The sequence below is a fragment of the Novipirellula aureliae genome (genome assembly GCF_007860185.1).
GTDB classification, from domain to species: Bacteria; Planctomycetota; Planctomycetia; order Pirellulales; family Pirellulaceae; genus Novipirellula_A; species Novipirellula_A aureliae.
Genome location: NZ_SJPY01000002.1, coordinates 922,817 through 980,487 on the forward strand (window position 1 = coordinate 922,817; position 57,671 = coordinate 980,487).

At 52.2% G+C, this 57,671-nt stretch carries 36 protein-coding genes (1 of these 36 cut by a window edge); 5 read left to right on the top strand and 31 right to left on the bottom strand.

Features of this window, described 5'->3' with window-relative positions; genetic code table 11:
- Positions 1-356: 356 nt before the first annotated feature.
- The 19 genes from Q31b_RS09100 to Q31b_RS09195 all read right to left on the bottom strand — a co-directional run bounded on the left by Q31b_RS09100 (position 357) and on the right by Q31b_RS09195 (position 38,754).
- Entirely contained in the window at positions 357-1,826 is a 1,470-nt protein-coding gene (locus tag Q31b_RS09100; RefSeq protein ID WP_146599334.1) for an arylsulfatase, read from the bottom strand.
- Between the two features lie 152 nt (positions 1,827-1,978).
- A complete protein-coding gene (locus Q31b_RS09105; protein ID WP_231617415.1) occupies positions 1,979-3,454 on the bottom strand; it encodes an arylsulfatase in 1,476 nt (491 codons plus the stop codon).
- 277 nt (positions 3,455-3,731) lie between these two features.
- Positions 3,732-5,510, bottom strand: a complete 1,779-nt coding sequence (locus Q31b_RS09110; RefSeq protein ID WP_197171227.1) for an alpha-L-fucosidase — start codon at positions 5,508-5,510, stop codon at positions 3,732-3,734.
- Positions 5,511-5,605: 95 nt separating this feature from the next.
- A complete protein-coding gene (locus tag Q31b_RS09115; protein WP_231617416.1) occupies positions 5,606-8,962 on the bottom strand; it encodes a putative glycoside hydrolase in 3,357 nt (1,118 codons plus the stop codon).
- A gap of 17 nt (positions 8,963-8,979) precedes the next feature.
- Positions 8,980-10,011, bottom strand: coding sequence for an alpha/beta hydrolase family protein (locus tag Q31b_RS09120; RefSeq protein ID WP_146599337.1), 1,032 nt, complete (start codon positions 10,009-10,011; stop codon positions 8,980-8,982).
- A gap of 293 nt (positions 10,012-10,304) precedes the next feature.
- A complete protein-coding gene (locus Q31b_RS09125) occupies positions 10,305-11,783 on the bottom strand; it encodes an alpha-L-fucosidase (RefSeq protein ID WP_146599338.1) in 1,479 nt (492 codons plus the stop codon).
- Between the two features lie 190 nt (positions 11,784-11,973).
- Positions 11,974-14,181, bottom strand: coding sequence for a right-handed parallel beta-helix repeat-containing protein (locus Q31b_RS09130; RefSeq protein ID WP_231617417.1), 2,208 nt, complete (start codon positions 14,179-14,181; stop codon positions 11,974-11,976).
- A complete protein-coding gene (locus Q31b_RS09135; RefSeq protein ID WP_146599339.1) occupies positions 14,178-16,784 on the bottom strand; it encodes an alpha-L-fucosidase in 2,607 nt (868 codons plus the stop codon). The genes Q31b_RS09130 and Q31b_RS09135 overlap by 4 nt, the downstream gene beginning before the upstream one ends.
- 336 nt (positions 16,785-17,120) lie before the next feature.
- The gene (locus Q31b_RS09140; protein ID WP_146599340.1) at positions 17,121-18,332 is read right to left on the bottom strand and encodes an alpha/beta hydrolase family protein; all 1,212 of its coding nucleotides are present in this window, start codon (positions 18,330-18,332) and stop codon (positions 17,121-17,123) included.
- A 96-nt stretch (positions 18,333-18,428) separates the two neighbouring features.
- A complete protein-coding gene (locus Q31b_RS09145) occupies positions 18,429-20,591 on the bottom strand; it encodes a hypothetical protein (RefSeq protein WP_146599341.1) in 2,163 nt (720 codons plus the stop codon).
- Positions 20,592-20,672: 81 nt separating this feature from the next.
- Positions 20,673-22,439, bottom strand: a complete 1,767-nt coding sequence (locus Q31b_RS09150; protein ID WP_146599342.1) for an alpha-L-fucosidase — start codon at positions 22,437-22,439, stop codon at positions 20,673-20,675.
- Positions 22,440-22,494: 55 nt separating this feature from the next.
- Complete coding sequence (locus Q31b_RS09155; RefSeq protein WP_146599343.1) at positions 22,495-24,030, bottom strand: alpha-L-fucosidase; 1,536 nt, start codon at positions 24,028-24,030, stop codon at positions 22,495-22,497.
- A gap of 553 nt (positions 24,031-24,583) precedes the next feature.
- A complete protein-coding gene (locus Q31b_RS09160; protein WP_146599344.1) occupies positions 24,584-27,889 on the bottom strand; it encodes a putative glycoside hydrolase in 3,306 nt (1,101 codons plus the stop codon).
- Positions 27,890-28,149: 260 nt separating this feature from the next.
- Complete coding sequence (locus tag Q31b_RS09165; RefSeq protein ID WP_146599345.1) at positions 28,150-29,766, bottom strand: LamG-like jellyroll fold domain-containing protein; 1,617 nt, start codon at positions 29,764-29,766, stop codon at positions 28,150-28,152.
- Positions 29,759-30,286: a sigma-70 family RNA polymerase sigma factor gene (locus Q31b_RS09170; protein ID WP_146599346.1), complete on the bottom strand. Its 528-nt coding sequence runs from the start codon at positions 30,284-30,286 to the stop codon at positions 29,759-29,761. Before Q31b_RS09170 ends, Q31b_RS09165 begins: the two co-directional genes overlap by 8 nt.
- 646 nt (positions 30,287-30,932) lie before the next feature.
- Positions 30,933-32,318, bottom strand: coding sequence for a thioredoxin-like domain-containing protein (locus tag Q31b_RS09175; RefSeq protein WP_146599347.1), 1,386 nt, complete (start codon positions 32,316-32,318; stop codon positions 30,933-30,935).
- A gap of 577 nt (positions 32,319-32,895) precedes the next feature.
- Entirely contained in the window at positions 32,896-33,189 is a 294-nt protein-coding gene (locus tag Q31b_RS09185; protein ID WP_197171229.1) for a hypothetical protein, read from the bottom strand.
- A gap of 28 nt (positions 33,190-33,217) precedes the next feature.
- Positions 33,218-34,792: a sialate O-acetylesterase gene (locus Q31b_RS09190; protein ID WP_146599349.1), complete on the bottom strand. Its 1,575-nt coding sequence runs from the start codon at positions 34,790-34,792 to the stop codon at positions 33,218-33,220.
- A gap of 161 nt (positions 34,793-34,953) precedes the next feature.
- Positions 34,954-38,754 (bottom strand): DUF5060 domain-containing protein, encoded by a 3,801-nt coding sequence (locus Q31b_RS09195; protein WP_231617430.1) that lies wholly within the window; start codon positions 38,752-38,754, stop codon positions 34,954-34,956.
- Between the two features lie 234 nt (positions 38,755-38,988).
- Here Q31b_RS09195 and Q31b_RS09200 point away from each other — a divergent pair, with 234 nt between their 5' ends.
- The 3 genes from Q31b_RS09200 (at position 38,989) to Q31b_RS09210 (ending at position 43,934) form a co-directional block, all read left to right on the top strand.
- Entirely contained in the window at positions 38,989-39,504 is a 516-nt protein-coding gene (locus Q31b_RS09200; RefSeq protein ID WP_146599443.1) for a sigma-70 family RNA polymerase sigma factor, read from the top strand.
- Between the two features lie 17 nt (positions 39,505-39,521).
- A complete protein-coding gene (locus tag Q31b_RS09205) occupies positions 39,522-40,835 on the top strand; it encodes a FecR family protein (RefSeq protein WP_146599351.1) in 1,314 nt (437 codons plus the stop codon).
- Between the two features lie 387 nt (positions 40,836-41,222).
- Positions 41,223-43,934, top strand: coding sequence for a glycoside hydrolase family 2 TIM barrel-domain containing protein (locus Q31b_RS09210; RefSeq protein WP_197171231.1), 2,712 nt, complete (start codon positions 41,223-41,225; stop codon positions 43,932-43,934).
- Positions 43,935-44,408: 474 nt separating this feature from the next.
- Here Q31b_RS09210 and Q31b_RS09215 read toward each other — a convergent pair whose 3' ends face one another.
- The 6 genes from Q31b_RS09215 to Q31b_RS09240 form a co-directional block, all read right to left on the bottom strand.
- The gene (locus tag Q31b_RS09215; RefSeq protein WP_146599353.1) at positions 44,409-45,950 is read right to left on the bottom strand and encodes an outer membrane protein assembly factor BamB family protein; all 1,542 of its coding nucleotides are present in this window, start codon (positions 45,948-45,950) and stop codon (positions 44,409-44,411) included.
- Positions 45,951-46,061: 111 nt separating this feature from the next.
- A complete protein-coding gene (locus tag Q31b_RS09220) occupies positions 46,062-47,744 on the bottom strand; it encodes a ThuA domain-containing protein (protein WP_231617418.1) in 1,683 nt (560 codons plus the stop codon).
- 228 nt (positions 47,745-47,972) lie between these two features.
- Positions 47,973-48,233, bottom strand: a complete 261-nt coding sequence (locus tag Q31b_RS09225) for a zinc ribbon domain-containing protein (protein ID WP_315860384.1) — start codon at positions 48,231-48,233, stop codon at positions 47,973-47,975.
- Positions 48,202-48,684 (bottom strand): pyridoxamine 5'-phosphate oxidase family protein, encoded by a 483-nt coding sequence (locus tag Q31b_RS09230; RefSeq protein ID WP_146599356.1) that lies wholly within the window; start codon positions 48,682-48,684, stop codon positions 48,202-48,204. The genes Q31b_RS09225 and Q31b_RS09230 overlap by 32 nt, the downstream gene beginning before the upstream one ends.
- Before the next feature lie 51 nt (positions 48,685-48,735).
- Entirely contained in the window at positions 48,736-49,302 is a 567-nt protein-coding gene (locus Q31b_RS09235; RefSeq protein WP_146599357.1) for a type 1 glutamine amidotransferase domain-containing protein, read from the bottom strand.
- A 104-nt stretch (positions 49,303-49,406) separates the two neighbouring features.
- Positions 49,407-50,324: a YihY/virulence factor BrkB family protein gene (locus Q31b_RS09240; RefSeq protein ID WP_146599358.1), complete on the bottom strand. Its 918-nt coding sequence runs from the start codon at positions 50,322-50,324 to the stop codon at positions 49,407-49,409.
- A gap of 283 nt (positions 50,325-50,607) precedes the next feature.
- Here Q31b_RS09240 and Q31b_RS09245 point away from each other — a divergent pair, with 283 nt between their 5' ends.
- Positions 50,608-52,014 carry a cytochrome B6 gene (locus tag Q31b_RS09245; protein WP_146599359.1) on the top strand — a complete coding sequence of 469 codons (1,407 nt, stop codon included), beginning with the start codon at positions 50,608-50,610 and terminating at the stop codon, positions 52,012-52,014.
- 71 nt (positions 52,015-52,085) lie between these two features.
- The gene (locus Q31b_RS09250; protein WP_146599360.1) at positions 52,086-52,286 is read left to right on the top strand and encodes a hypothetical protein; all 201 of its coding nucleotides are present in this window, start codon (positions 52,086-52,088) and stop codon (positions 52,284-52,286) included.
- A gap of 173 nt (positions 52,287-52,459) precedes the next feature.
- Here the strand turns inward: Q31b_RS09250 and Q31b_RS09255 are convergent, their stop codons facing one another.
- From Q31b_RS09255 to ppsA, 6 genes are all read right to left on the bottom strand, one after another.
- On the bottom strand, positions 52,460-52,936 hold the full coding sequence (locus tag Q31b_RS09255) for an MgtC/SapB family protein (protein ID WP_146599444.1): 477 nt from the start codon (positions 52,934-52,936) through the stop codon (positions 52,460-52,462).
- A gap of 297 nt (positions 52,937-53,233) precedes the next feature.
- Positions 53,234-54,481 (bottom strand): AI-2E family transporter, encoded by a 1,248-nt coding sequence (locus tag Q31b_RS09260; RefSeq protein WP_146599361.1) that lies wholly within the window; start codon positions 54,479-54,481, stop codon positions 53,234-53,236.
- Positions 54,482-54,488: 7 nt separating this feature from the next.
- Entirely contained in the window at positions 54,489-54,656 is a 168-nt protein-coding gene (locus Q31b_RS09265) for a DUF1328 domain-containing protein (protein ID WP_146599362.1), read from the bottom strand.
- Positions 54,657-55,045: 389 nt separating this feature from the next.
- A complete protein-coding gene (locus Q31b_RS09270) occupies positions 55,046-56,305 on the bottom strand; it encodes a PDZ domain-containing protein (RefSeq protein WP_146599363.1) in 1,260 nt (419 codons plus the stop codon).
- 75 nt (positions 56,306-56,380) lie between these two features.
- Positions 56,381-56,506: a hypothetical protein gene (locus Q31b_RS29335; protein WP_261343843.1), complete on the bottom strand. Its 126-nt coding sequence runs from the start codon at positions 56,504-56,506 to the stop codon at positions 56,381-56,383.
- Positions 56,507-57,050: 544 nt separating this feature from the next.
- Positions 57,051-57,671, bottom strand: partial view of a phosphoenolpyruvate synthase gene (gene ppsA / locus Q31b_RS09275; protein WP_146599364.1) — the final stretch only. The gene runs 1,863 nt beyond the window's last position; 621 of the gene's 2,484 nt are visible here — the last part of the coding sequence; the start codon falls outside the window, past its right edge; its stop codon occupies positions 57,051-57,053.

Genomic DNA, 57,671 nt, shown 5'->3' on the forward strand with positions numbered 1-57,671 from the left:
TGCTTTCCACCCGTCAACGCGTGAAAATATAAATGGGGCAACAGGTCCCATCTCCTCTCCAATTTCTGACACTTCTCGCTAATCGCCACCACTGTTGCAGCGGCCCCCAATGGGCTTGCCCCATTGGAGCCAACGATTGGCAGCTAAAAACAGCACCGTTGTCAAGTAAGACCCCAATGGGCTTGTCCCGTTGGTGAATCAGATCTCGCTCACCCAACGGGGCAAGCCCGTTGGGGTCGATCATGTGAAAAACACTAGGATTTAGCTAACAATCGTTCGCTCCAACGACGCAAGGTCGTTGGGGGCGGATAGTTTGATGGTGGCGATTAGCGAGAAGTGTCCAATTTCTGTACGAATTAAAGAGTATCAGGACCCCACTCGGGAATGCCCTGATTCTTGAGTTGTTCATTGTAGCGGTCGACCAACGGCTTCTTTTTTGCTTGAGGCAGGCCTTCGTTGACCATCAGTGGAAGCACGGAGCTCCACCACTCGGCATAGGACTTACGCAGCCGCTCCACCACCTCGGGATGCGAGCCGGACACATCGGTTGTTTCGCCCGGATCTGTCAAAATATTGTAAAGCTCTTTATTGTTTACCAAGCGCCACTGCTTTGTGCGCACCGCACAGTTTCTAAACTTATAAGCGTCGCGTTGGCCAGTCGACCAGCGCCCGCAATGGAAAAACAGCTCGCGGTCGTCCCAGTCAGCATTCGGGTTTTTCAACAGCGGTAGCAGCGAACGTCCGTCGAGCGACTGCATCTCCGTGGGAAGGTTGACGCCAGCCAGCTCGGAAAAGGTTTTGTAGATATCGATGTGCGCGGTGAGCGCATCCACGTCAACGCCTTCGCCCAAAACGCCCTTCCAATACCAAAATGCCGGCACATGTGTCCCCCCTTCATATGGCGAATTTTTTCCGGCGCGCAAGCCCGCATTATATTTCTGGACGGGCTTGCCATTCTTCTTAATCGCCCGCATCGACATCCCGTTATCTGTCATGAAAATCAACAAGGTATTCTCCAGCGCACCCCACTCATTGAGCTTTTCCCACAGCAGCCCAAAATTATCGTCAATATTTTCAACCATTCCATAGCGAGCGGCCGTGTCTACATTGTACCCCTCATCAAGAAAGCGTTTTTTATATGCGTCTGGAGCAATGAAAGGACCGTGTGGCGCATTCAATGCGAGATAAGCGAAATAGGGCGTTCCAACCTCCTCCTGCTTTTTAATCCATGCCAGTCCCGCCTGAAAAAATAAATCGGTGCAGAACCCCTTGGTTTGAACAACCGTATCGTTGTGCAACAGTACGTTATCAAAATAACAGTTTTCCTTATTGACCATAAAATCGCCAAGGCCTGTCTGCCCAATGCCGCCGGCACCATGCATCAGCACCTCGTCGAACCCACGGTTACCAGGCAAATACTCATCCTCATCCCCGAGGTGCCACTTGCCGAACAGCCCCGTTGCATACCCTGCCGACTTCAACGCCTGAGGCAACGTAAAGGTATCGAGCGCCATCCGTTCGCGTTGCTGAATGGTATGCGTCACACCGTTTTTAAACGGTGCGCGCCCGCTCATCAGTGCGGAGCGTGTCGGTGCGCAGGTCGGGCTGACCTGAAAATCTGTAAAGCGGGTCGATCGTTCGTAGAACCGGTCCAAATTGGGTGTCTTAAGAATCGGATTGCCCATACACGCAAGATCACCCATTCCCTGGTCGTCGGTCATCACCAGAATAATATTCGGTCGACTGCCCTCCAACGGGTCCGCCACGGCACGCCCGGCACTCAACAGTGTTAGGAGGGCAACACTTATGCACAACAATCTACTCATCGAACTTTCCCTTTCTTCGTTTACCACTTTAGGCTTTCGTTTATTTCTTTAGGCTGTTGTCAAAGCGGTACTGCAACGTGATATTTCCGTTTACCGCCTGCTACGGCAGAACCATAGCCAGCAACCTGATCATTGATAGCGAGAGATATTTATTACAGTGCTTCAGGCGACCACTCGGGAATGCCTTCTGCCTCGAGTTGCTGCTTGTAACGGATTGCAAAGGGCTGCTTGTTGGAGGGAACCGTTGGCAATCCTTCATTGACCATCAACGGCTTCACCGACTCCCACCACAGGTCATAGGATTTTCGCAGCTGAGCAACCACTTCCGGATGCTGGTCCGCCACATTATTCCGTTCCCCTGGATCGTTAGGGATGTCATACAGCTCTCTATTATTCACAAAACGCCAGCGCTGAGTGCGAACCGCACAATTCCTAAACTTGTACCTTTCCATCCGGCCAGTCTCCCAGCGCCCACAGTGGATGAAAATCTCACGGTCCGGCCAGTCCGCTTCCGGATTTTCAAGCAGTGGCAACAGCGAACGTCCATCCAACTCCTGCATCTGTTTTGGCAGTGTCGCCCCGACCAATTCGCTGAACGTTTTATACAAGTCAAGATGCGCCGCCAGTCCGTCAATATCGACCCCGGCACCGAGCACACCTTTCCACTGCATAAAAAACGGCACATGGTTTCCGCCCTCATTCGGCGAATTCTTCCCCTTTTTGAGTCCGGCGTTGAAATAGGGATGGTCCTTCGTACTTCCCTTTCTCGCCGCTCCGTTGTCCGTCATGAAAATAACCAGCGTATTGTCCAGCGCGTTCCATTCTTCAAGCTTCGCCATCAAACGCCCAAAATTGTCGTCAATATTTTCGACCATTCCCAATCGCGCAGCCGAATCCTCGTCGCAACCCAGCTCGAGTAAACGGTTCTTATACTCGTCCGGAGCAACAAACGGCCCATGCGGCGCATTCACGGAGAGATAAGCAAAATACGGTTTATTGGCTTCATGCTGTTTCTTAATCCAAGCCATGCCCGCATCAAAAAATAGATCCGTGCAGAATCCCTTGGTTTTCACAATCGTATCGTTGTGCAGGAGCACGTTGTCAAAATAAACATTCTCTGAGTTCACCGGGAAATCACCGTGCGCTGTCTGTCCGATTCCGCCGGCGCCATGCATCAGCACCTCGTCAAACCCGCGGTTCTGTGGCAGATACTCCTCCTCGTCACCCAGATGCCATTTACCAAACAAACCTGTCGTGTACCCCGCACTCTGCAAAACCTGCGGCATCGTAAAAGCATCCAACGCCATCCGCTCGCGCTGCATAATCGTATGCGTCACCCCGCACTTAAACGGCGCCCGCCCACTCATCATCGCCGCGCGCGTCGGCGCACAGGTGGGGCTCACCATAAACTCCGTAAAACGAGTCGCCCCTTCGTAAAACCGGTCAATATGCGGCGTCTTTACCAGCTGATTTCCCATGCAGGAAAGGTCACCCATTCCCTGATCATCCGTCATCACCAAAATAATATTCGGGCGTGAGCCCTTCAGCTCTTTTCCACTGGCCTCAACCAAACCCACACCAACCCCAAAAGCCAGCGTCACAGCCATGATCATGAATTTATGTTTCATCAATAATTCTCCTAAAATTCTCTAGTAGCCTAATTTGACAGCATGTCACCTGCAAGAGTTTCTTATAGCACGCAACGCGTCCCCTTCTTGTCCCTTCTTGTGCTCGGCACGGCCTCGTGATAGCAACGCAAAAGAAGGAACCACTACCGAAATGAACAACGCCTATCCGCAAAGTCAGCCGTGCGGTCAAACCAATCGAACAGATGAAGGACATTGGGATCTGTTTTTTCTTCCAACGATCTGCCGGCATCGGCCACCCAGCAGGACAGATCCAAATCTAGCGAACGGGAACCAGTTCCAGTCCTTTGAATTTATAATCACTCATCACTTCAAATCCCGCCATGGGATGGATGGCGATTTTTTGTACTCCGGGCTTCGCGATCACAATCGTTCCATCGTGAGACTTCCGAGTCAGCGTCCCCGTCCTAGGCTTTGCATCAAGCACGAGGGAATCATCGACGGTCGTTAATTCGTATTGATAGGTACGACTTCCGGTATCTTCACTCATAACCTTAAAATCTCCAGGGTGAGTGACATTCACCGTCCAGATCAAACCCTGTTTGGAGTTCTCGCCCCAGCGAGAAGTCAGTTGCGTTTCGTAATCATAACTAATGCGGCGTATCTCAAACTCGCACCTCGAAACCGGCAATTTGATCACGCCATCCTCCTGCTGCTGCAACGTCTCATCGACCACATTCGCCACTTGATCCGCCAGTTCTAGGACCACGACAGTGATTCGGGGCTGCCTCAATTTTTCGGGGACACTCACGCGAATGCGGGCCCCCTCTTGGCTCACCGTCAAGGAGGTCTTCCTAGGATCAGCTAGGCAATACGCATTCGTCACTCGGGACAAAACTCCCGTCAGTTCAACCTGTTCATCGGACAACTCCTTCATATGTAAATAGAGCTTCCCTGGCTTGCTAGTGATCGCATAGGGCGGAAATTTTAGCGGACTCGGATCCGCGCCGTAAATCGATTCGCCATTGATCTCCAACCACTCCCCGATCGCCTGGACACTCTTCACCTGCGACTCCGGGATGGTGCCATCCGGGCGTGGGCCAACATTCAACAGATAAACGCCCCCGTAGCAGACGATTCGGCTGAGGCTGTAAACAAAATCCGTATAACTTTCAGAACGGTCATTTTCACCACCAGCACGGGTGTACCCCCACCCTCCTTGCGTCACGGACTCATGCGTTTGCCAGGGAACCTTCAGGTCTGGCAACCACGTCGCCTTGCTCACGCTGGGAGTGTTTCCGTTATCGATCGAAACATCGAAATGCCCGAAGCCCTGACCCAGCCTGGAATTGACCAAGGCACTCGGTTGGTTCGCCTTCACGATATCCATCATTTGTTGGCACTTGGCATCATCCATCTGAACTGGCGTGTCAAACCAAATCATGAAGATATCGCCATAGTTTTGGGTCAGTTCCTTCACTTGCATGACGGCCTTTTCCTGAAAATAGGCATCAAAATCTGCTTGCGGTTTTATTCTGGCGGGAAAATCCCAGCCGTTGCCAAAGCCGCCCTTTTCGTGCCAGTCCTGGCTTTGCGAATAGTAGAAACCCAAATTCATGCCACGCTTCGCACATTCGTCCGAAAGCTCCTTGAGAATATCGCGGCCGAAGCCAGCGAAATCGACGAGGTTATATGGATGCTTGGAATCATACATGGCAAATCCGTCATGATGTTTCGACGTAACAACAATGAACTTCATCCCAGCACTTTCGGCGATATCGACCCACTGTTTGGCATTAAATTTATCCGGTTTGAACTGGGCTGCGGCATGCTGTTCATACTCTTTGATGGAAATGCGGCCCCTATTCATGATCCATTCGGCCGCGATGTTTTTGCCGCCCCAAACCCCTTCCAATTGGGCATAGGGCCCCCAATGCACAAACAAGCCAATCTTGTCCTGGTAGAGCTGCTTCATATTGGCTCGGATCTCGGGTGTATAGGCCGACAGATCCGTTTTTCCAAAATCAACCTTGCTCCCCGTTTTTGTGATGTAGTCAACCGACGCACGACTTTCTGATTCCTGCGCATTCACCTGCATCAAACAAGCCAAGGCTAGATGTATAAAAACAAAACACACATTTTTTTGCATCCAATGAACGTTCAATTTCCAAATTCCCTATCGAGTTCCAGTTATTATTTCCAGACAATCTTGCCTTCTCCGCTTTCGGTGTTCACCCATACGCTGGCATGCTCAAATTCACGGGTGAATTCCCAGCCTTCCGGAGTCGTTCGCTCGTAAGCACCTTTGGGCGCGCCCAGCGGTTTACTCAGTTCCGGGTAGTCATGCAGGGATCCGGACGAAAGTGTCCAGCCCCATCCGTATTGAAAATAGGAATAGGGCTGTGCGCCGATCAGGTAACAGGCGAGGTAGTATTCCACTCGTTCCTTAGCCAAGGCTACTGTCCCTTGGGACCGACCACTTCGTGGGTCGCCCTGCCGGTTCTGGGGGCGGTCCTGTTCAACACCAATGCGAAAGATCGACATCTTTCCCGCCTGGGCGATACGCAACATATCGTCCCAGTCCCGCAGCAGCCCCTCCTTGCTCAGAAGTTCTTGTCGATAGTGCTCAAACATGCTGGCGTCCATCACAGGGAAAACATGATCGGCGATGGTCTGATGAGCGTTGTTGGCAAGCAGGATTTTATCCGGCCCCATTTTTTCTTTCAACGCAGCCATCATCTGCCCCATCGCCTTTTCAACCTCGGCGCTCCTGTCCTGGCGTAGCCAGAAGAAACCATGCATTTGATCAATGAAGACTCCATCGCAGCCAGAGTCAGCCACGCCCTTGGCCACGGTGCCGGACCACCACTCGCGAAACTCTGGGTTGAGCACGTCAAAAAAGAAGGTGTTGTTTCGATGAGCAAGCTTGCCCGTTTCAGGATCGACTAACAGAAACTTCTTCAATTCCGGGTATTTGTCGATTTGCCCCGGCCTAAATGCTTGGTTGTAAGAGGTAAAAGGCCAGGCATAGGCCGAGTTGAAATAAAATAGCACCTTCATCTCGGGTTTGATCTTTTTAAAGGCCGCCGCCTCGTGCTTGGCCCCCAACTCAGCAGCACCGAGTTCTTTATAGCCATGCGATTTTTCAATACAGAGATAATCGGTGCGCGCCGCAATAAATTCCACTTCCTCTGGAGTCAGTGTCCGTGTCGTGTCCCCAAACATATAGTACATCGGCACCGTGTCCCAACGGAACTCGGGATAATAGTCTTGAGGCACAAAGACACTCCCATCGCTGATGCGGTATGGATTCTTTTCCAGCCGCCCCATCTTTGATACATCCAACGCTTCGATGCCCAAGGCCAAGGCAGGACTGCCGGGCCGGAAACTAAAATCACCACTGGCAGGATCCGTAAACAAAGGGTCACCAAAAAGACTGTCCTTTTCTTTCCCTACCGCCCGCATCTTAGAAAAATGCTCATCCATCCAGTGCGAATCTGTTGGATGGTAGTAAAGATTCGACTCCATATCGGTGTCCACGATCTTAGGTCCACCCGCAGGGTTGGTGTTTCTAATTCCATTCTTAAGTCTTTCGACATAAGCACTGCCACCATCGGGATGAGACATCACAATATTGCGTTGCACTTTTGACCCTGTAACGGGCACCCATTCAAAACTAAGGTAGCCATAGATGGGTGCCGCAACGGGCGCAACAACAAAATTGTTGATGATATCATTCACGCCTTTTGAAGCGATTGCCGCAGCAAACCCAAAGTTTTTATAGAGGACATTTCCATAAATCAACGTCTCGTGCTGATCATCATCGCAGCGAATCGCTGCTGGCAGAGAATGCGCCGCATTGTCATGCACGAAGTTGTAACGAATAATATTGCCCGTCCCCGTTCCGGAAATATAGATGGCATTTCCATCGGATAGCAGTTGAACGGCATGGCTGATCTCGTTGCTTTCCAACAAATTGTGCCGAGCATGAAGGTATTTCTCGCGATTCTTCCAGTTCTCATAGCCATTGCGCGCGGTATTAACCTCATCCGCAATCTCGTGACTTCGTACCGTCCGGGCCCCTTCTCCGTTTAAGTTACCGCCGCCCCGACGAGGATTTACCCTCGTCGTGATGAGCACCGCCGCATAGCCACTATGGTGCAATTCATTATGAACCATCCGGTTATGTCCACTTTGCCAGGCCCATATCCCCGGTGAATGCCACGTGATTTCACTAAAGTGATGGATGAGATTATTGACAATATCATTGTGATGGTTGACGTCTTTGGTCCCGGGACCATACCCTACCAACAGAATCCCGGCCTCGCCCAGATGAGCAAATTCACAATTCTCGATACGATTGCGTTGAGCATACAGATCCAAACGCACTCCTGTTCCGCCTGAATCAATAAAACGGCAAGCTGTCACGCGACAATCTTCAGCACCGCGAAAACGAAGCATCGCCGTGGGCCGATCAAACATGTCCCAGTCGTGTTGCAATCCCCAGCCCAACCGCGTCTCATCGGTCGTCCAGGTCCAACGGTCCGCATGGCTAAAGGTCAGTCTAGAGAAGGCAATACCACAAACAGGTTTGTCCTTCGGCCCATCGTAATCAATGTCGCCTTCCACACGAATCAACTCACTGGTGCACGGTGCCAAAATTCCACGGGGCGATCCATCCGGAGCTGGATCAGAGGGCCACAAATAGATCTTTCGAGTTTGGGTATTGACCACCCATTCCCCGGGTTCATTCAACGCCTCAAGAATATTTTCAACCCACACCGTTGAGCCGGAAGGATTATGAACCCAACCCGGTAATGGCCCCATTCGATAGGTTGCGGAAACACCTGTTTTCGCCACCCCCGAGGCTATATCGACGGAGGCGAGCGGAAGCATGTTGATCACCCAGGGGTGCGAAGGTCTCACCTGAACTTCGACGTCCCCAATATTATCCCAAGACTTCAACGCCCCTTCTGGAAAGTGCAACGTTCGCTGATCGCCCGATTTTGTATAAGCAAAGCCAGCATTTCTGGCACGCCGCAGACGACCCTGTCGATCGTAAAGGGTGTAGAATCGGTCCATACCTACGGGCATATCGGCCACCCACACGTTGCCAGCTGCCTCAGCGGGCAATTCAGGAGACGCGGATTCCAATCGCGTCCAACCCGTGACGGGCACCCCTGCGCTAAGCACCGGCTTCTCGCCAGGATAGGCGGCGAAGGTCAGATGAGCGGGCCCCGTCAAATCTCCGGCGCCATACAACTCGAGAGGGGCCGCATCCGTTGACACGGGAGCCCCATCTTCCATTCCCAATACCAACGTTTGGTTAAGTTGATGGCGACCCTCTCGAAGATAGATAACCGCGGGCTCTTGATCACCCGATTTGCGCAATGCTCTCACCGCATCCACCGCTGCGGGGAGCGAGCCAAAAGGCTTCGCTATACTCCCGTCGGCCCGCTTCGCTCCATCAACCGACACATAGAATTCCGCAGTAAAACTCTCTCTCGGTATAAGAACGGCCAGTCCCCATAGCAGGAACAAGGCAAACACTCGCCTAAATTGAATTTTCATTTTCTTTTCCCTTTATCCACCATGTTGCTATTCGTCGGGCTCCCACTCAGAGATCCCCCCTTTTTGTTCTTCTCTTCCTTAGGTAAATGTTCAGCGAGGAAGGCCACTGTGCGTGTGTAGATCGCATCGACCGAGGGTTCAATCGGCGTGGTTCCATCGGCTTTTCGCCAATTGTGCCCCGCGTTTTTGATGATCATGATCTGAACGGGAGCCGTTAGAGCCTCCGCTTTTTCCTGCATATAATAGGCATGCTTTACCGGAATGGTGGTATCGCCGTCGCCTTGAATCATCAGCAAAGGAGGACTGTCCTTTCTCAAATAGTTGACCGGGCTCATTTCCCGGTAAAGCGCCAGCTTCTCTTCAGGTTTTGAATCCGCTTTGAGAATGCGTGGTCCGAAGCGATCTCGAAAATCAGCCCGATCATCATGGTTAAAGAGTTCCGTTTTTTCAAAGTCGCACGGTCCATACCAGGAAACCCCCGCGATCATCTTGTACGAATAGTGCGCCAACTCTTTCGCCCCAGGCAAGTCATCCGGTGACGCCAGCAACAGCATCTGGGCAATCTGCCCACCAGACGAATCGCCGAAAGTAAATACCCGGTCTGTATCGACGGACAGCGAGACGCTATTTTTGGAGAGATAACGAATAGCGTCTTTTGAATCGATGACGCAGTCGCGCATTGAAACAGTACCGCCCTTTTCCCACAACCGATAATCGACTGAAGCCACGCAGAACCCTTCTTCGGTGAGTTGATGCACGACTTTAGACATATGGGTTCCGCTGGCCGCACCGCCCTTACTGCCAACTGCCCACCCGCCGCCGTGCGTGTAGATAACGACGGGATATTTGCCGGGCTGCTCAATCGCGGGATAATAGAGATCCAAATGCAAGGCCGTTTCCGGAGTGGTCTTGTAGAGGATGTCTCTCTTCACGGTCTGCGCCTCGGCCAAAAATGGCAGCAGAACACCCGTCAGCCAAACAACGGTCAATAAAACTCGTTTATCTAGATGCCTTACGCTTTGCAACATATCAGTCCTTTCATAACTCCAACGATTATTTTTTTCTTCACAACATCCGCCCTCAAAATGGTACGAACTCTTTGTATGGCTACGAGTCTTGGTTACACGCCTCTCCGCCCATCGATCTTTCAAATAAAGCCAACAGTCGAATTACCGACAGTGACAAACCAGGAACAAACATTCAAGCTTTCCATTTTTCTTTAAGTGACCCGGATGCCCGCCGCAGGCCACTTATGACTACAACTGAATTCATAGCATCGTGACTTCAGCCGCCGTCTCCTTTGACGTAGCCCAGGAAGCGATCACGGCTCTTCGGCGAATACAATCTTCACCATATCTGGCAAATCGGTTTGCATGATCTTGGGGACGACTAGCCGCAAAGAACCGTCGCGATATTCGTAATCCATTGCCACCCCGGTTCTCAACAACGTAACGGAGGTGGGGCGATCAAGCTCATGGATAAATACCGTATTCTCTTCGTTGGGCATGGCATACCAGATACGGCCTCGAACCGTTGTGTAGTTCTGCGTCTTGTCGAGGGTGGGCAAGGGAGCATCTAAATCAATGTCATAAATCGCTTCGCGAGAATGCTTCATCCAACCCGCCATCTCATCACACACGTCGTAAAACCAGTCCATCATTTCACCGTTGCCGCGCGGAGGAACATTGACCAACAGATTGCCTCCCAATGAACGACAGCGAATCAGTTCGGCTAACAGGGTATTCGTATCCCAATGATTCCGTTCGCACTCGATTCCATAATGCCAATTCGGTGTAAAGCTATTTTCCGATTTGCGACACTCTTCCCACCACCAGCCGCATTCATTAGCGACTTTGACATTTTCGCTGGCGCCCTGATGCTCACCCTCTGGAGTGGCAATATTACCGCGTGCAACCAAAACCGTCGGTTGCATGGTCGCCAGCTCTTCGTCCTTCATGGCAACACTTCCGTCCCACCACATGACGTCGATGGGCCCGTAGTTTTGCATAAGTTCCCGTACCTGCCCCTGCGCTTCTTGTTTCTCAGCAGCCGCCATTGCTGCCGTCACCGTTGGCCTACCGATCACTTTCTCCATTTTATGATTATAGTACGCGCCAGACCCCGCTTCGCCAAAGCTCTTCTGTTCATGGGCAAAATGCCAACTTGGACCCGAATAATAGAAACCCACCTTGATCCTATTCTTCCTGCAGGCCTCCACATAGTCCTTTATCAAATCACGCCCGCCCATATATTCTCCTGTATGCCAAGACCCATACTGACTAGGCCAAAGCGCGTAGCCATCGTGGTGGCGCGCCGTTAGTACCGCATAACCGAACCCGGCCTTCGACGCAGCCGCCATCCATTTATTGGGATCATATTTGTCCGGGTTCCACGTTTCAGCCACGGCAAACATCTTGGTCGCGGGCTCCATATAGCGTCCGCTTCTTGCTTTGGCGGCATTCCACTGTATGGCCCAAGCATCCCCCGTATCGGGATTGGCGCTGGGTAGCCCCCAGTGCAGAAAGATTCCCAGCCCAGACTTGCGAAACCATTCCCACTCGGGGTGTTCGTTTGCATCAATGACCTTTCTAGCGATCAGCTTTCGGTGCAGATTTTCTCGCGCCCACTGCTGAAGTTCTTCCGGTGAGCGATCGGCCCACGGTCGATCGGCCAGTGTCTTCACATGCTTACCTTGCTCCAGAGCAAAGGGATCTTCAGCATAATTGACTTCCGATGCGCTCAAGGTTGCTACCATCAAGACACAGGCAAGGCTGAGTCTAATTCTAATCGTTGAAATCATGGTCATGATCCTTTCGGGTACTCATCTAATCATTATCGCCAGCTAAACTTGGATAAAACTCTTACGACACAAAAGTAGCCCCATCGTCATCCATTGCAAAACAACGCTCTGACACGAGGAAAAGAGCCAATCGTCCCATCCGGCTCATTGCTTGGGCATTTTTAATTTGCAATTCTCTTTTCAAATCCCTCTATTTCTTTTTGTTTCGTAAGCCCACCTCAGACATATCAAAAGGAACGATCCCTATGTTCAGCGCGGGTGAGTTCGGCCTGAACCGGAAGTCTCCATTTTCCGGATCGACGAATAACGGGTCGACCGCAAGACTGTGCTGGTCCACACCGTCCTCCTGATTTCCAACCAGCACCATCCGGCCCGCTTCAGGGTTTTCGGCGCAAAAATAGATGTTGTAATCGGTATCGGCTTCTTTTGCCCAAGCAAGAGCAAGCGGGTCTCGGCCAGCCCCCTGATCATAGAACTCGACAGGTCCCCGGGTATGATAAAGTACATTTCTCTGGATCGAGCCGCCCGTCAACGGTCCCGACTTCAGCTTTAAGTACGCCGGCAGAAAGATCTTTCCTTTGTGAACCGATTCGATGATGTCGACGATGAGGTTGTTCTCTACACGGTTATTATTCTTTAGGTGAATGCCATGAGAGACGCACTGATAAAGCAAGTTGCCGGTAATAAGAGTCCCCTTTTGCAACCCGTCGGTTCGAATGGCACTCTGCATAACGATTTCCTGGGCAATGAAATGATGGATATAGTTTTGGCGAATAACATTTCCAATCCCCGCACCGCGAAGATAGATCCCGTTCCCATCCCCCATCACCTCCATTCCATGGTGAATTTCGTTATATTCAACCAGGTTATTGCAGGAAAAGTGGTTCGATTCATCGGCCTCCACACGGTTTTCATAAGGATCGGACAGATCCTTTTCTTTGTACACAGACCGACGTTCGAAACGGTCGAGAAGCCCAGAAATGATCACGCCCGCATACGGGGTGTTATGGATTAAATTATTAGCAATCCGATTCTGCCCGCTCTGCCAGATGAATACCGCCGGAGAGTGCCAATAAATTTCGCCCACATTTTGAATATGATTATTATAAACGAGATTGTGTTTATTCACGTCCTTGGCGCCAGGGCTATATCCACAGAAAAGAATGCCGGTGCCCCCCATGTATTCAATATGGTTGTTCTGAATGGTGAGGTTCTGTCCATACAAGTCTGACCGAATCGCAGTTCCGCCGCTATGAACAAAGTGACACCCATCAACAGTACACGCTGCGGCAAATCGAAAACGCATCAGCGCATTGGCCTTATCGAACATTTCCCAGTCGTGTTGAATGCCTTTATCGTCCGGAGCCCATGAATATCGCTCCCCATGCATAAACGTTAACCCTTTAAAGCATAGATTGCGCACCGGGATGTCGGCGGCGCCCGCTTGCCCCTCCTGTCCCTGGACAAGGATAGATTCCTTCAACAAAGGTGCCACAACTCCTTTTGGTTTTTCGCCATTCCGCGCCCACAGGTACAGTTTGCCTTCCCGAGTATTCAATACCCACTCACCCGGCGCATCGAGGGCCTCTAGAACGTTCTCAACCCAGGCGCAGTCAACACCGGGAATTAAATGGAGCTCCTCCATCAGGTAGGTTGCAGTAAAAACCGTTGTGGCAATCTTCGCCTTTTCATCCACCGACTCGAGCGGAAGAATATTCATCACCCATCCTTGTCGAGGGCGCACGATGACCTCCACATCCTCCAGATTCGCCCAATTCTTAAGGGCTCCTGCCGGGAAGTGTAATAGATCCCTGTCGTAAACAGCTGATAACGTTCCCGGTTTTACGGTGGGGATAAACCCCTCTGACCGAGCCCGTGGCAACCGTCCGTCCGCATCATACAAGGTATAAAAACGCCACCGCGCATCCTTTAGGTTTGGAACATCAGCAACCCAAACCTTTCCAGCGGCAGCCGCCGGCAATGAGGAAGGCGCGGTCTCTAGCTTCTTCCACCCCTCGATTTCACGACCGGAACTGAATACCGGCGTCTCGTCTGGATAGGCAGCATAGGTGATCGTCGAATCGCCCACGCCGGAATCTTCCAAACCGAACACCACGGTTTTTTCAAGCGGATAGGTTCCGCCACGAATCAAAACAACACGATCATGATCCCCTGACCTTGTCTTTTTTAATTCACGCACCGCATTTCGTGCGCGTTCCAGCGTTGCGAACGGCCCATCTTTTCCTTGAGCATCCGGAGCCGACAACGTGCCGGACCATTGATCGGAACCTTCGGTAGACACATAAAAGTCAGCAGGAACCGCTGAATCCGCCGCAACCGCACCGAATACACTTCCCGCCATCAGAGCCAACGTCGCAATCCAATTTTTCTTCCTCATTTTCCGCCCCTTTGTTTTTGCCAAATGATCTTGGCATCTTTCGATTCAAGATCCACCCAAACCGAGGCATGTTCGAACTCTCGGCGCAACGTCCAGCCCTCCCGCACCATATCCCCAAGGGGCTCTCCCAACGGCTTGTCAAATTCGGGATACCACTCCAGACAGCCCATCTCCATCCGATAGCCCCAGTTATAGATGAAGTAGGAGTTTTCCTGGGCGCCAACTAAGAAAGCGGCGAGAGGAAAGGTGATACTCTTTCGAGCGATCTCCTGTTTTTCAGCTAGGGATTTTCTCATGAAGGCCCCGTCGATAAACGTGAACCCGGACCACCCTTTAAACACAACAATGCGTCCATTTTTACAGGCCCGCTCCATCTCGAGGATATCCTTGAGCATGCACTCCTTTGAACCGCTGTTAAAATGGCCGAAGTGCTCGATCATTGCAGCATCGGTATGCTCCGGGTAGTCGTACCCCACCTGCCAGGTCGGCGTGGAACGAATCCCGTTGTATACAATCAACTTGTCCTCACCAATCTTTTGGCGGGTTTCCCAAATGATCTCCTTGAGCCCCTGCTGAATGGCATCATATTTTTCCTGCCCCCAAAGAGGGATATTGTCTGGACTCGCCACCTGAGGAAAGGCATCCATAAACACGCCGTCGCAACTCCCCTCAACGACCGCCTTGCGGGCCACACCCGCCCACCAGTCTCTAAACTCGGGATTCGACAAGTCATACCGCTTCATTTCCAAGCGAGTATTCGGCTTAATATCTACCTGCCCATCGACGGTCTTCAGCCACCATTCGGGATGCTGTTGATACTCCTGATGCGCCTGAAACATCGGGTAATCCAAAAAGGCGTTCCAATAAAAGATCACCTTCATATCCGGATTCAGTGCTTTGAGTTGCCGAGCCTCCATCTCGATCCCTGTTTCGGTGTCCTTAAATTGGCCGGACGCATGTCCTTTTTCCAAACAGATGAAATTTGATCGGGTGGCAACAAACTTCGCCTCCGCCTCGGTCAACAACGCCGGACTGTTGCCAAAATGAAAGGCCACCGGGACGGTGTCCCAACTGAACGCGGGATACCGAGCCGCTCTCTTTTGCGCTCGCACCGAGGTAATGCGAAAGCCGATTACCAGATCATCTGGCAGCGTTTTCGGCAAGGAGATCGTCAACGCTTCTGCCGAACGCGTCCATGCCAGGGTCTCATCGCTGCCCAAGAGCTCAACCGCCCCGACCTCGTCCGCATACACCCCGCCCTTTGCCAGCGTCTTGATGACGATATCTTCCGTCGGTCGGGCCAGAACGAATGCATACAGAGCGTCTCCCTTGACGGTAAAGCGAATGTCCTGTGGCACAAAGTTCTCGAGATTTTCCTGTTGGCGGCCCTCATTGATGACAGTCGGCCCTTCTCCAAATACCGTCCAAGGGCGCGTGCCATAGATTCCCTCACCACTGGTTTTCAGAAAGTCGCCAAAGGCGGTCAAATAAGCCGCCTGATTCGCGGGAATTGTCCCATCGCCTTTCAACGCAATATTGAGCATGACCACCCCGTTTTTGCTGATGGCATCCACCGCATTGCCCACCATCACCGGAATGCTCATCTTGTTGACCGCATCTTTGCGATAGAACCAGTTGCCGGAAAGGTCCGTCGCCCACATCCAAGGTTGGGCTTGAATGTCTGCCGAACCGCCACGTTCCACATTCGGGGTATACGCTCGCTTATCCTTCCCCCCTTTCGCGGAGAACACCACCGTTTGTGAACCGCCATTTTCTGCGCGGTCACGATTCAAATAGGAAGAGAACAGCTGAAGTCCCAGAGATTTCCCGGTCCTTTCATTGGGATACGGGCAATCATTATTGAACCAATCGGGATCATACTTTTCAATGATCTCCCAACAGCGTTTGTACCAATGCTCATTCCAACGGTCCTGGCTTGCATACTTCGCCGGATCGTAGTCCATATTAAAAAATTCCCACCCGGGCGTACCCCGTTTCTGGTATTTACGAGCGGCGGAAAAAAACTTCGGAGACCAATACAAATGCGTCGAAACACCAAACTTCAGTCCATGCTTCTGCGCAGCCGCCTTCCATTCCTTCAACGTATCGCGTTTCGGTCCCATATCCACCGAGTTCCAGGAATGGGACGAATCATACATATCGAAATTATCATGATGACAAGCCACCGGCATAATGAAATGCGCACCGTTGTCCTTGCAGAACTTCACCAGTGCATCCGGATCCCATTTTTCCGCCTTAAACATCGGAATCAACTTTTCATATCCGAACTCCGACGGATGCCCATACCGTTCGGTATGCCACTGCGTGAGGGCGGCAGTCCTATCCAAATCTTCCTTAGCTCCCTTGGGCGACCAATACTCTTTAAGCCCATACATGCGGCGACCGTAATGTGAGTCATCATTCGGGCGATCTTCATCGATCGCCGAGGGGATCCCCCAGTGAAACCAAACTCCAAGCTTCCCATCTAAGAACCATTCTGGAACCTCATAGTTATCTGCCATCGATTCCCATGTTGGCTCAACCTGCGCGACAGCAGACTGCCCAACCCACAATGCCATCGCCAATATAACCATCCGCTTCATCTCATCCTCCATCCATTTCATAGCTCGGATCAACCACACGACCCAACTCGGCTTCACGCGTTCTCACCGTATTCGGGTTGTACTGCTCAGCCACCGCAATATCGCGAGACTTCTTTCGACAAACCCTCTCAGGAGAAACCCTGTTTCTCATCTAAATCGTCTTCACCGGCTGGTGCTAGGGTTGGGTCACCGCCAAACGTCTGGGCGAATGATTCTTCATCCAGCTTGCAATGAAAGGCCAGCAATTTAGAGCCCGGCAAAGGACCCTAGAATCATTTTCATCCTCTTCTCCTTCAGCATAGAAGGTTCTATTCCGGGAGGTTCAATCTTCGGGTCTTAATCCAACTCCACCAAAACGGATGAGATTAGATGTCCTCGGGTGTCTTTCAAATTCACGTAATACGTCTGGCAACTCTTCGGAAGCTGAGCCACCACCGTTCCCGCCTCGGCGTTCACCAATGCCTTCCGCTCGATCCAGGGCCCCGGCCGAGAATGTTTTGCCCCCGGATCACCCGCCGGTTTGCGATAGGTAAGCGGTTCGTTTAAATAATAAACCGTCGCGCTTTCCAGCGGCACATCCGATTTGTACATAAGCTTCACATCTCGCCCCGACGGCTGCTTTACGATACGTCCAAGCGCCGCGCCTTGCCCCTTGAGAATATGGTCTGCAAAGGCATAAATTTCAGGAACCCGTTTCTTATCCCACCCAGGACCGTGTCCGTGCGCCAACCCGGGGTGAATATTCAAAAATGCATGGTCGTCTGTCGTCTCAAAGCAGTGCGAGGTTGTGTTGACGGAAAAGTGGCCGTCGCTATCGCTGTTGACCCAGAGGGTTGGAACGGACCCTTCCACGATATAGCGAGACGGATCCCAGAACTTCTGCGCATCGGTTTTCACACTGGCAAAATGGCCGAGTGAATCGAAGAGGTACCCACAACCATATACCGGCATCGCGCACTTATAGCGCGAATCGATTCCAGAGACCAGACTGCTCAAAATGCCGCCCCAGGAAATACCGGTCACACCGATCCGATCCGCATCCACGCCCGGCTGCGCTGCCAGAAGCGAATTTGCGATGAAAATATCGGACACCGCATGATACATCCACTGCTCATTGAGCGGCAGTTCTGCATCATCAAATCGGCCGACTCGAGAGGGACCACTAAACTCATGTCGAATTTTCCCGGCACCCTTCTCGTTCGGCATATGCCCTTCCAGACTCATCGAGATGGCCGCATACCCGCGATCGTTCCAAATCTTAACCCAATTGTAAAAAGCGGTTCCACCGCCCCCGTGAACCAGTACCATGGCTGGCACCGGCTCATCGCTCTGCGGAATGCCAATGTAGGCAAACGCCCGTGTGGGTTTCCCTTTGTAGTCGAGCGTGTCATAAAAGATCGCTTGAATATCGCCTTGGTCCTGCTCCGGAACACGATGAATGTCTGGAACCTCATAGACCTTATCGTCCAATAGCAGGGAATCACCCGCAACCGCTGACACACTCAACGATACGAGCACCAACAAGCACCAACCTGTTCTTTTTAACATAGCAATCTCATTACAATTCTGGATGTTTTCCAACCTCTAGAAAATCACAGTTTCTTTTTCCAGAGTTTGGGATTCTTTTTTTTCCATTAGAAAGCGTCACTGCTGGGTAGCCGACGAGGATTCGACCCGTGAAAACTCACTCAACGTCGCGTTCGTCAGAGCGTCAGGATCGCCGGAACAAACGGCCATTCCTGCCTCAACCCGCTCGGGCAACGCGAGGGCAACCTGCCCAATCTCTGTCCAGGTCTTTTCGTCAACAGAACAGGAACCGGTAAAAACATCCCCATTTCGGACCAGCTTTACATACGGACCTTTCGCGGCATCTGCCTGCCCAATAAGACTCAAACCCTCTCCCCTGCTGTTCCGGCAGACCATAACCATTTCTCCCGAAGGATCACGGAGTACCGCGATGGTTCTAGCGTCTGAAACAATGACGGTTCCGTCTTTGTATGCGGCCACATAGTTCTCTACATACTGATCGTCCGCATAATCTTCGAGAGGGGTTTCTACCGGTTCCACGCGTTCACGGAACATGATTCCTGCGCGAGCATTGGCATGGGTGTTTTCCAACGCAGAGAGTTTTGCCTTTAGTTCTCCATTGCCGTAATGGAGATCGGACAGAAAGAAGAAATTATCTCCGGTGCCGGATATATTCCCGCCGCCTTGTAACGAATAGGTATAGTCACTGTGTGATGTCCCGTCGCCCTTCAACGCCGGATTCCCTACATTGTTTTTCCACAATACACGGTGCACTGCTTTGCCCGATTTTGATTTCAAATCGTAAAACAGATCGCAGTGCTCGAAGCTGCGGGTGATGACATGCCCATCCCACAGGGCCTGACTATACGGCGCACCCAGTGGACGCAGGCCTTGGTCTACCCAGTCGGCCAACCATTTGTACTGTTCATCGACGGCATCGACCGATGCTTGATAGAATAAATAGGAATAGGGTTCCACATAGCCCAGGTAGAAGGCCAGGACAGGATCGAACCGATCTTCTATCTCACGGAGGGTTCGATGACCTAACCCGCTTCGAATCATTGTTAGTCTCTTTTTTCGTGCCGCTTCCTGTTGAAACCTAAGGCTGAAAGGGATGTTCCTATAGGCGGGGCCTTCCCTATAGAGTCCATCTGCAAAGGCAATCCGTTCGCGATACTCAATATCGTTGCCATTGTTAACGATATGAAGCTTGTTATCCGGCAGTTTTTCATAGAGCGGCATATACAAAAATGCGGGGTAATCTCTTCGGTCAATAAAGGTGCCGTCCACAACCTCATTTTTATTATCCGTAATGAAGGGCTCACCATTTTCAGCGAAGCCTTCTTCCAGCCCCAACATCTTGTAAATGCTCCCCCGCCACCATTCCTGGAACCGTGGGTTCATCCGGCTATATTGACGAACTCTGTTCCGGACCAGAGGTCGAACATTTACGAACTCGTCCTTTTCTTCTTGCGTTAAAGGATCGATTCCATAATCGCCAAAGTCGAGTTCATGATTCCAATAGAAGATTGATTTTAAGTCCGGGTTGACCTCTTTCAGCCTCCGGGTGGTCTTTCGGTATCCAGCAAACCCGCCATTGGCTTTTTCGAGAACAATCACCGGGTAGGACTTGGCCATCCTCTCAATCTGCCTATCGGTATAGCCGGCTCTGCCGTGGCGAATCAGCATGGTTCTTTGCAGCCGATCCCAGGAAAACGTTGGAAACGCGTTGTCCAATTTCGCCTGCGTCATCGACTCATAGGGGGTAGGACCATAGGTGTGGCCATTCGGCAAATCACCATACACATGATCCGGGTCTTCAACCAACAAAGAAGGATTTCTTACAATAAAGTTCAACTGCAGATTTCCGTCCGAAAAATGCGACTCAAAATCGTGCAACTCTAAGCCATTGGCTGATAGATCAGCGCCGCCTATGGTGACGTTTTCCATGGAAAAGGTTTTCGCATCGTAATTGACCAGGAGATCAAACCGCAGCACATCGGCTCGATCGTCACCGATAAAACTATTTCCAGTCCAGATAACGGTAAAAGCCGTCGTCGATTCTTCATTCACTCGTGTACAGGCAAGATCTGGATGATAGAGGTCCACGTTACGGTATCCGTTTGCCAGCACCATGTCGTCCCAGATTTCAGTATCATTTCCAGCCAAAGGCTTAATGGTTAGCCAAAAATGACTGTTCCGGCCTGAGTTGTCCGCCGCTTGGGCCCATCCAACGATCAACATACTAATGCATATCGCGAAACCTATTTTATTCTTCATACGTCCTTATCCTTCTACTGATTAAGTGCCCTCACGCGAGAGAGCGTCATTTTTATACAAACACGTTCACGTCCACTCAATTCACTCCGCAATAGGCAACAGCTCTACGCTTCGAAGCTGCGGAGCGGGCCCAGCAGAATCGGGTGCCACGTCCAGTGTCAGCGTCTGCATGCCGGGCGCCGAGAGGGTTACCGTTCCGAGAACCGCAATCGACTCCTGAATTTTGTCGGTGGGCAATTCAATCGTTTTGCGCTTCTCAAATTCGTTCAAGTCATTCACCACGGATTGACCATCCACCGTCGCCCGCAGGCGGCAGCCTTTGCTCGGCCCAATACTCGCCACAACCACCTGATAGGTCCCCGGTTCCACCAATCGGAAATCCCAGCTCAACGCCTGCCCCGGCGTCCTGAGGCCCGCGACGCTCAACATTCGTGCAGGGACAATCCCTTGTCCGCCCAACGGCACCGTAAACTCTTTAAAGTCCATTGCACGGCGAGGCTTATTGGCCATAAACTCGGTGTCATGAATGATGCCGGTGTAGGCATCCAGAACGACGGATCCATCATTTTGCTGCATGTGGACCTGCTCCATCGAAGCCTCACCTTCCACCGTCAATGCGATCACCGAAACACATGCATCGGGTGCCGTCTGAGGCACATTGATTTTGTGGCGTCGAAGACCAGCTGCGGGATCAAAGGTCGACGTGTACGTCAACGCCGCGCCGCCATCCAACAACGTGGCACTTACGATTTTATTATTGAGGCCATCGAGTTCAAAACTGCCGTCTGCGGGCCAATCCACCACGTTCAGATAGAGAATGGTGTTCTTCCCATCCTTGCGTTGCGTCATGGATCCCCAGTTCAGTCCGAACGGATACGGCCCGGCTTCCGTTCCATAAATCGCCTCGCCGTTTATCGCAAGCCAATCGCCCATTCCCTTAAATCGCGCAATGGCCGCCTCATGAAAAACGCCCTGTGAATTGGGAGCAACATTCAGCAAAAAGTTCCCTCCCTTGCCGACGATTTTCACCAACCGCTCCAGCAGATCCTCAACAGATTTATACTCATCCGCGTTTGCGCTGTAGCCCCAGCCATTATTCATACAGATCGCCGACTCAAAAGTTTGTCCAATGTTTACAGGCGGCGTCTGGTTGTCACCCATGCTCATATAATCGACATACCGCAAGCTGTCGTCGTCGCCGAGTCGACTGTTGCTAATCGCTCCATAGGAGTGAAGAAGGTCCACCATGTCCTGCTGACCCAACATGCGTTTGCGCTCCGGCGGTCGGAACCCGCTTCCCCCGTCAAACCAGAACAGGAAGGGATCATACTTCACACACAGTTCCTCAATCTGTTCATACATATAAATCATGTACTGAGAAATATCCGCATCCGGAACAATGGCATTTCGCAGCGGAGCCCGATTTTGATATTTGGGGTCATACAAGGGATGGTTGTAGTCCGCGATGGAATAATAGCAGCCCAAGCGAATATCATTCGCCTGGCAAGCCTCGGACAGCTCCCCGACAATATCCCGTTTGAACGGCGCCGCGTCCATCACATCGTATTCCGTCAAAGCCGAATCAAAAATACAGAACCCTGCGTGATGCTTCGTCGTGATAACGATGTATTTTACGCCACCGTCTTTGGCAACTTGCAGCCACTGGTTCGCATCAAAATCAACCGGATTAAACTCATTGACATCACGATGGGCCTGGAAATGAACAAACATCCCAAACTTCGCATCGCGAAACCACTCCAATTGCTCTTCCGCTGTCTGCGCACCAACCACACGGGTGCTTGCCAACAACGCAGCCACAACGAACACAGATAATTTCCCAAACTTCATACTTCACGTCTCCTTTTTATTAAATTCAGATCCTCAACGCACAACGATAACTCTTCTATTTCCCGCGAATCGCCTTACGGACTTCCTCCATCACCGCCATGCATTTGGGGTTAAAAATGGGATGCTCATCCGTTACATCAGCGGTCATAATCAGATTGATGGTGACGGGAACCTTCTCCGTGGCCATGCGTTTGAAAAAGGCAACGTATTCTTCGGTGGAATGAGAAGGCCCTTTGCCGAACTCACCATTCATCGGCTTGTTGGAGAACCACCCCTCCTGATCCATCAGACACCACCACGCGGAGGTCACATCGCCGAGCTGTTTGCCCGGACCAATAATTGCGGGATCAGGCTGCAGCAATTCCTTGCCGCCGTCGGTCACCGTTAACTCACTAAACGGACTGACCCTCGGCCCCCGGTTCGAACTGAACCCTGCCACCGCATTGGGATTGCCTGCCTTGATTGCGCGGGCCCAGTCTTCCCACGACACATCGAGCGGGTAATCGTTCATCAAGGAGCCGTCAATGTAGCCGAAACCCATCAGCTTCTCGCCATATCGCAAACTGGCATATCGCAAGATGGAAGCGATATTATCGCTGAAACGGGTTTTATCGTCATCAAGCGCACCCGCCGCCGGACGAAACGTCGTTTCATATCCGTTGTAGGCAGTGTGCATATAAAACAATGTGCGAATCCCCCGACGATCCAGCTCGGTGATGATTTCCCCCAGCAGGTCGCGTTCGGCAGTGCGGCCCGGCATAATTTTATCCAAAGCGGCATTCGGTGCCGGCCAAAAGAAACCCTTGTGCGTAGAGGTAAAGACAATCCACGCTGCCCCGGTACGCTCAATGGCATCCGCAAACACGTTTACATCGAACATTTTAACGGCGTCTTGAAACCAATCCGCGCGCGGAGTATTCCCCGTAAACCCATGACTAAGCGCCGACCAATGAACAAAGATGCCATATTTTCCGTCAACCATCCATGATGCATCACCCCGAATCGCTTGGGCCCGCTCCACTTGCGCCTTGCGTGCAGTCGCGGTTCCAATTTCAATCGACCACAGATGAAGGCCTTGTGTGATGCCATAACCAAATCGATCGGCAGCCACGACTTTCGGTTGCGTGTCAGGCAAACGCACGGTGATTTGATTCTCACCTGCTTTCAAACGAAGCGTGCCGGGAAGCTCTTGCCTCCAGAAAAAGGGTCGATTTTCCCAGGTACAGGTAATCGATGGCGCAACAAGAACGGAGTCTCCGCAACTCACTTCAATGTTATGCTGATCCCGCATGCTGTACAGCAAACTGATGACATAATCCCCGTCTTCTGGCGCAGCCACCGTCCAGCGGATCGTGTCCTGCGGCGTCTCAAAGCCGTAGATCGCACGATTCACTTCCTGCTTCACATTCGCAGAGAGCTCTCCACGCGAGCCGGTAATGACAGTCACATCGTCTGCCTTCAACGGAACGACTCCCTTGATTAAGCGAACCTCCGCTCTCTTCTCTGCCGCGCTCACAGTGGACGCCATCATCAACATCCACACCGCGGCGATGCAAACCGATAGGCTCGTCATTCCGGTTCGAACTCTCATAAAGATCCCTTTTGTCAGCAAGATAATTCTCCAAACAGGACACACCGATTTCCAGGTGATCCTTACGTCATTTTTTTAATATCTAGTAACACACTCGCATGTTCAAATTCGCGGGTCTAGACATATCCATCCTTCACTGCTGGCCCTTTAGGAGACTGCTGAGACAGCAGCAACCAACCTATGCCGGAGGCCGAAACACAACCTAGGCCGGAGGCCGAAACATCCGCTGCCGGTGGCGTGAGCCACCGGAATGGATGACAACCGAGCCGCTAGCCCGGAGGGCGACACACCAGCGATGGTGTGTCGGCCTCTGGCCTGAAAACAATGCTACGACTTCAGTAGTCTCCTTCGGCGGCCCCAGCCGCTTCCGGTACTCTTCAAACTCTTTCAGCCAGACCAAACTGTCATTCCCATTCACGCTGTATCCATCATGCGGGCAGACAAACACATTCACCTTCATGCCTGACCCCTTCATGATCGAGGCCCTTCATGATCGAGGCCCTTCATGATCGAGGCCCTTCATGATCGAGGCCCTTCACATTGCAAACCGAACCTACCTCGATCGCCGCCCCGTTGCCTGCTGGTCCGCGGCTCGCGCTTCGGAGGTGAAGAGAACATCCGAAGCGGCCCCCTTCCCCTGGATCGTTGCCGTCTTATTCTCCAAATCAACCCGCACGCTTAGGTTCTCGAACTCACGTGTATACACCCACCCATCGCGAACCGCTTTGTCCAGTGGCTTGCCGGGAACTAGATCATATTCTGGAAAGTCAGAGAGCATGCCCTTGGTCTTCGCGTAGCCCGAGTTCATGATGAAGTAACTGTCGGGACCATACAACAACAGAAACGCAGCAAAGGAAAACGTAATGTTACTGCGGGAATCGCCCCAACCGGAGCTACAGCGTGGCACGATTAACTTGCCGCTGTCGACTTCCAACAACGCATCCAACATCGTTGCCGCAGCCTCCTTTGTATTTTGCGGACTGGTCAGAAAGAGCTCCACAAAAACCCCACTTGCATGCTCCAACACCTCCGCGCCGCCCTGAAGAACACCTTCAGAGGGTGCCCTGTATCCATTGTAGAGAACAATCTTTTCGTCGCCGATCTTTGCCCGCAGTTCATCCAAAGCCTTGCACAATCCATCCATTAAACCAGACACATCTGCTTTCGGAACCGCATCGATAAAGACACCATCCAAGTCACCTCGCTGAATACAGTCGGCAATGGAATCGACCCACCACTTTCGGCAATTCGGATTATTTAGGTCGTAGATTTCATATTTCGTGCCGCTTCCAACCGTCCAGATCCTGTGCACCCACTCCGGATGTTGGTTAAACTCCTGATTGGATTCATAGAAGGCGTCGTAGTTCATGACGGCGTTCCAGTACAGCAGCACCTTCATATCCGGATTAATGGCCTTTAACTTTTTCGCCGTTCCGATCGTCGCCGCCTCCGTATTGGGCTTAGGGCCATACTCCGCATAGGCATGCCTCTTTTCGACCGTAAATATGGAGTAGTTGTTTGCGATATACTCATACTCCTCCGCCGTGAAATCATGCGGCTCGCTATAGCCATGCCCATACCGCTGAATGCGTTCGGTGTATCCATCGCCGCCCGACGTGGATGCCTCGGAATCGACTCTCCCCATCTTTGACGTATCGAGGGGTTCAATGCCTAGCTTCGAAGCTGGACTGCCGGGCTTAAAGCGAAAGTCTCCATTCGCCGGGTCCACAAACATAGGGTCCCCAACCAGGCTGGACTTCTCTAATCCTGCCGCCCGCATCTTCGCAAAATGCTCATCCATCCATTTCGGGTCTGTCGGATGATAATACAGATTCGAATCCATATCCGTATCAACAAGCTTCGGCACCGGCTTCCCTAAATTGTCCGGGATACGAACCCGCTCGTTATGCGCCTTTCCACCCTCTGGATGGGACACAATAATATTGCGATGCACTTTGGAGCCCGGCACGGGAACCCATTCATAACTGAGGTATCCACTCGATGGCACAACCGCGGGCGCGACAATAAAATTATTGACGATATCATTGACACCCTTCGAAGCGATTCCCGCGGAAAACCCGCCATTATTATAGAGGACATTTCCGTAGATCAGCGTCTCATACTGATCATCATCGCATCGGATCGCTGCCGGTAACGACAACGCACGATTATCATGCAGATAGTTGTAGCGGAGAATATTGCCTGTCCCGGTTCCCGACACATAAATGCCGTTCCCGTCGGAAAGCAACTCAACGGAGTGCGAAATTTCGTTGTATTCAAACAGATTGTGCCGGGCATGATTGTATTTTTCGCGTGCCTTCCAACTCTCATAGCCATCGCGTTTTACGGTTTTGTCCGCCTCCGCGATCTCATGCTGGCGAACGGTGCGTCCGCCCTCCCCGTTCAAACTCCGGGTCGGCTCCACACGCGTCGTAATCAACACCGCCGCATAACCGCTATGCGATAGCTCGTTATGCACCATCCGGTTATGACCACTTTGCCAGGCCCAAATCCCTGGCGAATGCCAAGTAATCTCACTGAAATGATGGATATAGTTATTGACAACATCATTGTGATGGTTGACATCTTTCGTACCCGGGCCATACCCCGCCAAAAGAATGCCCGCCTCACCTAAATGCGCCAGCTCACAGTTAGCAATGCGGTTGCGTTGCGCATGTAAATCCAACCGCACCCCGGAACCACCCGAATGCATAAACGAACAATCAACCACCTGGCACGATTCGGCTCCGCGGAAACGGAGCATCGCTGTCGGCCGGTCGAACAGATCCCAATCGTGCTGCATTCCCCACCCAAGGCGGGTGTCATCGGTCGTCCATGCCCAACGATCCGCATGCGTAAACGTCAGCCCCTCAAAAGCAATGCCCCGCACCGGAATATCGGTGGAGCCCTCATAATCAATCTGTCCTTCCACCCGGATTAACTCACTAACACTTGGCGCAAGAATCCCTCGCGGCGAACCATCTCCAGCCGGATCGGACGGCCACAAATAGATCTTTCGTGTCTGGGTATTCACCACCCATTCACCGGGCTCGTCCAACGCTTCCAAAATATTCTCAACCCATACGGTTGACCCAGAAGGATTGTGAACCCACTTGGGAAGCGGCCCCATCCCATAGGTTGCCGAAACGCCCGTCGTCGCAACCCCCGAAGCGGGATCCACCGAAGCCAGCGGCAGCATATTGATCACCCAGGGACGGGATGGGCGAACCTGAACCTCCACATCCTCAAGATTCTCCCAGTTCTTCAATGCCCCTTCCGGGAAATGCAACGTGCGATGATCGCCGGCCTTTGTGTAATCAAACCCTGAATTCCGAGCACGATTCAAACGGCCCGTTCCATCATACAGCGTATAAAACCGATCCAGCCCCTGGGGCAGGTCAGCAACCCAAACCTTGCCAGCCGCTTTCGCTGGCAGACCCACAGGCGCCGATGCCAATCGTGTCCAGCCCGTTACTGGAACCCCTCCGCTCACAACCGGGTGCTCCCCAGGATACGCCGCAAACGTCAAATAAGGATCCATGATATCGCCAGCACCATACTGCTCGAGAGCACTGCTGCTCAAGGAAGCAGGAGCCCCATCTTCAAGCCCCAACACCAAGGTTTGGTTCAGTTGATGCCGTCCTTCGCGCAAAACAATCCTCACAGGATCGGCATACCCCGACTGACGCAATTCCCTCACTGCTTTTAGAGCATCCGGCAACGATCCATACGGAGCCTCCAGGCTGCCATTTGCACCCACATTTTCCAAAGTGGACACATACAATTCTTTCGCGATTCCTTGCTGGCCTCCCAAAAGAAGCAACAAAACAATCACCACATAAAGCACTCGATTTCTCATTCTAATTCTCTTGATTTCATGCGACGTAGCCTAAATGGGTTCAAATCTCCTCATCGGTGAACGCGGTGTCCCTGCGGATACGCACACACAAGGGGAACCGTACTCCAATTGAACGCAGGAACATGGTAGGCACGCAACTAGATCAACACTTCAAAGCGAAATTTGGAAAAAAATCTGTAGAATTTCTTGAATCTGTTTAGACATTTTCGGAAAGAACGCACTAGGCCGAGCTCCCTGTACCGGATGAAGGTAGTGTCAGGCTATAGTCGCGAGTCTCTGTACAATTCAGAAATCTGCTCTGCATCGAGCGCAACTTTCCAGACCGTCATTTCGTCGATCCGGCCACAAAAATTACGCACCGGCCTAGAGCGATTCAGTTGATCGGGAACCCCCATCCAATTGCCAATGTCCCCCAAACCAATCTTCACGGTTTGGTGTTCCTTGATGGTGTGCCTTGAAATCTCATCGCCATCAAGGTAGTGACGCACCTCACGGCCAGGGCCGTCGTAGACGCTGCAAACGAAACTCCAGGCCCCAATTCGGCGCGGATTCAAAAACGGTGGTGACGAACAACTAATCGCGTTTTCACCATAGGACTCCGAAGTCCGAACACTCAATCGAAGTGCACCGTCCCTTCTGATCTGCCAATGCAATCGCCCCAGTTCATGCCCATCGGTGAGCAACAGCGATTGCTGACGATCGGGCGCCGCATCGACTCGAATCCAGGCCATTATGGTCAGCGAATCGAATTCACCTGGAATGTTGACGCGAACACGATCACCTGGCCGAGTGAATGCCAACGCCCCCTTGCCCACCCAACGCCCATCAGCCCGCTTAGCGCCAACGATGGTTCCGTCACCTTGCTGTTGCTTCGAACCAATGAGCTTGTCGGGCGAGTCGGATTCAAAATCAAAACGCGCCGCAATACGAGGATCATTCACCAGTGACTGATTCAACATTTTCCACCGGGCGTATCGCTTTTGCGAAGCGGATTCGTTCCGCAGACGGAATTCTTCAAATGACGGGAAGCTGTGGGGATCAGCTGCAATCGCCGAAGTTTCACCCGCCGCTGACTTAGATAGACCACTGCCGCCGTGCAGCGGTTGCCGTTGTTTTAGCCAGCGTTTACCGTCGGGCGGATACAGCTCCACCTTACCGTCGAACACTTGCACCTCCGATCGCCCATCCTTACCAACTTCCAGTCCGAACTCCGTTCCGAGGTCTACCAACTCGAACTGGGGCGATATCACACTAAAACCTTCTGCGTGTGGCGGAACGAACGCTCTCAACTTTCCACTGTGGAAAATCGCTTGGTTGGAAGAAACAATCTCCAGTGATACCGAACCTTCGGTAATCAACCTCGCACCACTGTAAAATTCAATCAAGACCATGCCACTATCTATCTTCAGTTGCCCCGGCGACAAGATACTTCCCGACGATGGCGGATCGCTCATCGCCCACTCTGCATCCACCGCGTGAACAAGGACAGCAACGCCATCATCCATAAGCTCACTCGCCGCAGCAGCGACCTCGCCCATCTCAAGCCCGGTGGCCGTTCCGCTCGCGATCAGCGCGAGTGATTTGCGTCCCAACAGAGCCCCAAACGCAATGAGTAGTATAGCTGCGGCCAGCGCCAGCAAAGTCGCCGCCCGACGCTCCAACAGCCCCGCAAACACGCCGGATTTTTGTTGGATACTCACCTCACTGCGCAGGGCCAGCTCATCGTGCAGATCCAAATAGTGCACGTATCGCCTACGAGCGTTCGCGTCGGATTTCAAAACTTGATCCAGCGCCAATTTTTCATCAGCGGAAACGTCGCCTTCTACCAACTTCGATAGCAATCGATCCAAGTCTCGGTTCAATTTAGGATCAGCCATTTTGCCACCCTTGGTTTGCTATTGAGCGTTCGATGCAATCCATCAGCATTCCACGCAGCTTTTCAATACGATAATACAACTTGTGTCCACTAACGCCTTGGTCTTCGGCTAGTTGTTTGACCGAAGCTTGCTGGCGATAACGACTGTAAATCAGATTGCGATCCTTCAGCGGCAATTTCTCTAAGCAGCGATCCAAACTCATCCGGCGAAGTTCCATCACTGGCATTTCTTCGGCGATCGTGTCGGCAACCAACGCCAGCGTTTCATCAGAAAAGACTAAGCGATCACGCATTTGTCGCTGACGCCACGCCAGCACTTCGATGTACGCAAAGCGAATGGCCCAACCGATGAAAGGCCGCTGGCGATCGTACTGGTCAAACTTTCGCCACAAACCTGTCGCCGTCAGCTGCAAAATATCATCCACATCTGCCGTGCAGGGCACCAGCTTAAATACATACCGCTGCACATCCGCCTGATGCTGGGTCCAATAGCCGACAAATTCTTCCGTAACATCTACCATCAATGACTCCGGGAGCTACTCCTATTCACTTCTATTCAAACACTGGCGGGCCAATTCAGACGGCAAAACTGAAAATTTCTTGAAAAACGGACCAGTCTGTTGACCGTGAAGTTGGTAAAGCCTACTTCCTCGTTCGCCATGCGGTCGATCGAAAGCGTCTGGCAAAACTAACTTCCGTAGAAACTCTGCTCTTTATAATTCAGCAAAGGTGTTAGTGACAAATGGTGCTGTTCACGTAATTTCACGTAATTTCACGACATTTCACGTAAATTCACGTAATTTCCGAAAATGTGGCGAGCGCCGCTTGGTGCCGCTTTCAAGCCGCTTCGCCCAAAGAGCAAGGCCATTTTGAGGAGCCACAAAGCATTTTGACAAAGTCTGTTATTCGACTGAAGAAGACGAACCAGGACTGACAAAAACGTTCCATCGCCAGTCCTAATGGCTTAAACCTTTCGAGGCGATCACACCACTGCTCGGCGGTGGTTGAATCGGGGAACACGTTTCACCTGAGTTTCTCCTGAAAGCGGACAGTTGATCGAAACTCACCACGCTAACGTGATCGTCAACGTGGGCAAATAGAACGCTTACCTCATGCGGGAACTCCAGTTTTTCCGGACCATTTTAGCCTGTCCCCTCATTGCTCCACCTAATTGCTCCACCGACTACCAAAGGATGCCGCTTCTTGGACTATTTCAGTATCCGACAAAGATCCATCGTAAATAACCACATCATCCACCAGTCCGTCGAGTGTTTCTGAGGTACTATGATTCGTAAAGTGGAAATTTTTATCCCGCTCTATCGCTTGTGAAGCAATCACATCCAGTATGAAATCTTCCGGAATCTTGACTTCCGGCAGCAGCTTGCCATTAAACCAGATTTTAACGACTCCCTCATACAGATCGACCGAGGTCAGAACACGGTTCCATTCGTTTAAGGAGACTTCGGCACCCGATAGAGTGTGAGCAAAACGACCGTTGTTCAGAAACAGTTCTATTTTCCCGTCCTGATTGCACCTAAGACCGAACCAGCGAAAGCTTCTGCCACCGACAACGATTGTCGTTGATTTACTGGCAACATCGGCGTGTTCACGTATTAAAAATTCCTGTCCAATACTGAACTGGGTGTACAGCAAATCCGCTAAGGAGAGGCTTGCTCGATACCCACCGTCCCTGGGGAAATAATGGCCGTTGAGGTTTAACGCTCCGTCTTCGTAAGTCGTGTTCTCCAGAGTAAAGGCAGGACTCTCCTCGAGCGAATCATCCGCTGTAGAATCAAATGTATAGTGAGCAATTTGGGTCGTTTTGTGACCTTCATCAAGAGGGGGAAATTTTTCCTGAAGAGCCCTGGTGTATGTTTGGATTTTGTTTTGAAGTTCTATTTGGGCTTCATTGGCTTGCTTTGCCAATATCTTGGCGTTCGCTGCCACCAACTCGTCCAGCTTTCGTTTGTTTGTAAATAACTCAGCAACATCCTCCGGTGTCGATTGGATGGCCTCGCGAGCATTATCGATGACAAGCTGGCCTTCCGAAGAGAGGATGACTAAACGCGGTATGCTTGTTGCCTTATACTTGTCCTTTAGATTGTTGGATTGAGTATTCTTGCCGTTGGCCCATTTCGTTGTCGGAAAGGGCATGTCGTATTCTTTCATATATTCCAACTGTTTTTCTTTCACACCATCTCTGCCAACCAAGACCACTTCGAAATGCTCCTTATATTGATCTTGAAATTCAATCAGATGGGGTGAGAAAAGATGGCAGGGAGCGCACCATGAAGCCGAGAAATACAATCCAACAAGTTTACCTTCCAGGCGTTCCAAAGGAACATCAACACCATCGGAGTCCATCAAACCATCTGGAAAGAAAGAAGCCCAATCTGAAATCGTTTTGTCAGAGGTTTGAATTGTAACATCAGGTTTTTCCAGAGCTCTTTCGCTTTCATTCTTCTTGCATGAACTGGCCGCAAAAACAATGAGTCCACAACTGAAAAGGATCGGAAGGATTTTAGTTACTGAATTATACTGAGCTTTTTTCATAACAAAGATTCCCAAAAATCAAACCTGAATGGCTACTTAGTGCAAAATACAATAAACGTCCACGCCCTGAGGACATGGACATTGAGTTTATCTCTATAGCCCCTTTCTTGATAGCTGTTCAAACTCTGAAATCGGCTGTTTTGGAAAAAGGGGGGGGAAAATGGTGTGAATCGTAGAATTGAATCACCCTCACTCCATCCAGTATTTCGGATGGCCTAAGGCTTTTGAGCAGCGAACGGTTCCCTTGCAATTCTCGATCGTTCCGGGCATCCGTTCCGTCACCATCCATGCGACTGCGTTTTATGTGGGATCGGGTAGCAGAGGATGTGGAAGGGACTGACGTCGTCGGCCCCAACGAGATCGTATTCGGAATCCGAAAAGCGGTGATTTTTGAACGTTCGGGCAAGCCAAAACATGCAGGCGGCCGACGTTCACTTCATGATGTCTCCTGCGTCCGCGAAACGGAAAAGAAATCCCGTCGGAGGCGAAAAAAAATAGATGAGGACGAATCCGGTTTGGGACAGTCCCGGGATTTTTGAAAGGCCAAAGTCAGATCGTAGCAAGGACTCCAGCGCAGTCAGGGCAAAGGCCGTGTAGCTGGTTGCGAATTCTTGTAGCCGATCCCATCGACCCAGACACCATCGGGCCAGACACCATCGGGCCAGACACCATCGGGCCAGACACCATCGGGCCAGACACCATCGGGCCAGACACCATCGGGCCCATAGGAACCAATCGCTGTCGGTAAGTGCTTAAGGGCATGGGGCACGACGAACCTCGCCGTCTCGTGCTCGGCAACGGCCAGCGCGCCGATCAGGAGCCCCCCGACACAGACAGGATTCCAGTCATAGGCGTACGTGAAGTGTCCCACATCCACACCATGCTTATTGCAGGCACCGCTATCGGCTCGTACTCGAAGTGTCAGCGAGGAAAGGAACGGCCGGCAATCCTTCGGAGTTGAATACATTGGTTATTGGAGCGGATTGCCAAGCATACCGAATTTTAATGGGCTCCGTCACGCTATTGCTCGAAACAATGGCCTTGTGACCTTCCAAGGCTGCAATAGCGGGGTGGAATACGCCATCGGGGCCGGCCAGTTCGAACCATTTGGCAGCACCGTCTTTGGCCACTAAGCCTTGGGCAGTATGATCAAATTCGACCGTCACTTTATCGCCCGTCACGGAACAGCGTTTGAACGTCGGTCCCGAATATTCAATGGTATTAAAACCATAGGTTTTGGCCAAGGCAATGAGCGCTAATCGTTCTCCGATAGGTTTTTTTATGATGGGGTGTACATTGTCCGGGTCCCCGATATCCATCGTGCATACCATGCCGGTGTTTGGAAGCGCTTGGGCACGGTTTTGTCCTTCGCGAAGAATAGGGGCTTGAAGGCGTCTGTCCTTGCCAAAACGGTCCGAGTAATTGTACGGTGGGATTTGCACGAAAAAGAAGGGAAAATCTCCTTGTCCCCAAGCGTTACGCCAAGCGCTGATGAGACTCGTAAAAAGATGCTCATACTCGTTGCCCCACTCCACATTGCCTTCGCCCTGATACCAAATAACGCCTTTGATGGCGAAGGGAATAAAGGGCTTTACTTTATCTTTGAACAAGATACCACGCTGGTGATGGTAGCGTTTGATGGAGTAAACAGAACGCGGCATCGGGGGTTCGATGCCTCGCTTTCCGTTTGCCTCCCACTGCTTCAAAGCCGAGTTATAGGCAGACGCGTCAGTGGCATTGTAGTCGGCTAGCCATCGATCCCAGCGATCAACAACCACTTTCAGAGCAGGATCGTTTTGTAGGGTCTCAAGGGGAGTCCAGGCCTCTGCCGGACTGCCGCCCACCGTAGACTGAATCAAGCCCACCGGAACGTTTAGCTTTTGGTGCAGAGATAAACCAAAGTAAAATCCTACCGCTGAAAAATCCTTTGCAATGTCATACGTACTGACTTGCCACCCTGTTTTACCGCTTTGAAAAAAACGTATCTGTGGATTGTTGGCAAGCATCGTGTCTTGCTTTACCCCTTTACTCCTTCTGAGTTGAAAATTCATATTGGATTGTCCAGAGCAAAACCAAACTTCGCCAGTGACCACATTGTTCAGACGCACGGTGGCTTCGTCGCTCACAATGGACAGCTCATACGAATCCGGCCCGGCTTTGGGGGTGGTCAGGGTGGCTTCCCATTGCCCCTTATCATTGGTGCTGGTGGAGACCGATTCGTTCCAGCTTGCTTTCACAGTCACAAGATTTCCTGCAGGAGCCGTCCCCCAAATCTTTACCTGCTGGTCCTGCTGCAACACCATGTTGTCTGAAAAAATACTAGCAAGCTTGACCTGTGCCTGAAGACTTGTGTTTGCAGAAAAAAGCATAGCAAGCATGCTAAATCTCAGCCCCCATCCCCAAACATCGCTCGCCTGTGATCGAGTGAAAATTCTATGGGTCGGTATTGATATGTATTCTAATAATCGTTTCATCCTTGTATCCTTATTTCAAACAGAGTTTTTGTCATACCACAAGCAGACACAACGCCCCGCCTTTCGCTAGTGGCTCACCACATTTTTAGTTCGCATCTCTCCTTCGTTTCTCCGCCAACTCAGTAAATACCGATCGCGACAAACACAAATCTTTCACTTGCCTACAACCTGGGGCTCACTGGAGGGCCGGGTTCGAGCGTCTTGCTTGCCATTGGCTTTTGGTTCGGGGTCAGCATAAACTTATCGAACTCGAAACCATCCTCTCGCATCGAGAACATGATCGTGTGCAGGCCTGGTTCGTCGATATCGAGCCAGATTTGCCCCAACACGCCTGTATGAACCTTGTCGGTTCGTTGCCGAGAATCCCACTGCCACTTGCCGTGTTGGCCGGTGAATTGCATTCGGGCACCTGACTCGGGCCACACGCCATCGATTCCAACGTGCAGTCCGTTGTCTTCGGCTCCCGTACAGCAAATGCGTGCCCAAACGTAATAGCGTCCCGGCTTCTCGATCATGACGGGGTAGTACAGCACGCTGCACTCGCCAGGCGTATTCGAGAAACTAACACCTCTGACCAGCGGATCTGCGTGCGTGACTCGGGTATCAGGCAAGATCTCCAGATACGCGCCGCCGCTAGCACCATCGGCGTGATTCGGATCGGGGTCCGGTTTCACGTTCGGCATTGTATCGGCAGTCGTCAGGTACCATTTTCGGTGATGCTGGCGATCGACCGAGTCAAAATCCTCGGCTTCGACAACGACGATTCCGTTGCTCTGTTTGTGCACTTTCTTCGCTTGATTTTGGTCGTAGGTGTAGTCGAACGGTTTGCTGCTCGCTTCAGCGGAAGCCGGCGGCTTGGCTGCCTTTGCGGGTTGCTTAAACGCAGCACCATGATCAAGAATCGTTACCGATTCCCATCGTCCACGAGAGAAAGCAAAGGCGTCGCCTTCGGGAATCTTACCGTTCGAGGCAGAGCTAAACTCGATGCGGATCGTGTCACCGGGCATGAGCGAAACTTCGCTGAAACGATGTGGGGTCGTCTCATAATCACGCTTGGCTACCGGGTTTTGCACCTCACCGACCTTTTCTCCAGCTACCAATAGTCGGTAGGAGGATTCGCCGTCGGTTTCGGTGAGCGTTGTCAGCACGAGATCGTATACCCCCGCTTCGCCTTTGAACGTGGTCTCGGCTGCGGCAAACTTGCCTTGATACTGAGCCGCATCGATCGCCATCGCCTTTCGGGCACCGTCCTTGTAGCCCGGCACAAAGGGGCCCGAAACGACGAACTCGAAATCGGTCATGGCTTGCAAGACCAAAGCGTCACCAGCATCCGCTTCGGCAGACTGGCCGAACGTGGCGTAGCGTCCGTCTGGATCTTCGAACGTGATCAAAAGCTCGGGCCCCTCCTCGCTTCCCGACGCGACAAACCAAATGTCATTACCGCCCTCGTCAAGCGTCACGACCAACGTGTAAGTGCCGTCACCTTTTATCATCGACGTGACGGGAATGGTCACCGATTCGCCCTGACCAACATTTCCAGTCAACTCGCCGACTAGCTCGTTCGGTTTGGGGGCCGATTCCTTCGTCAACGTGTTACTATTCCAATCCGAATGCGCCCCACGAAAAACGCGAAGCGTTCCGCCGCCAGCATCACCACCGCCGGTCAAACGGAGTTTGGCATCAAGGATGTTTGGCGGAAGTCCCTGAAGATCGAATTGAATCAAGCTCGTACGACGCTTTCCTTCGACCTTCAGATGCTGATCGTTAATCACTTTGGTTCCCTCAATGCAGACATCGTCGATCGGGAACACACTTCGCGTCACTCTCGACTGGAAAGGTTCCACGGTGATTGTCTGGCTCGACGCGGCAGTCTGCTTTCCATCGCTCGCCGTCAGTTTCAAGACATATTTACCAGCACCGTTGAGGGTGACGTTCGTCTCTTGAGCGGTCGCGTCCGCAAACGTTGCAGCTCCGGGGCCACTGGTTTTGGTCCACTGCGACGTTAACGCGCCACCTGGTTTTCCGTCATCGCTAATCTTGCCTTTGAGATCGACCGTGACGGAGTTTGCCGAGCGTGGCAGCATGATTGTCAGATCTGCTCCCGCACTGACGCCGGGAGGATAGTCGTGATTGGCATCGCCAGGCCGAACGACGGCCAACCAATCTTGCCCCGAATCGCTGGGCGGATCGCCGATCATGACCTTGCCGCCCCCGCTCACCACCTGCGTCGATCCAGTCTGCAAGGGTCCACCGCTGCGTGGATTGAACCACAGGACTTCAAAGACGCCCTCTGCGTCAGAAAGATCAAGTGCCGCTTGCTCGGCTTGCTTACAGAACACCAAATACAACTTTCCTGGCTCCATCAGACAATAAGCATTCTTGCTGGCAAACTTCTCATCCGCATTTTTCATGTTCCAGAATGGGATCTTGTTGTCCGCAAAAAACTCGAGAGCGATTCGGCATTGTTCCCACATCTTCTGACGCACGCGATAGTCTTGACAGGTCAGATCGCTGTGCGGGTGCTTGTAGCCAAAGTACCACTCGACGCCAGCGCCGCCAGCCATGAGGTTTCCCCACAGCGCATTCTTTCGTGCATTGTCTCGCGTCGGGTCCTCGGCGTCGGTGATCAGTGCATGCGTCGCATCGCCAGGCTCATCGCAAGCCACCACCCAGGGCTTTCCCGCCTCGACAGAACGACGGATGTAATTGAGCGTGGCGTCATGCACACGGCTGAAGTCGGCTTGATTGGTCTGTAGCGAGAACCCTGTCAGCGCAGAGGCGTCTCCGAGCAGGTCGAAGTGGTTGTTGCCGTTGTGGATCACGATGTGGTGCTGGTAAGGATCGTGCGTCCAGAAGTATTCCGCCCAATCCTGCTTTTTTTGCGTGCTGACTTTGTGTCCCAAGCCAACCTCTTCACCCAGATTCCAGTTGAGTGCTAAATGGTGAGCGAAACGGGCAATCAGCTCGCGATAGTACAACTTTCGCTGTTTTCCCAAGTCACCGTCATCGAGCAAATTGACATTTTCCGCTTCTTGTGTTTTGAAGTGCAGGTACATGCCGAGATGGGTACCGTGCGCGAAAACCGTTTCCCATTGATCCATACGCGAGCAGTCGATTCGGTCTCGCTCGCCATAGGTCGTATAAGGGAACACATTTCGATCGTCGCCGTCGATGTTGAGAGTCAGGAACGAGAATGAGTTCAGCCCTTGCGAGGCGAGATAGTTGACCGCTCCGATGATCCCCTTTCCTTTCCCGTCCTGCCACGTCGGATCACCGGGCTTCCAGTCCTGAACGTGTGGCGTCCAATCCTTGATCAGGTTATCTTTATGCCCGTCGGTTTTGAAATCGCCATCAAAGTCTCGGTAAGCGAGGAAGTTCTCAGGGGCATCCGCTCCAGCTTTGAGGAAGAACTCACCGCTTCCGGCAAATTGCAAGTGATGCTTGCCGACATAGTTAAGTCGTCCCTTGCTTCGAAAGTCACGACCTGTCTTGTCGGTTTTTAGAATCATCATGCTCCCGCTCAATCCATCGACGCTGTCGACGGGCGTTCCCGCATCGGGGGCATCGGAAACCGCAACATTTTGGCCTTGTCGGAACGAGACGTTGTAAGTCCACTCGCCCGGGTGATCCGGGGCCAAGTGAGCTCGCCATTTGTTTCCCGATGTCGCCGACGTATTGGCGGCATCGCCATCGGCAGCAAAATAACCGGGGACGACATAGGTCTGTCCCGACTCGGGGTGGCAAAACGTGACCTGCATTCGATAATCGAGAAACGGGTTCGGAGTTCCATCTTCCGAAGCTTGCGGCCCGTCAAGCGTCAATGTGACTTTATGCCACTGTCGCAATTCTCCACTGATCGTCGCATCGGCCGCGTTCGCCGCACTCGCCAACAGCAAAGCAAGCCCAAAACAGCAAACGCCGAGCCCAGCAAGACGCGCCATTTCCCTCTTCATTTCAAACATTTTGATCATCACGGATCCCTGTCGTTACCTTCATTGATGTAAAACCATTCATCCCGTTACGGACTATTGACGGAAATTGCCAACCGTGCACAAAAAAAATGCAAAATATCGGGGAAAACCCGAGTGATTGTTGTGTACGATCTTCCATCCTTTGTGAATAACAGGCAGGATGCGAGTGCAAGTCGCAACCAAGGGACAGTTGCCCCTATCAATGCCCCATCAACAATGGAAGCTATGGACAATCGCTCGTTTCAATCGTTTCTAAACATCACGGAGAACCGATCTCGGATTCTGGCCATGATTGTGACCATGGTGCGTGACTTCGACGTGGCCGAGGACCTTTTCCAGGAAACCGTGCTCGAGATTCTTCATAGCGAAGAGCAGTTTGATCCGACGCGGAGCTTTACGCCTTGGGCCTGCGGGATCGCTAAGAACGTGGTGCATCAGTATTGGAGACGTCAAAAGCAATCCCCCGCAAATGGGCTAGGCGAGATGATCGCCGATTTAGCAATGATTAGTGCTGAGGGGGACGACGAGATGTGGCACCGTGAACGAAAGGCACTTCGAAGCTGTTTTCAGAAACTGCCCAGCCGAATGCAGCGACTTCTACTGTTGCGTTACGGCCACAACATCAAAGGCCCAGAATTGGCCGAATCCGCAGCCTGTCGGCTCGGGTCGATCCGTACGACGTTAGCGCGATTGCGATTCCAACTGCGTCAATGTATTCAGGCAAAAACGGCCGAGAGCTGAAGAAAGACGAACACGCAATGAACGATAAACATTTTGATGACCTGTTGGCCGCCTATCTGGAAGGCGATATCTCTGCCGAGCAACTGAGCGAGTTACACAGGATTGTGCAGTCATCGGAACCATGGAAACAACGATTCCAAGAGGCGACTCGTGTGCATGTTCTGCTGCGTGAGACCCTCGTCGAACAAGTCGAACTTCAAGCGATTCAGCAGTCGCCAACTCAAAACGAAGTAAGACCGTCGCGGCATTGGACTTACGCGGCAATCGCAGTTGCTGCGATTCTGCTGGTCTCTGCCACAATTGGCTACAATGCGTATCACCCCCATCTCGATTCAACACTCGAAATTGGGGTCTGCATGAGTGTTTCTGGGAGCGGCGAAACGTTGGTCGAACGAGGCGAGCGGCTTTATCAAGCGATCCCCAATCTCCCTCTTCAAACCGGGGACCAGGTCATTTGCGACGCGAATGCTCAGGCAATGGTTCGTCTCGCTGATGGCTCGATACTCTCGATGGAACCCGGCGCACGGCTCACACTCGTTTCGGATTCGCCAGAGGTAATACTCCAGCAGGGTGAGGCATTTTTTGAGATTGCACCACGCCGCCCAGGGATGCCTGCCTTTCAGATTCGGACGGGGCACTCTACCGTGGCGGTGATGGGCACGGTTTTCTCGCTGGTGGCAAATGACCATACGGAACTTAAAGTGTATGAGGGCAGCGTCAAACTGACTCGAAATAGCGACAAAGCCTCCGTCGAGGTCGGCTCTCAGCAAATGGCTTCCACCGGGATGGCAAGCTTTGCAGCCGAGAAACTGTCGCATCCACCGATGGAGATTCTGACACTGACACCAACCGACGACGTAACCCTCGATCGTGGCAAGCCAGAGCACAATCAGCAGCTAAAGGTGGAAGGTCAGCGTCGCATTGTCTACCTGCGCTTCGAAATCCCCGACAGAGATGGAATTCGCTCAGCTCGACTTCGCTTGACACAAAATATCGACTCTGGCACCGGGACGCTCCGGTATTTCCTAGGTGACCATGCCGATTGGAGCGAAGACAACCTGACCGAAGTGGGACCCCCTAAACGGTTGACCAAGGTCGCTGAACGCAAGGGAGTGGTCCAACGGGGTCAGATCATCGAGGTCGATGTCTCCGATGCGACACGACACCCCGGACCGATCACCATCATAATGACGTTGGACAAAGCACATGAAGACGACATCTGGTTTGGTTCGAGGGAAAGCGACACCCCTCCGCAGTTGATTCTACGTTACCTGCCTGGACCGCTTGAAAAGTCATACCCCCCCCCAAAACTCAGCGATCCGCCTGTCTGAGTAGGTGGACGACTGACGCGACGCTGGTGACCAGCGTGTTGCGTATTTCACCGAGTTGCAGCTTGGCATCTTACTTAACGGTTAAAGCAATCCGCTGCGTGAGATAACGGAAGGGACATGAGCCTTCCTTGGTCAAATTTTCACACTCCATCCAAGGAAGGTCACGTCACCGAAAAATGACATCGACCAATCGGGTCACGCCTAGATAAAATTTTTATATCGGTGACAATGAAAGGAAATTTGAAAACCGCGAAGGAACGCGGTTTTCGACGCTGGGTTGGCTGCTGCTTCCGGTCTCGGAAAATCGTCAAAAATACCGTGGACAACGCCATTCGTAACGGACACCTTTCCTTCCATCGTTTCAAATCCTCACAAAATAAATACAACATGAAAAACTTCTTGACGGTTTCCATGCTCTTGTTGTCCAGCACCGTGTGTGCGCAAGACAGCGAGCAAATCAAGTATTCGATTAACGACTCGTGGATCTTTTTCAAAGATGCCACGGAGAAACCGGTTGCCTTGACCGAGATCGGTGATCGGGATGTCGAGATTGTGAATCTGCCTCATACCTGGAACGCTGAAGACGCGATTCATGGTGCGACGAGCAAAACCGAGGGTTTCTATCGGGGGCCGGCGTGGTACATCAGAAACATCACCGTCCCCTCCCATTACAAAGACAAAGAACTTTATGTGTTCTTTGAAGGGGCCAATCAGGAAACGGACGTTTTTGTGAATGGCCAATTCGCCGGCAACCACATCGGCGGCTACACCCGTTTTGTCTTTCCGATATCGAAATTTGTGAAGTTTGATTCCTCGAGGGAATCGGCTGAGTTCGAGCTGGCGGTTCGAGTGGATACGTCGCACAACCTAGACATCCCAACCCTGCAAGCCGATTTCACTTTCTATGGTGGGATCTATCGCGATGTGTTCCTGGTGGCCACCGAAAAGACGCACTTTAACATCGAAGACCATGCATCCAACGGAATCTTTATCCGCACCCCAAAGGTGTCGGCAACGCAGGCTGAACTGGACGTGGATGTTCAATTGATGAACAGCGGAGCGGCAGACAGCAAGGTCAAACTCGAATCGATTATCTATGGCCCAGACGGAGAACAGGTTGCTGCCTATTCATCGGACCACAAGCTTGCAGCCGGTAAGGTTCTCACTGTCAAACCTGTGATCCAGCCGATCCAGAATCCTGCACTTTGGAGCCCTGATTCACCCAGCCAGTATCGTCTGGTCTGCAAGATCTACGATGCGGAAACCAACCGCAAGCTGGATGAGGTCACTAATCTGTTCGGTTGCCGTTGGTTCTCGTTTGATGCCAAGAAAGGTTTTTTTCTAAACGGTAAACACATGAAGCTGATCGGCACCAACCGCCATCAAGACTTCAAGGGCATCGGCAATGCTTTGCCGGATTATATTCATCGCGAAGACATCAAGAAGCTGAAGGAGATGGGCAGCAACTTCCTTCGGATTGCGCACTATCCACAAGATCCCGCTATTCTGGAATTGTGCGACCGACTTGGAATTCTGACCACCGTTGAAACTCCAATTATCGACACCATCAGCGAGTCCGATGCGTTCAAGCAGAACTGCCTGAATATACAACTGGAAATGATACGGCAAAACTACAACCACCCTAGTCTGATCATCTGGGCCTATATGAACGAGGTGCTACTGCGCCCGAAATACAAAGACGATAAAGAGAAGCAGAAGGTTTACTTCCAAAGGGTTTATGAAGTTGCATCCGAAATCGAAGCCCTGACCCGCAAGCAGGATCCGTACCGCTATACGATGATTCCGAACCACGCCAATTTGAATCGCTACAAAGAGACGGGTCTGACGGATTTGCCGATGATCGTGGGCTGGAACATCTATTTCGGCTGGTACGGTGGCAAGATTACAAATGTCACTTCTGAAATGACCAAATATCACAACGCGATTCCTGACAAACCGATCATCGTTGCTGAATATGGCGCCAGTGCGGATCCTCGACTGCATGCACTTGCCCCAGTGCGATTCGACTTCACGATGGAATACGCAACCCGTTTCCACGAAGAGTATCTGAAGTCTCTAGCTAACCTTCCGTTTATCGCCGGGATGAATGTCTGGAACTATGCCGACTTCGGATCGGTTGGCCGCGTTGATACGGTTGCGAACATCAACAACAAAGGGCTGGTCGGAATCGATCGCAAACCTAAAGATGTTTTCTATTTCTATCAGGCAGCGTTGCTCAAAGAGCCGCTGATCGGGATTGCCGCTAAAACCTGGATTCGTCGGGCCTGTGTCGAGGACGAAGCGGGTAAAGGTATCTGCAGGATGCCAGTCGAAGTCTTCTCGAACCAAAAAGAGCTCGAACTGTTTCACAACGGTATCAGTCTCGGCAAAAAGGAAATCGGCGATCACAATAAAGCAATCTGGGACGTGCCTTTCGTGGACGGAGACAACCTGCTGCGGGCAATCAGCACGACCGATAAAACCGTCGAAGATTTTGCGACCGTCAAGATGGATGTCTATCCCATCAAGTTGTCCAACTTCCCTTCGTCGGGTTTGTCATTGAATTGCGGCGACTATCGATTCTTTTACGATGATCAAATCGACCAGGCATGGTTCCCCGAGAAAGAGTACAGCGAAGGAAGTTGGGGCTACGTCGGCGGCAAGGTCTATTCCATGAGCCCAGCACCTCGACAACAACATGGAACGAGTGAACCTATCAAAGGAACCCATTGCGATCCGCTCTACCAAACCCAGCGAATCGGCATCAAACAATATCGCTTTGATGTGCCGCCGGGTGTGTATGAAGTCACTCTGCACTTCGCAGAACTCACAGGCCAGAAATCCACTGCACTTCCCTATGAGCTGAGCGGATCGGATGACAAGAAACCGTCGAGTGCTAAAAACCGGAGGTTTACGGTCAATGTGAACGGGAATCCCGTTATTGAGCAAATCAGCTTGGCTCGCGACTACGGATCGTTTCGGGCGGTAAAGATCAAATCCTTTGTCACTGCCGAGGCCGGTGAGCCGCTGATCTTAGATTTCGTGCCTTCCGAAGAAGACGCGGTCATCAACGCCATCGAGCTGAATAAAAAGCTGTAGAACAAACGCCCTCAAGCTCGGCGACTCTTGTAGAATCGCCAAAAATCCGAGCCACTCAAACGAACCAGACGTGTCGCCGAACATAGCTGGCCAGCACGTCAAACGGTGTCGTCAGATAATGCGTGAATCAGCCGCGACACCGCCCCTGCGTGAATTGAGAACGGGACAACGGGACAACGGGAGAGAGGTCAGATCATCGAGGTCGATGTCTCCGATGCGGCATGACATCCCGGACCAATCACCATCATCATGACGTTAGACAAAGCACATGAAGACGACATCTGGTTTTAGTTCGAGGGAAGGCGACACCCCTCCGCGGTGCGCTCCATGCTACCTGCCTGGACCGCTTGAAAATTCATAACCCCTCGAAACTCAGCGATCCGCCTGTCCGGGCATATGGACGAGTGGCGCGAGGCTGGTGATCAGCGTGTCGCGTATTTCACCGAGTTGCAACTTGGCATCTTACTTGACGGTTCACTCATCGTATTGTATTGCGAGCAACTTGCGTTGGGTTGGCAAGTAGAAGACCCCCTCGTGAACGACCGGGGAAATCGCGGCCGAAGGAAGCCGTGCTTCCTGCAGCACTTCACACTCTCGGCCCGCTTGAAATGTCCAGAGCTTCTTGTCCTTTTCCGTCACGACGAAAACTTTACCATCGTAGAGTACAGGTGAGCCGGTCCAAGCTCCGAACCGCATCTTGTGTTGCCAGACCACCTTGCCCGTGTCAGCGTCGAGGCAGTGCATTACGCCGGAGTAGTCAGGGATGTAGAGTAAGCCATCGCTGTCGATCGCCACATCGCAAATCGATCGATCGACCTCAGTCGTTTTCCAGATAAACTTTCCGGTTGCACCGTCGATACAGGAGAGCTGGCCTTGGCCAGGGCCATGCAAAGGGCTTTGTCCGATTGGAACGTAGACCCGGTCGTTATGCACGACCGGCTTGGCGATTATCTCACTGGGTCCGTCCGGTGTTTTTTTGTTCCAACGTGCATAAGCGATTGGCTGACCATCGCGTGAGCGGTACTCGGGCGGATTGCAATCGGTTTTCCAGATCAACTTGAGGGATGGCACGCCGCCTGTCTCCGCTTCGACATAGGTTGACGGATCGTTCGGATCGATCGGTTCAAATGCATAAAGGATACCATCGCCGCCACCGAACAGGATCATGTTGCGACCGGCGATATTGGTCGCAACCGGCGAACACCAGTTTCCATGCAGAAGTCGCTCGCCAAAAATCCCGCCATCGGTAGCAACCAGACCGCCGGTTTTCTTATTCAACACAATTAAGCTTGGCGCCTCGGGGTTGGCCACCTGATCATGTGTGTCATCGTGCCCATTGGATGTGTTGGCGTACAGAAATTCGCCTTGAAGCAGCGGTGTACTGCTACAAGCATCGTGAGGGATGACACCGAGCTGTTTGATCAGATCGTATCGCCAGATGATATCGCCATCGGTGGGTTGGAGCTGGTAGCTAGTGTCAGTTGGTTGCATATACACCAGCTCATCGACAAACGGACCGTCATTGCCATCGGCCTGCCCATCTCGATCAACACAGAGAATCCCACCCCTTGACCCGACGAGATAAAGCCGATCGCCATCGACTTGAGGTTGACTGCAAAGACCGCATTTGAAATGGTTGAAATGGAACGGCGGCGTCGTACCCGCCATGTAGCGGGGGAGTGGCAGTTGCCAAATCAGCTCGCCTGATGTGCGTTCCAGACATAGCAGAAGTCCTCCGCCAGTCGATTCGACGGACGGGTGCTCCAGCCCCCAATCGTTGGTGCCGAGATAGATCCGATCACCATCGATTTGTGGCGACGTATACTGGTGCGTGCCGAGCTCAACACTCCAAAGAAGAGTTTTTCCCTCAAAACCCTCAGGCAAATCACTGCGAGATGATTGGGCATACACAGCGGGGCCTAGGATGAACAGCGAAAGCAGCAGAAGGATGACGAATGACGGCCAACCGTGCGCCAGTGGAATGGAATAGAACCGGCGTGTTCTGCTAGAATTCATGTTGTCTTCCTATCGAGCTAGAGTCTGTCCGATTTGCCATACTGTTCTACAGATCGTTGCAGAACGGTAAATGGCTGCCGTTAAGCGAGGGTCTCGACAAACGGGTTAACCCTACCTTTTGAGCGCCCTTAATTGGTCTTCCGTTAAGAATTCTTCGATCGGGACATCCTTGTCGAACTCCTTGATCATAATGTTGCGATAAAAGATTTCGGCCGTTTCGGACTGCAAGCCGACTTTGCCTTCGCTGCGGTCCAAATCAATGCCCAGGTTGACGATCTCGCCGTTCAGTTTGTGAATGGCATATTTGTTACCCATCACAATCACTTCGCATTGGTTCCACTCTCCATCAAGAGCATGGAACGGAGCGTCTGCTTTTGCACGATGTTCGCCGCCGCGATCAGGCTGCAGCTTGCCACCTTCGGACGGAAACTGAAACTTGCGATCTTTGTCAGCATACCAATCGTAACCACCGCCCCAAAAATCGCCGGTGTGATTCTCTTTGGTAACGCTGTTGTACCGGATCTGATATTCAAGTCCGCTCGGCCAGATCTTATCGTTGGAAACGTGATAGTACATGCCTGCATCATACTGAAATTGATTGAAATTATTGACCTTCTTGGTGCCCCATTTGTACTCGAACTTGAAGATGTATCGGCTATAGGGTTTGTTGGCGTAGAACAAGCCGTGCGTTTCGCTCCTGCTGCTAATATTCAGTTGGTAGCCGTCTTCAAAGCCATCACCAAAAACGTGAACCATGCCATCTTCAACCTGAAAGACCTTTTTGGCCATCTCTGCATCACCGCTTCGAATCTTCAAATACCACCCATCAAAGTTCTTGCCGTTAAACAGAGATGTGAACCCATCGTCTTGCTGTGCAGCACTAGCGTCGGTATTGGCTTCCGTATTGGCTTCGGTACTGGCTTTTGGCGGATAGGCCTGATTCGGGAAATCGCTGGGCACCGGGATCGTCACTTCACCCGTAGCCGCCCATTGTGAACCGCGAAGAAAGGTCGTCACGAAACTACCTGCCTGTATCTGTTTGACATCATGTCCGAGCACCGTATGGAAGATCCGGCCCTTGCCGTGGTGAATGACCATTAGCATCGGCTCTTCGTGGCCCGATCCTTTATTACCAACCCGGGAATGAGCCGTCGCGAGAATCGTGACGTTCTTCGCCGGACCACGCAAGAACGAGTACAGCTCGTCCGGGCCATGCTGGAACGATTTCGGCAGTCCCTTCATGATCGGATGCTCAGCTTCGCGGACGATGATCTCGAACGCTTCCTGCTTGCCGTGGCCGCCACCCACACCAGGCGAGGTGTCACGGATGACCTTGCCGTCCTGGTCCATGTAGAGATAGGGACCGCTTTTTTCATTGCGTCCCCCCCAGCCGCCAATCGCGCACATCTCGTTGTACGCTTTCCAGTCAGGCCAAGCGTTATTGGCCGCGTGATAAATGACAACGCCACCGCCGTTTTCAACGTAAGATTCAAAGGCCCGCTCCGTTGCACTCGGCCACGAAGGCGTTCCGAACCCATCGTTGACGACCACCAGATCGTAGGCGTCAAAATCCGGTTTGTAGCTGTCGTCGCCTTCTTCAAATGTCGCAACGTCTACACTGAATTCCCCCGAGGCAGCCAACATTTCCTTCAGCACCGGCGTCGTATTTTTCCAATTATGGTATTTTGCCGGTCCGTCGACAATTAGCGTCTTGATAAGATCCGAGCCGCTCGCTTGCGCGACGGTAGCCGTCGACAAAACCAGAACGAGGGTCAGAGCGATAAAGCGTTTCACGTTAGAAGCCTTTCTGAAGTATTTTAATAGAAACAAGTGTAGTGTCCGCACCACTAGTCTAATCATTTGCGTGTAGGTTTGCTAACGTGACCAAGCATTTCCCACTCCTTTTGTTTTTTTTAACCAGCCTAAACAATTGTAGGGTATGCGTTCACTGAGGTCCTTGCTGCCAATACAATCATTCCGATGATCTTGGCGTTGAACTCGTTCGACGGTTCCCGTTGCAGATCAAACGCCTCTGCTCAAATCGCTGCCATTCGATGGAGGGGGGTTAGGAGGGGGATTACTTGCCGAGGCGATGTCACCGGGAACGTTGACATAGATTTTTTCGCCGCAGTGGGGGCAAGCGACCGCTCGGTCGTCGACGTGCTTGCCACAATTCGGACAGGGTATTTGGTTCAGCGGTGCAGTGTCTTTCCGAATATCCATCATGATTCCTTTGGCAAAGAGCGTTTGACTACAGAGACACCGAAGCGTTGGCTTCCACATCCTTCTCTGGCCGCTCACCTTGTAGGTATGCTTTGCCGGCGTTGAGCAGATACTTCACGCCTGTCAGTCCTGAGTTGTCCCAATACTCGCCGTGCGAAGGTTCAATTCGTAAGAGAGTAATCGCTTGGCTTTCCTTGCCTTCGGGGAACCAGACCTTCCAAGCTTCATTCCATAGCTCGTCAATCTTCGCTCGATCGTCCACTGCATGAGCCGTGCCTGAGAGCGATACGAACGTATTTGAACCTTGCATTGTCACGGCGACACCTTCTTCTAACATCAGATCTGCTATTTTGCCGGAGTTACGATCGGTGACAAACCAGAGTTGACCGTCGTCTTCGGCCCCGGCTATTGCCATGGGGCGAGCGTCAAGCAATCCGTCGTGACTGCGAGTTACGAGCATCGCGGTGTCGAAGTCTTTGATTAAGTCGATTAGTTTCTTTTTAGCGTTCATTTTCTCTTTTCCTAGCGGTTGATTTAGAGGTCGATTGACGGCGTCAAACGATTAGGCCGTTTGTTCAGCGTGTTTACCTTCAGCGAATTCTTCGATCGCTTTATCGCAAAATGCCGGAAGGTCGTCGGGATTGCGACTGGTCACTAAGCCCTCGTCACAAACACATTCTTCATCGACCCACTGAGCACCCGCGTTCTTCAGGTCCGTCTTCAAACTGGGCCATGACGTCACTTTGCGTCCACGAACGACGTCCGCTTCTATAAGAGTCCATGGGCCATGACAAATTGCGGCGACTGGCTTTTGCTGTTGGAAGAAGTCACGAACGAAGCTTACCGAATCTTCGCACATCCGCAGGGCGTCGGGGTTAGCGACACCGCCCGGCAATACCAATCCATCGAACTTATCCGCTGAAGCGGAATGCACCGATTGATCCACCTTGAACCGATCCGCCTTTTCATCGTGGTTCATGCCCTGGATTTTGCCTTCCTTGGGCGACACTAAAATCGCTTCGGCACCTGCTTTCTTGATCGCTTCCCATGGTTTTGTAAGTTCGACCTGTTCAAAGCCATCGGTGGCGAGAAACGCGATTCGTTTGCCTTTGAGTGACGGTTTGCTCATTGGATTTTCCTCTTGTCGTTGTGTTTAAGTTTTGACGAGCCATAAAGAAGCCGCAGTTTTCGTGCCAAGCTACCGCTATCTCTCAATCAATTGGTGTGTTCTTATCAACGGACTTCGGCGCGCTGGATGCTCTCGACCACACGAACCGCGTTGTCTTCCGGTTGGATCCCATCTCCATACCGGACGGCGTACACTTGAGTCGCCTCTGCTCCTAACAGCACAATCATCGCAGAGTAGTAAACCCAGACAAGTATCACGGCCAATGAAGCGGCCGCGGCCCCCAATTGCGCTCCCGGTTCACTATAAGAAAAGAAGACTTGCATCCCATACCGACCTACCAAGAATAAGACGGTCGTAATGGCCGCACCGAAGAAGACATCTGGCCATTGCACCTTCGCATCCGGCATGAATTTAAAAATTGCGGCAAAAAAAACAAACACGACCGAAGCCTGAACCAGATAGTTGATTGGTTCCGCAACTCCGCCACCGATGCCGATGGAATCGATTAGCTGCTCGCCCGCTGTCGAGAGCACAGAGGAAACAACGATGGAAACGAGTAACAAGAAACCAAGTCCCAAGATCATTGCGAATGACAGCACCCGTTTGGTCAGCATCGTGCGGATACTTGACCTTTCGGGGTCTGGTTTGACTTGCCAAACTCGGTTGAGCGCATCCTGCAAAGCGCCGACAACGCCTGTCGCACCAACGATGATGCCGGCAAAGCTAATCAGGGTCTTCCACCACACGCCTCCCGACCGCCGGTTGTTCTCCAGGATCCTGGTGATTCCCTCCGCAGCGGCTTGGTTACCAAGCATCTCGGTCGCTTGTTCTTCCAATGCTGCTTGAGCTTTCTGCTTGGCATTGTCGCTCTTGTATGCCACTGACAAGCCGAACGTCAATACGGTCAGCAATAGATAAAGCAGCGGAGGCAACGCGAACGCGGTGTAGTAGGCCAGTGCAGCAGCAAGCGTGGTGCAGCGATCTTTGGAAAATTCAGAGAAGATCTGCTTGAGAAATTCCATCAGCTCGTGGGGTGTGCAGGGAAGTTGGGTCGTTGGTCTTCAGGCTGGGAGAAAGCAATTCCCATGCCACCTAATCCGATAGACATGATTTGGAAGTCACGAGCGAATTTCGTTCTTGGTCGGTACCGATCAGCCTCCTTTACCTCGTTCCCCGCGGGAGAAACCAACGCTGGTCGAAAAAGAAGCAGCCAAGGACCATGTAGCCTGGCATGTCGTTTGCTGCGTGATCCTGGCAATTTACTGCGTCGCAGCTGACGAAGCCAAACAACCGAGGAAACTAACAATGAAACTGATCATTCTTTCAATTTCCGTGACAGCGATGACCATGCTGATACCGCCCCAGTGCGGATTCGCACAGGATCCAACCGATGCTCCATCGATGGCTGAGCAAACTTACATGCCGGTGGTGATCGGCGAATCCTTCGAGGAGACGATGGAACGCGACATCGCTCAGAAAGACGATGTTATGCAGACTCAACAACGGTTGCTAGAGAGTCGTTATGACCTGAGCGACCAAGCGTCTGAGGTCAAGATGTCGGCGGGTAGGAAAGCGGTCCAACAAGGCGTGCGGGTTAGGCTTCCAAATGGCGTCTCGTGGTCCACGCTGGGCGAAATGGAGCCAGCGGAAATCAAGGAAAGAGATCTATTCCCAATGGGATTCCGCCCGCTGCCACACGCGAAACATCCCGTCGGCGGCCAAGTCTTTCCCGAGGAGCAGATTGACGCGATCAACGAGGCGGAAAACCGTGACCTGGAACGCTTTGACGTGGCGTTCGATTTGCCGAATCATTTGACGCCAGAGTATCCGCCACCGATCTTTCTGACCACACGGCCTGATCTCGGTGACGTCTCGCAGGGCAAAGTTCTGACGATCAAGAATTATTACGACTTGCTTAAAGGTAAAGTCACGCCCGTTCAGATGGAAGGCATGAGGCTGCTGCTAACACCATTCCCTCAACAGCAGTTCAACCAAACCGAAGATCGTAAGGTCGAGCAACCGACTTTTGGCGTCACCTGCTTGGACTGTCATACCAACGGGCATACCAATGCCGCGTTCCATCTGAATCCTGACACTCGACCGCAATCGGCTCGCTTCCGACTCGACACGGTCAGTCTGCGTGGGCTATTCAACCAGCAGATTCACGGGTCCAAGCGTTCGCTACGCAGCGTCGAAGACTTTACCGAGTTCGAACAGCGTACGGCCTATTTTGATGGCGATCACGTCATCGCTGCAAAGAAAGGGGTGCATCTGCCAGACCGATCGGACGCGGTGGCGATGATGGCGCAGATGCAGAATATGTTGGACTTTCCACCCGCCCCAAAGTTGGACGAGTTTGGAAAATTGATTCCGGAAAAAGCAACGGAGCTCGAGTTAAAAGGTCAGGAGGTATTCTTTGGAAAAGGCCGCTGCGCGGAATGCCACCAACCGCCTTTCTACCTGGATAACAAAATGCACGATTTGCATCTGGAACGATTCTACGAACCGGAAATGATCAATGGACAGTACAATATCGCCGACGGACCCATCAAAACGTTCACGCTACGAGGCATTAAAGATTCGCCACCCTATCATCATGACGGACGGTTGTTGACGCTTGATGACACGGTTGAGTTTTTTAACATCGTCACGCGGTTGAACTTAACGAGCGAGGAAAAGAAATCGCTGGTGGCATTTATGCGATGTCTCTAGGCAGCCGATGCCTCGACGGTTTTTGCAATCGATAATAGCAATCTCCAGTGCAAGGCAGCAACGAAACTCCCGTGACTCACCTGATTGACCAAGTCAAGCAACTCGCCGAACCGCAGGAACCGGCTTCCGTTGGTCAACACCGTTATCGGTTTCGTTGCGTCTTCTTTGCCAGCGACGATGCGTCCTACATGACCGGACAAGTGCTGCATCCCAGCGGCGATCTAATCATCAACGGCGAGTCCTCCGTCAAGCTTCGCTTGATTGAGGACTAGGAATCACAATCACGGTTGGTCACAGGTGGATTGCGTGGACGTTATTCGTCCACATCGGCGGTGATACTGCCACCATCTCAGTCACATTCGACCTCGACACCTCCATCAGGAGTGTCGACATCAAGGATGGTATAGAGGATGGCTCGCTCGAGACGGAAGGGTGTGGATCCATGTCAAGATTTCGTCGGATCGTTGCGATGCTTCCGGTTTTCGGTTTTGCGTTCAATGAAGCCGACCAAGACCAACACGAAAACAGCGAAGACGGTGACGAATACCGCTAGACTGACCTGCCCGACTGCCGTTGCAACTCCAATTCCGGCGGTCAAGAAAATCGTCGCTGCCGTCGTCAGCCCCTCAACGCCTTCGTCCTTCTGGTGTATGATCGTGCCAGCACCTAGGAAGCTGATACCAACCACAATCGCTTGCAACGTGCGGATTGGATCGACGCTTAATAGCGAGTCCACCTCTTGCTGCTGAAATTGATTCACGATTGCGTGACCGAGAATCATCATCAATGCCGAGCCGATACAAACGAATATGTGGGTACGAATACCCGCCGGTTTGCCAGCGATCTCTCGCTCGGTTCCTAGCAATGCTCCGCACGCGGCCGCAATCAGAATGGTTTGAATGTTATCCAAGTTGATGTCCATAGCGTTCACAAGAAAAGCATTTGTCGTGCCAATCTAATTTCTCTCTGCTCGACACACGTTTCCGCCCGGTCGCTCATCCGTGGCATCTACCAGAAACGAACAATGTCGCACGCAAACTGCGAAAAAACCACGGGAATCGTTGCATTATCATCAATGAGGCTTCTCAATTGGCTTCAATCTGGCGTGCATTGAAATCGCAGCCGGGACAGGTGCAAGCTTCACCGGTTCCTCGTCGAGGACTTCTCGAATGTAGCTGAACGCGTCCACGTTGACGTCCTATAGCGTTTTAGGCAATGATTACAATCCAACGGATGAAGCAATCGGACGTGACGATGCTGAGCCCGATGACGTGACTTCCGGCAACCGTCCGCTCGACGATTCGATTTCCGATTGCTCGTCGGCGTCGCCTTCTTTTCTCTTAGGCTGTGGCACTTCTGCACCCAAGACGAACGCCAAAGGCTGAAGTCCATCGTAGCCTTCACAGGCCATTCGAATGGCGATCAGGATCGGGATCGAAAGGAAAACGCCCATAATGCCCCACATCCATCCCCATAGGACTATCGACAAGAAAACAAGCACGGGGCTCATACTCATCGACCGACCGAGGATTGATGGGGTGATGAATTGACCTTCCAAAGATGTCAATGTGATATATGTTCCGGCAACGATGAATGCATAGTAGGTTGGATCGAAGCTCACCAAGGCAACGAGGAAGATGATACAAGCCCCCACGAGCGCGCCCACGATTGGAATAAAATTGAATGCGAACGCCATCACACCCCACACCGCTGGCGAGGGCATTCCAAGTAGCCACATTGCGATGCCGACCGCGATGCCGAGACCCGCGTTAATACTTGAAATGCGGGCGAGATAGCTGCCCAAGCCTTCCTGCACGTTCTCGATGATTTCGATCAACCGCCGCCTGGCCGTGAAGTCGGGCAACGCGTGCATGATGCTGCGGAGTAGATCGTCGCCGGTGGCCAACAAGAAATACAACAACGCCGCACAGATCGTCAGGAACGATACGAGATTTCCTGTTCCGCTCAGGTAGGTATAATTGTTGGTCCAGTTGGGTTGTTTGACTTGAACCGGCACAGGTTCTTCTTCATCGGGCTCGCCCACATCGTTTTCATTTGCCTCTTCGCTCGCCTCCGTCAACTCTTCCTTTGCGTCGTTGACCTGATTGAGCTTGTGCGTGAGGAAACGCAGCTTTTCTTTAACCACGCCGACGTGTTGAGGTGCCTTCGCAATCATTTGCTGTGCTGGCTCGACAACCAAATAGGTGGCGAATCCGAAGCTGACGATCAACGTAACCAGGATTGCTGCGGCTCCGACGGCCGGGGGGACTCCGAGTCGGCTGCCCTGCCGGACCAGCGGACGCAGCACCATGTACATCACGAACGCCATCGCGATCGGCACCGCAAGGCTTCTCGCATAGAACAATGCGTAGAGCACCAACATCACAGCGCAAACGCGAGTGGAGATCACACCCACTCGACCGTCGGCATCCGACCGATTTTTCGAAGAGTCATTGGTTCGATTCATTGCGAGCTCAGACAACAGGTCCACGGCGACCCATGATCAAGCCAATGACAAACAGCACGAGGAAAACAACAAACAAGACTTTCGCGATCGTAGCAGCCGTGCCAGCGACGACGCCGAAACCAAGGACGCCTGCAATCAACGCGATGATTAGAAAAGTGATTGCCCAGCCTAACATAGAAAACTCCAAAGTTTGAAATGAGATGTTGCGGAGCCGTGAACGATACGTCTCTCGCATGAAGTTGGATTCCTAGGAAGAGCATTTGCCGTACCAATTTCCGATCCCCCACCGGCGCGAGGACAATTTGAAGAAGCAATGTCGGATGTGGTCCGTGTTTCGCGCCGCTGCATTCGACATCAATCGCTCACAGAGCGGTCTAAGGAGGCGGCAGCTGTCGCCACTCAATCCACTCTTAACGGTAGTGGAAGGGCGCAGGCCGCCCGGTCTCACCGTAGTGTTTAAGCTGGACAAACCACTAGGTCAGTGAAGGGATGCATTCGTAGTGGAACTCGCCAGAATTCAGTCGCGATATTCCTTAATACGACGGATTACTGGAGAAATCGACATTACCAATAGACGCCGAAGTTCGGTCCAATTTGGACGCCACCTCGGAAACCGTAGGGGTAGCCACCGCCATAGTAATACGGCCATCCTCCATAATTGTAGTATCGATACGGATAATACCGGTAAGGATTGTACGGATACCGATAGGTTCGGCGGTATGGCGTTCGGTAGCGGTATTCGCGATCAGCATTTCGGTTCTGGTATCGCGAACCAGTCCAATCGTTGCTGATATTCGGAGGAAATCCGCGGCTAGCATCGTATTGGGCAAGGAATGTCGGAGCAGGAATGTCGATGTATGAAACGCTATCCGCCGCCGGAGTAGCCGTCTGCGTCGCATCCTTCGCGTCCTTTCGACTCTTGTCAGTCGATGGTTCCGTGGTGCGTTTCAATTGCTCAACGTCTTTCCGCAGCGTTCGGATTTGCTCGCGCAACTCATCAATGACATCATCCATGACACCGACACCCGGTAGCGGTGGGAATGGCGGCACGTTGAAATCCGGCCCGCCCATCGGCATCCGCATCGAACGTCGAAACCACGACATCGGCGCGTTGGAAATCTCCCCCAGCACCGCCGTGATGTTTTGTTCCTTATCGTTGCGGATGATGGAAAACGTGACCTTCGTGCCTGGCTCGAAATCGCTCACCTTGTCAACGAATGCATCAATCGATGCCACCGCTTCCCCATTGATCTTCTTGACTTCGTCGCCACTCTGTAAACCCGCTTGAGCCGCAGGGCTGTTTGGATGAACCTGTTGGATCACCACTCCATTTTGATCGTCTTCACTGTCGGACAGCATCACACCCAGCCAACCTCGAAGGATCGGTGGCAATTCCTTGGACTGACTTGCCAAAGGAACGTCTTTCGACACATACTTACCTTGCCGCCAGAGGCTCACGTCGATCGTGTCGAAACGCTCCAGATTGTCGATTTTCTGCTTGAGATCCTGGGGAGAACGAACCTCTTGATCATTGATGGCCAAAATGTAGTCGCCCGGACGAATTCCAGCTCGTTCTGCTGGACCGCCAGCGATCGTATCGAGTACACAGACGCCTTTGCCTGGACATGATCCCACCATGACTCCTAATTGTGGTGAGTCGTGATCGGCGTGTGCACCGCTGGTGGTCTCGTTGCCAAGCACTGGTGGTGATGTTTTTGTTGATGGTGTGCCGGCGTTTTCTTGGCCGTTAGCAATGATGGCAAAGGTCAAGGCACCAGCCAGAGCAAATACCGAACCCATCGAGTGTAAACGGAGACGCGTCATTGGAATTCTCCCTGTGCTGAGTCGTTTTTAATGGCAGGATTCACCTAGATTCCCCCGTTGGAATCGAGGGCGGATTCACGGCGTCAACAACTCGTCTGACGCCACAAGACATCCAGTGCTTCGTCCAGTCTTGATGTCGGGGTAGCGGAACTCACCAAACGTTTCGACCTCCTCCGGGATCACCGAAAGTCTCAGTAACATGTGCTACAGCTCAATCTCAATCCCTAGCTTGGATGAAGCATTAGAACGCTCTGCAAACGCTGTTCCAGTAAAGCCTAACGAGCGACGGATAAGCCGTTTGCCAATGTCGCGGTTGGGCGTCCGCGTCACCTATTCGCTTTCACTGTGTCGCTCATTCGTGGTTTGCCAGTTTTCTCTCCCTGCGTACTTTGGCGAGAAGCAGGGCGAAGCTAAGCGTGCTTGGCAACCATCGTTGCACCGACGAAGACGATGATGATTGTGGCGAAAGCAAAGCGTTTCATGTTGACTTTGTTATTCAGGCTCTCCGGGCTAGTGATTCCGTTTCCATCCAATCGGTGGCTCACGCCACCGGCAAGGATGTGTCGGCCTCCGGCCTGTGGGGCGATGGTGCAACTTGCTTGGGGACAACGGGGTCAGCGAGGGAAGAATGTCTCGCTTGGCCTAGATAAAACGGCTTGTGTTACCTCGTCCACTACGGGAAGACTCGGCTCAACAGGCCGATTCGAGAGCTTTGGCGAGCATTGCGACTTCCGCAACCTGGGGCTCATCTTTTATTTTCAACTTCCAGAACGTGCATCGTGGTTTTGACCAGCGCGTCGGGCGTTAGCGACATGCTGTCGATCCCTTGTTGCACTAAAAACTCTGCGAACTCGGGATAGTCGCTGGGGGCTTGGCCGCAGATCCCGATTTTGGCTCCGTGGGCCTTGGCGGTTTGAATCACCGAGGCGATCGAACGCTTGACCGCTTCGTTGTTTTCGTCGAACACGTGAGCGACAATCTCTGAATCGCGATCAACGCCCAGGGTCAATTGTGTCAGGTCATTCGATCCGATCGAGAAGCCGTCGAAGATCTCTGCGAATCGGTCCGCCAGGATCACGTTGCTGGGAATCTCGCACATCACATAGATCTCCAAGCCGTCTTGCCCTCGAACCAAGCCGTACTTCGCCATCTCGTCTTGCACCTTGCGTCCTTCATCGACCGTCCGGCAAAACGGAACCATCAACTTCAGGTTTCGCAGTCCCATTTCTTGACGAACCTTTTGGACGGCTTTGCACTCCAAACCGAACGCATCGCGAAACTGCGGCGAGTAGTATCGTGACGCGCCGCGGAAACCTAGCATCGGGTTCTCTTCGTTGGGTTCGTAGTTCTTCCCGCCAACCAGGTT

Excerpts from the sequence above, each read along its gene's own strand:
- Q31b_RS09170 (WP_146599346.1), bottom strand. The coding sequence starts at position 30,286 with ATGGTAGATGTTACGGAAGAATTTGTCGGCTATTGGACCCAGCATCAG.
- Q31b_RS09195 (WP_231617430.1), bottom strand. The coding sequence starts at position 38,754 with ATGTTTGAAATGAAGAGGGAAATGGCGCGTCTTGCTGGGCTCGGCGTT.
- Q31b_RS09125 (WP_146599338.1), bottom strand. The coding sequence starts at position 11,783 with ATGATTTCAACGATTAGAATTAGACTCAGCCTTGCCTGTGTCTTGATG.
- Q31b_RS09135 (WP_146599339.1), bottom strand. The coding sequence starts at position 16,784 with ATGAAGCGGATGGTTATATTGGCGATGGCATTGTGGGTTGGGCAGTCT.
- Q31b_RS09120 (WP_146599337.1), bottom strand. The coding sequence starts at position 10,011 with ATGTTGCAAAGCGTAAGGCATCTAGATAAACGAGTTTTATTGACCGTT.
- Q31b_RS09165 (WP_146599345.1), bottom strand. The coding sequence starts at position 29,766 with ATGGCTGATCCTAAATTGAACCGAGACTTGGATCGATTGCTATCGAAG.
- Q31b_RS09140 (WP_146599340.1), bottom strand. The coding sequence starts at position 18,332 with ATGTTAAAAAGAACAGGTTGGTGCTTGTTGGTGCTCGTATCGTTGAGT.
- Q31b_RS09200 (WP_146599443.1), top strand. The coding sequence starts at position 38,989 with ATGGACAATCGCTCGTTTCAATCGTTTCTAAACATCACGGAGAACCGA.
- Q31b_RS09225 (WP_315860384.1), bottom strand. The coding sequence starts at position 48,233 with ATGTGGAAGCCAACGCTTCGGTGTCTCTGTAGTCAAACGCTCTTTGCC.
- Q31b_RS09155 (WP_146599343.1), bottom strand. The coding sequence starts at position 24,030 with ATGAGAGTTCGAACCGGAATGACGAGCCTATCGGTTTGCATCGCCGCG.
- Q31b_RS09145 (WP_146599341.1), bottom strand. The coding sequence starts at position 20,591 with ATGAAGAATAAAATAGGTTTCGCGATATGCATTAGTATGTTGATCGTT.
- Q31b_RS09270 (WP_146599363.1), bottom strand. The coding sequence starts at position 56,305 with ATGACGCGTCTCCGTTTACACTCGATGGGTTCGGTATTTGCTCTGGCT.
- Q31b_RS09210 (WP_197171231.1), top strand. The coding sequence starts at position 41,223 with ATGAAAAACTTCTTGACGGTTTCCATGCTCTTGTTGTCCAGCACCGTG.
- Q31b_RS09240 (WP_146599358.1), bottom strand. The coding sequence starts at position 50,324 with ATGGAATTTCTCAAGCAGATCTTCTCTGAATTTTCCAAAGATCGCTGC.
- Q31b_RS29335 (WP_261343843.1), bottom strand. The coding sequence starts at position 56,506 with ATGTTACTGAGACTTTCGGTGATCCCGGAGGAGGTCGAAACGTTTGGT.
- Q31b_RS09175 (WP_146599347.1), bottom strand. The coding sequence starts at position 32,318 with ATGAAAAAAGCTCAGTATAATTCAGTAACTAAAATCCTTCCGATCCTT.
- Q31b_RS09205 (WP_146599351.1), top strand. The coding sequence starts at position 39,522 with ATGAACGATAAACATTTTGATGACCTGTTGGCCGCCTATCTGGAAGGC.
- Q31b_RS09260 (WP_146599361.1), bottom strand. The coding sequence starts at position 54,481 with ATGAATCGAACCAATGACTCTTCGAAAAATCGGTCGGATGCCGACGGT.
- Q31b_RS09230 (WP_146599356.1), bottom strand. The coding sequence starts at position 48,684 with ATGAACGCTAAAAAGAAACTAATCGACTTAATCAAAGACTTCGACACC.
- Q31b_RS09235 (WP_146599357.1), bottom strand. The coding sequence starts at position 49,302 with ATGAGCAAACCGTCACTCAAAGGCAAACGAATCGCGTTTCTCGCCACC.
- Q31b_RS09160 (WP_146599344.1), bottom strand. The coding sequence starts at position 27,889 with ATGAGAAATCGAGTGCTTTATGTGGTGATTGTTTTGTTGCTTCTTTTG.
- Q31b_RS09265 (WP_146599362.1), bottom strand. The coding sequence starts at position 54,656 with ATGTTAGGCTGGGCAATCACTTTTCTAATCATCGCGTTGATTGCAGGC.
- Q31b_RS09215 (WP_146599353.1), bottom strand. The coding sequence starts at position 45,950 with ATGAATTCTAGCAGAACACGCCGGTTCTATTCCATTCCACTGGCGCAC.
- Q31b_RS09255 (WP_146599444.1), bottom strand. The coding sequence starts at position 52,936 with ATGGACATCAACTTGGATAACATTCAAACCATTCTGATTGCGGCCGCG.
- Q31b_RS09100 (WP_146599334.1), bottom strand. The coding sequence starts at position 1,826 with ATGAGTAGATTGTTGTGCATAAGTGTTGCCCTCCTAACACTGTTGAGT.
- Q31b_RS09150 (WP_146599342.1), bottom strand. The coding sequence starts at position 22,439 with ATGAAGTTTGGGAAATTATCTGTGTTCGTTGTGGCTGCGTTGTTGGCA.
- Q31b_RS09110 (WP_197171227.1), bottom strand. The coding sequence starts at position 5,510 with ATGCAGGTGAATGCGCAGGAATCAGAAAGTCGTGCGTCGGTTGACTAC.
- Q31b_RS09245 (WP_146599359.1), top strand. The coding sequence starts at position 50,608 with ATGAAACTGATCATTCTTTCAATTTCCGTGACAGCGATGACCATGCTG.
- Q31b_RS09130 (WP_231617417.1), bottom strand. The coding sequence starts at position 14,181 with ATGAGGAAGAAAAATTGGATTGCGACGTTGGCTCTGATGGCGGGAAGT.
- Q31b_RS09105 (WP_231617415.1), bottom strand. The coding sequence starts at position 3,454 with ATGAAACATAAATTCATGATCATGGCTGTGACGCTGGCTTTTGGGGTT.
- Q31b_RS09190 (WP_146599349.1), bottom strand. The coding sequence starts at position 34,792 with ATGAAACGATTATTAGAATACATATCAATACCGACCCATAGAATTTTC.